This window comes from Streptomyces venezuelae, from assembly GCF_008642355.1.
Taxonomy (GTDB): domain Bacteria; phylum Actinomycetota; class Actinomycetes; order Streptomycetales; family Streptomycetaceae; genus Streptomyces; species Streptomyces venezuelae_B.
In genome coordinates this window covers 6,241,977-6,299,153 of record NZ_CP029193.1, presented here as the reverse complement: position 1 = coordinate 6,299,153, position 57,177 = coordinate 6,241,977, and the positions used below count along the sequence as shown (strand labels likewise).

Below are 57,177 nucleotides of genomic sequence, written 5' to 3'. Positions count from 1 at the left end.
TCCTCTTGAACGAACGGGACGTCCACCGCGTGCCCGAGACGCGGATCGTCCCGCACCGCCGCGAGGGCCGCCCCCGCGTCTCCGCCCCGGACCCCCACCCACCACGCGCTCTCCGCCCCCGGCAGCGCACCGCCCAGGGTCCACTGCGCGGCCATCGCACGGGAGTCGGCGAGCAGCCGCGGTCGGTCGCGGGGCAGTCCCGGCACCGCCGCGACCCGCCCGACGATCCTGACCCGCGCGCTCCCGCCCGTGCTCCCCCGCACCGTCACCGTGTCGCCGACCCGTACCGCGCCGGAGGACAGGAGCGCGTCGTCGGCGAGGGCGGGCGCGGCCGGGCGGCCCTTGGCGCGGTCGGTGCCGAGCCGCACGCTCCACGTGGGGTACTTGAGGTCTCCGTCCGGCCCCCGCAGCACCGCGTCGACGAGTTTGCCGGTACCGGGCCGGTCGGAGCAGAGGACGGGCCCCGGCGCCGTCGCGGAGGAAGGTGGTCTCCGGCCGCGTCCCGGCTCCTCGCGTCCGGCGTCCGGGCAGCCTGCCGCGCGCCGGTCGGGCGGATCCGCCCGCAGGTCGCGCCAGCGCGCGGGGCGCGTGAGCCCCGGCACCCGGTCGACCGTCAGCCGGTACGTGCGCCGTACGCGCTCCCCCACCATGCTCAGGTCGATCTGGAGGATGCGTATGCCCTCGCCGCGGGCCCCCACCTCCAGCGGAACCGTCCTTGCGCCCCCCTCCTTGATCGACACGGAGCTCGAACGGGCCAGTCCGTCACCGTCTTCGAAGAAGACGGTGAGACGCACGGGCACGACCCGGCCGCCCCCGTCCGCGGAGAGCCGCACACGGAGCGGCAGTTCCGTCAGCGGCGCCCGCCCCCGGCCCGTGTCCGACCGCGCCACCGGCAGCCCGTGTTCCGGAATCCCTCTGCCGAGCGGCGCCACGAGCTCCCGCACGGGCCGGTCCGCGAGGTCAGCGCGCAGCGAAGGGACCGGCCCGATCTCGGTGTTGATGCCGGTGACAGCTACCGCGTCCTGTTCGACGTACCCCTCCGTGGTGACCACGGGCGTGACGGACTCGGCGCCCGGCAGCGCCTCGTACGCGGCGCGCCGCTCACCCGGCGGCACTCCGTCGCCCGGCTCCACGCGCAGGTCGGCGCCCACCCTGAAGGCGGCCTGATCCCGGTCGCCGCGGTCAAGGACGGCGAGTGCCGTACTGCTCAGGGCGGCGACGGCGAGGGCGAGCGTCACCACGAGAGCGGGCCCCGCGTGCCGGGCCGCGCGGCGGCCGATCTGCCAGCCGCCGAGCGGCAGGACGAGGCCGCGCCCGCGCCGCGCGAGCGGGTCGACGACGCGGGCGAGGAGCGGCAGGAAGCGCAGGACGAGCAGTGCGGCCGCCACGGTCATCGCGACGGGCGCGAGCACGAGCACCGGGTCGACACCGTTGCCGCCGGTCACCGGCGACCGGTACTGCCGCAGTTGCAGCCAGCCGAGCACGGCGACCGCGGCGAGCGCCAGATCCGCCCCGAGCCGCTGCGCCCCCGCGAACCGCGCGACGCGCAGCCGCAGCCGGGCCACCGCCCGCCGGTCCCGCACGACCCGCACGGTCGGCACGAGCACCCCCAGACCATGCACGGCGAGTGCCGCCGCGACCGCCGCCCACCCCGGCCCGGTCACCGCCGTCCCGGGCATGTCTCCCTCGATGAGCCCGGCATCTTCGAGTACGTGGAGCAGGGGTCCCGCGAGGAGCGGCGCGACGACTCCGCCCGGTACGGCGACGCAGGCCCACTGCCCGGCGCCCGACAGGACGATCCGGCGCGTGCCCGCTCCGCGCGCGGCCAGCAACGCCAGCTCGGGCCGCCGGTGTTCGGCGAGCTGCCGCGCGGTCAGCACGAGGGCGGCCACGGCGAGCGCGGCGAGGAGGGTGGCGGGGACGTAGAGCCCGGCGCGGGCCACGGCGATCGGGGTGGCGAGCCGGTCGAGGGCCCTGCGCAGCCCGGCGGAGAGCGTCAGGTCGCCGCCGACCGCGTTGCTGCCCGCGAAGCGCTCGGCCCGCTCCTGGAGCGGCTCGATGTCGTCGAGGCGCAGACCGTCCGCGCGGGGCACGCCCAGCCACAGTGCCCTGGCGTCCCGCGCGAGGCCCTCGGTGCGGGTGAAGGCCTCGCGGGGTACGACCGCGATCGAGTCGGGTGTCCCGAACGTACTGCTCAGCGAGGCCCACACGGCCGGAGCGCGCCCCTCGGCGGTGTACACCCCGACGACCCGCATCGGCACCGGCCGCTCGCCCGCGCCCCGCACCGTGATCCCGTCGCCGGGCCGCACGGCGAGCTCCGCGGCGACGACCTCGGTCACCGCGACCTCGACCGGCCCGTCGCCGGTGCGCGGCCACCGTCCGGTCACCATCGAGGCGTGCCGTTCCAGGCCCTGAACGGCTGCTACGGAGAGGGTGGCGTCCTCCCGCGGGCGGCCCGCGGCCGTGGTGACGGCGAGTTCGTCGTTGCGGGCCGCGGGCGCGCGCAGCGCGGACCAGGTGTGGTGGGGCACATCGCCGTAGGTGCGGTCGAGCGCGGCACGTGCGTCCTCGTCCGACTCCGCCGCACCGCGCGTCCGGTGGGCTCCCGCGACCTCGACCACGGCTTCGCGGTCCGCGGCGAGCCTGCGCTGGACCCCGCCCTCGACGGCCTTCTCGGAGAGTGCCGCCAGCGCGGCGAGCACGGTCGCGGCGAGCAGCACCGCGAGTCCGGCCGCCCCGAGCACCAGGCCGTGCTGTCTGCTCCCCCGCACCGCCGCGGGCAACCGCCGTCGCCTCACCGCACCGGTCTCCCCCCGCGTGACCGGCACAGTATGGGCGCACACAAAAGTGGCCCGCAATGGCCCGGACGAACCGGAACCATCGCGGGCCACCGCGCATGTGAGGGAGTGTCAGCGCTCCCCTGGGATCACCTGGGTGGTCAGCGCACCTCGGTGATCTCGGGGCCGCGCTGCAGCTGCCCCATCCCGCCCGAGAAGCGCGAGCCTTCCTGCTGCTCCTGCTGGACGCCCTCGGCGACCATCTGCGCGTCGTCCGGCAGCTTCAGGACGATCGGGTCGCGCGGCGCCATCGGGCCGTCGCCGCGCACGACGACCGTGTCCCGGAAGATCTGCTCAAGGAGCCCCGCGGCCTGCGGCTGCACCGCGCCCTGCCCGGAGATCACGCCGCGCAGGAACCAGCGCGGGCCGTCGACGCCGATGAAGCGCACGACCTGCACGCCGCCCGTGCCGTCGGGCAGCTGCACCGGCACCTGGGCGCGCAGCTCCCAGCCGAGGGGGCCCTCGACCTCGTCGATGACACCGCCCTGCTGGGTGATGCCCGAGGCGATCTCCTCGCGGACCTCGCCCCAGATGCCCTCCTTCTTGGGGGCGGCGAAGCCCTGCAGCTGGATGGCGCTGTCCTGGAGCACGACGGTCGCCGCGACGATCGCGTCGCCCGCGACCTCAACGCGCAGCTCCATGCCCTCGACGCCCGGCACGAAGAGCCCGCCGAGGTCCACCCGGCCCTCGCCGGGCTCACGGACCTCCGAGAGGTCCCAGGGACCGTCGGGACGGGGCTCGGGCTCGAGCCTCACGCGCGACCGCGCGGCGTCGGCGGAGTCCGCGGGCTCGTCACCGTGCACGTCGTCGACGACCTGCTCGTCCGCGCCCGCCGCGTCCTCGGCGGCACTGTCCTTCTTGCGACGTCCGAACACGTCACTGTCCTTCCCGGTCGGATACGACCGATGCGTATCGATTCCCACCCGTTTGTTCGCCCGGGTTCGCACCCGGACCGCTGCCCACGGCGGCATGGCCGCCGGTGGACCCGAAGCCCCCCTCGGCCCGCGCCGATGCGGGAAGCTCCGCCACCTCCTGGAAGCGAACCTTCTCGACCTGCTGGACGACCAGTTGGGCAATCCGGTCGAAACGCTCGAACCGCACGCTGTCGCGCGGGTCGAGATTCACCACGATCACCTTGATCTCTCCACGGTACCCGGCATCCACCGTCCCCGGGGCATTCACCAGAGCGACACCGCAGCGGGCGGCGAGCCCCGAACGGGGGTGCACGAACGCCGCGTACCCCTCGGGGAGGGCGATCGACACACCGGTCGGCAGGACGACCCGCTCGCCCGGCTTCAGTTCGCAGGATTCCGTCGTCCGCAGATCGGCGCCCGCGTCACCGGGCTGCGCGTACGCGGGCAGCGGCACCTCGGGGTCGACGCGCCTGATCAGCACGTCCAGCTCACGGGAGGGCATCACGGGTTCACCTCGAAGGCGCGTGCGCGCCGGATCTGGTCCGGGTTGTTCATGGCGGCCTGGATCTCCTCCGGGCGGCCGTTGTCGATGAAGTGGTCGACCTTCACCTCGATGAAGAGGGCGTCGGCACGGACCGCGACGGGGCCTTCGGGGCCGCCGATGCGTCCGGTGGCGGTCGAGTAGATCTTCCGTCCGGCGACGGCGGTGACCTCGGCTTCCAGGAACAGCACGGTGCCCAGCGGCACGGGCCGCGCGAAGTCGGTCTCCAGGCGTCCGGTCACGGCGATCACGCGCAGCAGCCAGTTCAGCGAGCCCAGCGTCTCGTCGAGCGCGGTGGCGAGCACCCCGCCATGGGCGAGGCCGGGGGCGCCCTGGTGCGCCTCGCGCACGGTGAACTCGGCGGTGACCGCCACGCCCTCGCCGGCCCGCGTCGCGAGGTGCAGTCCGTGCGCCTGTCCCTCGCCGCAGCCGAAACAGTGCTCGTAGTGAGCACCGATGAGCTCACCGGGGGCGGGTGCGTCGGGGTGGCGGACGGGCGCTATGGCGTCGGCCGGGGGCGTCAGAGCTGCTGATGTACCACTCACAGGCGCAGACCTTACCTCCGCGTCAGCGTGGTAACCGCACCGTGCCAAGCTTGGTTCCATGCAGCCTTACGAAGAACGCCTGACCGCGCCCCGTTCGTGGTGGTTCGCCTCGGTCCTGGTGGGCGTGGCGATGGCCTTGATCCTGCTGCCGTTCGGCACGCTGCCGCTCCTCGGCGGCCTGGTCGGCGGCACGGCGGTGGCGGCGGTCGTCACCAGCGCGTACGGCGCGGTGCGGATTCGCGTGGTGGCGGGCTCGCTGGTCGTCGGCGACGCGAAGATCCCGGTGTCCGCGCTGGGTGACGTGGAGGTCCTGACCGGCGAGGAGACGCGCGCCTGGCGTTCGTACAAGGCGGACCCGCGCGCGTACATGCTGCTGCGCGCCTACATCCCGACGGCGCTGCGCGTGACCATCACGGATCCCGAGGACCCGACTCCGTACGTGTACGTCTCGACGCGGCACCCGGAGGAGCTGGCAGCGGTCCTCGACTCGGTGCGCCAGAGCGCCGCGTAAGGGGCACGGACTCAGGGCCGTGTGAGGGGCGCGGCTCAGCGCCCCAGCTCGCGGGGGATCTCTCCCACCCGCAGCGGGTTGTCCGGCTTCTCCAGGGGCGGCAGCTGGGGCAGCTCGCTCCAGGGCACCTGGTGCTTGCTCAGGTCCTTGCGGATCCGGGCGGCCAGCTTCCTGGTGTCCCGGCGGTTCATGACCGCTCCGACCGCCGCACCGACCATGAACGGCATGAGGTTCGGCAGGTTCCGGACCATCCGCTTCATGATCTGCTGCCGCAGCTCGCGCTTCATCTGGCCGCCCAGGGCGGCGTTGAAGGTCGAGGGTTTGGTGACCTCGACGCCGCGCTCCTGCGACCAGGAGTTCAGGTAGGCGGTGCTGCGCTGCTTGAGGTTGCCCTCCGGCCGCAGGCCGTAGACCTCGTGCAGCTCGGCGATCAGCTTCAGTTCGATGGCGGCGACGCCGGTGATCTCCGCCGCGAGCTCGGCGGGCATCGCGGGCGGCACCGGCAGCATCGCGGCGGCGCCCACGCCCGCACCCACGGTGGACGTGGCGTTGGCGGCGCCCGCGACGAGCTTGTCCGCGAGCTGTTCGGGGCCGAGGCCCGGGAACTGCTTGCGGAGGGTCGCGAGATCGCGGACCGGGATCCGCGGGGCGTTCTCGATCAGCCGGTCGGCGAGATATCCGATACCGGCCTTGGCGCCGCGCCCGCCCTTGCGCACGCCTTCCCTCACTCCGTGCGTGACGGCGGCGACACGGCTGCCCCTGGACCCGGCCTCAGCGGCGCTCCTTGCGGTCCTGGGGGCCTTGTCGGCCGCCGTCTCGTCCGGCACCGCCTCAAGTGCGTTCGCCGGTTCGAGCGAGGCTGCTCCGTCTGCTGAAGAGCCTCGCCCGTCGTCACGTGCGCCGGCGTCCGAGACGCCGGCTTCGTCCGCCCCGCGCTTGCGGAAGCGGCGCTTCCGGAACGGGGTCGAGCCAGTCACGGCCGACCCCGCCTCAGTCGCAGTCGCGGCAGATCGGCTGGCCGTTCTTCTCCTTGGCCAGCTGGCTGCGGTGGTGCACCAGGAAGCAGCTCATGCAGGTGAACTCGTCCTGCTGCTTCGGGAGCACGCGGACGGCGAGCTCCTCGTTGGAAAGGTCGGCGCCGGGCAGCTCAAGGCCCTCGGCGGCCTCGAACTCGTCGACGTCGACCGCTGAGGTCGACTTGTCGTTCCGCCGTGCCTTGAGTTCCTCGATGCTGTCCTCGTTGACGTCATCGTCGGTCTTACGTGGGGTGTCGTAGTCCGTTGCCATGTCGCTCTCCCCCTCTGGGTGTCTGCGGGTGTCTCCAGCGCACGTAACGCGTGAGAGGCCGGACTTGTGCCCGACCTGAGGCGGAGATTTTGCCTCACATCAAGGTCTGTTACTCAATCGACACCCAACCGCACCCCTGAAGAGGCGTTCTGTTGGATGGCGATCGGGACCGTACACGGTCCTCATACTGCGCTTCACGGGCGCCACCCCGTGTACTTCCCGTGATCAAGACTCCCGAAAACCCGGATTTTCCCGGCTTTCCGACGACTTTCACGATCACAGAGAGTAGATGGCCGAAAAATCGCCTCTGTGATCGATCGCACACATCCTCCCCGGGAGTCACCCCCGGAAATTCCGCTCAAAGCGAACACATCGACGCGTCTGCGGCCGCTTCTCAGAGAGGCAAGGTGACTCGCATCACGAGCCCTCCCCCCTCACGCGGCTCCGCGATGATACGGCCCCCGTGGGCCCGCGCCACCGACCGGGCGATCGACAGGCCGAGACCCACGCCCTTGTCGCTGCCCGTCCGCTCCGTACGCAGCCTCCGGAACGGCTCGAAAAGGTTGTCGATCTCGTACGCGGGCACCACCGGGCCCGTGTTCGACACCACCAGGACCGCCTGGCCGTGCTGGGCCTCCGTGGTGACCTCGACCCAGCCCTCGTCCTGCACGTTGTACCTGACGGCGTTCTGGACGAGGTTCAGGGCGATCCGCTCCAGGAGGACGCCGTTGCCCTGCACGACGGCTGGACCGCGCTCCCCGCGGATCTCCACGCCCTTCGCGTCGGCCTCGGTCCGCACCTGGTCGACGGCGCGATCGGCCACCTCGGCGAGGTCGACCGGTTTCCGCTCCACGATCTGGTTGTCGCTGCGGGCGAGGAGCAGCAGTCCTTCGACGAGCTGCTCGCTGCGCTCGTTGGTGGCCAGCAGCGTCTTGCCGAGCTGATGGAGCTCCGGCGGCGCCCCGGGGTCGGAGAGCGACACCTCCAGGAGCGTGCGGTTGATGGCCAGGGGCGTGCGCAACTCGTGCGAGGCGTTGCCGACGAACCGCTGCTGGGCGGTGAACGCCCGCTCCAGGCGGTCCAGCATCTCGTCGAAGGTGTCCGAGAGCTCCTTCAGCTCGTCGTCCGGGCCGTCCAGCTCGATGCGGCGGGACAGGTCCGTGCCGGCCACCCGGCGCGCGGTGCGCGTGATGCGGCCGAGCGGCGACAGTACGCGGCCTGCCATCGCGTACCCGAAGGCGAAGGCGATCACGGCGAGGCCGAGCAGGGCGAGCAGGGAGCGGCTGAGCAGGTTGTCGAGGGCGTTCTGACGCATGCGGTTGACGCATTCGTTCAGCGCGGCGTTCAGCTGCGTCTCCGTCGGGTGCTCCTGGAGCCCCTGGAAGTTGGCGCAGGTGCTGCTGCTGACCGTGGACTTGCCCGTGACCCTGAACGGCAGGTCACTGCCGACGTTCAGGGCCTGGGCGGCGAGCAGGTAGATGATCGAGAGCAGCAGGATGCCCGCGATCAGGAACATGCCGCCGTAGAGCAGCGTGAGCCGTATGCGGATGGTCGGGCGCAGCCAGGGGAACGGCGGCTCGGCCTTCCTCGGGTCCCACGTCGGCTTCGGAGGCGCTGCTGGCGGCGCCGGGGTCGCGGCCACCGCCGGTCAGATCCGGTAGCCGGAGCCCGGCACCGTCACGATGACGGCGGGCTCGCCGAGCTTGCGGCGCAGGGTCATGACGGTCACCCGGACGACGTTGGTGAACGGGTCGGTGTTCTCGTCCCAGGCCTTCTCCAGGAGCTGCTCCGCGGAGACGACCGCGCCCTCGCTGCGCAGCAGCACTTCGAGGACGGCGAACTCCTTCGGGGCCAGCTGGATCTCCCTGCCCTCGCGGAAGACCTCGCGGCGGTTGGGGTCGAGCTTGATCCCGGCGCGCTCCAGGACGGGCGGCAGCGGCACGCTGGTGCGCCGCCCGAGGGCGCGCACGCGTGCCGTGAGCTCACTGAACGCGAAGGGCTTGGGGAGGTAGTCGTCCGCGCCGATCTCCAGGCCCTCGACACGGTCGCTGACGTCGCCCGACGCGGTGAGCATCAGGACGCGGGTCGGCATGCCGAGCTCGACGATCTTGCGGCAGACGTCGTCGCCGTGGACGAGCGGGAGGTCCCGGTCGAGCACCACGACGTCGTAGTCGTTGACACCGATGCGTTCCAGGGCGGCCGCGCCGTCGTACACGACGTCGACGGCCATGGCCTCCCGGCGCAGTCCGGTGGCCACCGCATCGGCGAGCAGCTGCTCGTCCTCGACGACGAGTACGCGCACGTCGCTGTCCTTCCTCTGTGCCCCTGCGGGCAGGTCTGTCTTGGGGGTAGGCCTCCATCCTGCCCCTTTCGGCCATAAACCGGCTGTAAGGCGGCCTGTGGACGTGATCGGGCCACGGGAATGCCGGATTTTCTCGGTCCGTTGAGGTTTCTGCGGAAGGGAGCCAGGGGAGGACGGCCTTACACCCGCGATCACGCTTTGTATGTGGCGCGCCACGAACCGCTTTCCCAGAGCGGCTTGAGACGTGATCGCCCCTTCTTTGAGGGCACACCCCCGTGCCATCGACCCACGACCCAGCCGAGGGGGCGCAACCATGGACGCATTCACCGCAGGTCTTCTGCAGCGCATAAAGGCCACGGAGTCCGACCTCACGAAGGCCCGTGAGACGGGAGACGACTTCCTTGCCGAGGTCGAGCTGGCGGAACTGGAAGATCTCCACCGCCTGGCCGCCGAGCACGGTGTCGAGGTGGGCGTACTCCACGCCTGACCGAGCCCCGCACAGCTGAAACGGCAAGGGCCCCGGCACCTGGATGAGGTGCCGGGGCCCTTCTGTCTGCGCGGGTGTGGTGTCCGTCGGGGACCGGTGCCTCAGTCGTGCCAGGCGCCGAGGTCCTCCAGGAGGCCCTGGAGCGTCTCGAAGAGGGCGGGCGGGGCTGCGATGCTCAGCTCGCTCGAGAGGGGCTCTCCGGGGCGGCCACCGGTCAGGGCGCCCGCTTCCCGCGCGACGAGGTCGCCTGCCGCGAAGTCCCACGGGTTGAGGCCCCGCTCGTAGTACGCGTCGAGCCGGCCCACCGCGACGTCGCACAGGTCGATGGCGGCCGAGCCGGCGCGCCGGATGTCGCGGACCCGAGGGATCAAGTGGCGGGCCACCTCGGCCTGCTGGGCACGGCGCGCGGCGACATATCCGAAGCCGGTGCCGACCAGGGCCTGGTCGAGGGAGGGGGCGGGGCGCACGCGCGCGGGCACGTCGTTGACGTAGGCGCCCTCTCCGAGGACCGCGCGGTACGTCTCCCCGCGCATCGGGGCGTGCACGACGCCGACGAGTGTCTCGCCGTCCTTGCGGGCGGCGATGGACACGGACCAGTCGGGACGGCCGTAGAGGTAGTTGACGGTGCCGTCGATGGGGTCGACGACCCACTGGACGCCGCTGGTGCCCTCGGAGCTCGCGCCCTCCTCGCCGAGGACGCCGTCGGCGGACCTGCGCTCCGCGAGGAAGTCGGTGATGAGTTTCTCGGAGGCGATGTCCATCTCGGTGACGACGTCGACGGCGCTGGACTTGGTGGCGGCCACGCCCAGGTCGTCGGGGCGCCCGTCGCGCAGGAAGGTCCCGGCGCGGTGGGCGGCCTCCAGGGCGACGGCGAGGAGTTCCGCCTTGAGGCCGGTGGGGTCGGTCACGTCGGGGGTCCTCACGCGTACGGGCTGTCGGCGCCCGCGGCGGCGGGCTTCGGGGTGCGGGCGGGGCAGCAGCCGATCGGGCACAGGTTGTGGCTCGCGCCGAGAGAGCCCAGGGCGCAGGGGGTCACGGCGGTGCCGCTCTCGACGGCGGCCCGCTCCAGGACCAGGTCCCGGATGGCGGCGGCGAAGCGCGGGTCGGCCCCGACGGTCGCCGAACGCCGGACCGGGAGGCCGAGCTCCGCCGCCTTGGCCTCGGCCTCGGTGTCGAGGTCGTACAGGACCTCCATGTGGTCCGAGACGAAGCCGATGGGGACCATCACGACGGCCGGGGCTCCGGCGCCCTGCCGCTCCTCCAGGTGGTCGCAGATGTCGGGCTCCAGCCACGGGATGTGGGGGGCGCCGCTGCGGGACTGGTAGACGAGCTGCCAGGGGTGCTCGGTGCCGGTCTCCTCGCGGACGGCGTCGGCGATGAGGCGGGCCACGTCGAGGTGCTCCTTGACGTACGCACCGCCGTCGCCGTGGTCCTCGACGGGGCCGGAGGTGTCCGCCGCCGCGTTCGGGATCGAGTGCGTGGTGAAGGCGAGGTGCGCGCCGTCCCGCACGTCGTCGGGGAGGTCGGCGAGGGACTTCAGGACTCCGTCGATCATGGGACGTACGAAGCCGGGGTGGTTGAAGTAGTGCCGGAGCTTGTCGATCCTCGGCAGCTCCAGGCCCTCGGACTCCAGGACGGCGAGGGAGTCGGCGAGGTTCTCGCGGTACTGGCGGCAGCCCGAGTACGAGGCGTACGCGCTGGTGGCGAGGGTGAGGATGCGGCGGTGGCCGTCGGTGACCATCTCGCGCAGGGTGTCGGTCAGGTAGGGGGCCCAATTGCGGTTGCCCCAGTAGACCGGCAGGTCGAGGCCGTGCTCAGCGAAGTCCTTGCGCAGGGCGTCGAGCAGGGCGCGGTTCTGGTCGTTGATGGGGCTGACCCCGCCGAACAGGAAGTAGTGCTGCCCCACCTCCTTGAGCCGCTCCTTGGGGATGCCGCGTCCGCGCGTCACGTTCTCCAGGAACGGGACGACGTCGTCCGGGCCTTCGGGGCCGCCGAACGAGAGCAGCAGCAGGGCGTCATACGGAGTGGGATCCAGCGCATCGGACATGTATCCGATCCTGCCACCCGCCACTGACAGGTGGAAAACGGCCTCCGCCGTCCGGAAAAGTCACACTGCGTCAGGCCCAAGGGGTCTCGGTGTGCCACCCCGGAAATCGCGGTGCGCCGACTCCCGTCGGAGCCGTAATCTGTATCGGCCATCTTCATGCCTTACCGGGGTCCTCCTGTCGGGAGCCGCCCCGGCGTTTCCGCGGAGTCCACGTGCCCAGCCCCTACCGCGCCCTCTTCGCCGCCCCCGGCACCAAGGCGTTCTCCACCGCCGGGTTCCTCGGCCGCATGCCGCTGTCGATGATGGGCATCGGCATCGTGACCATGGTGTCGCAGCTGACCGGCAGGTACGGCCTGGCGGGCGCCCTGTCGGCGACCGTGGCCCTGTCCGCTGCCGCGCTCGGGCCACAGATCTCCCGGCTCGTCGACCGGTACGGCCAGCGCCGGGTGCTCCGCCCCGCGACGCTGGTGTCCCTCGCCGCGGTCGCGGGGCTGCTGCTGTGCGCGAAGTTCGAGACGCCCGACTGGACGCTGTTCGTCTTCGCCGCGCTGGTCGGCTGTGTGCCGAGCGTGGGCTCGATGATCCGGGCACGCTGGGCCGTCCTGTACCGCGGCACCCCGCGGCTCCACACCGCGTACTCCTTCGAGTCCGTGGTGGACGAGGTCTGCTTCATCTTCGGGCCGATCATCTCGATCGGGCTCTCCACGGTGTGGTTTCCCGAGGCCGGACCGCTGCTCGCGGGCGCCTTCCTCGCCGTGGGCGTCTTCTGGCTGACGGCGCAGCGGGCCACCGAGCCGGTGCCGCACCCGCGCGAGCACCACACCAAGGAGTCGGCGCTCCGCAGCGGCGGCCTCCAGGTGCTGGTCGCCACGTTCGTCGCGACGGGCGCGATCTTCGGGTCGATCGACGTGGTGACCGTGGCGTACGCGGAGGACCAGGGCCACAAGTCCGCGGCGAGCCTGGTCCTCGCCGTCTACGCACTCGGCTCCTGCGTGGCGGGTGCCGCCTTCGGGCTCGTGCACTTCAAGGGGGCGCCCGCCCCCAGGTGGCTGCTGGGTGTCTGTGCGATGGCCGTGAGTATGATCCCGCTGCAACTGGTCGGGAACCTGCTGTTTCTGGCCGTGGCGCTGTTCGTGGCGGGCCTCGCCATCGCACCGACGATGATCACGACGATGGCCCTCGTCGAGCAGCACGTACCACGTGCGAAACTGACCGAGGGCATGACGTGGGTGAGCACGGGACTCGCGGTCGGCGTCGCGATCGGCTCCTCCGCGGCCGGCTGGGTCATCGACGCCGCGGGGTCGGGGGCCGGGTACGGGGTACCGGGGATCTCCGGGGCCGTCGCGGCCGCGGTCGGATTCCTTGGGTATCGCCGGCTGAAGCGGCCGGTTCCGCAACGGGGAGGGTCCCATGAGCACGGGCACGGGCAGCGGGAAGAGCACAGCGACGTGGCGTAACTGGGCGGGCAACGTCACCGCGCGGCCGGCCAGGGAGACCACCCCGGCCTCGGTCGACGAACTGGCGGCGGCCCTGCGTCGCGCCAAGGAGGACGGCCTCAGGGCGAAGGCCGTCGGCACGGGGCACTCCTTCACGTCGACCGCCTCCACGGACGGCCTCCTGATACGTCCCGATCTGCTGACCGGCATCCGTGCCGTCGACCGCGCCGCGGGCACGGTCACCGTCGAGGCGGGTACCCCGCTGAAGCGCCTGAACGCGGCGCTGGCCCGCGAGGGACTGTCGCTCACGAACATGGGCGACATCATGGAGCAGACCGTCTCCGGAGCGGTCAGCACCGGCACGCACGGCACGGGCCGCGACTCGGCCTCGATCGCCGCGCAGATCGTGGGCCTCGAACTGGTCACCGCGGACGGCACGGTCCTGACCTGCTCCGCCGACGAGAACCCCGACGTCTTCGCCGCCGCGCGGATCGGACTCGGCGCGCTCGGCGTGATCACCGCGATCACCTTCGCCGTCGAGCCGATCTTTTTCCTGACGGCCCGTGAAGAGCCGATGACTTTCGACGAGGTCACTGAGGACTTCAACGCGCTCGTCACCGAGAACGAGCACTTCGAGTTCTACTGGTTCCCTCACACCGGCAACTGCAACACCAAGCGCAACAACCGCAGCCCGGGCCCCGCGGCGCCACCCGGCAAGGTCAGCGCCTTCGTGGAGGACGAACTGCTCTCCAACGGCCTCTTCCAGGTCGTCAATTCCGTGGGCCGGGCCTTCCCCGCCACCATCCCGGGCATCGCCAAGATCTCCAGCAAGGCGCTCTCCGCGCGGACGTACACGGACATCCCCTACAAGGTCTTCACCAGCCCGCGCAGGGTGCGGTTCATGGAGATGGAGTACGCCGTTCCGCGCGAGGCCCTCGTGGCGGCCCTGCGCGAGCTGAAGACGATGGTGGACCGCTCACGCCTGCGGATCAGCTTCCCCGTGGAGGTCCGCACGGCGCCCGCCGACGACATCACGCTCTCCACGGCGTCGGGCCGGGACACCGCGTACATCGCCGTCCACATGTACCGGGGCACGCCGTACCAGGCGTACTTCACGGCCGCCGAGCGGATCTTCACCGCGCACGAGGGGCGGCCGCACTGGGGCAAGGTGCACACCCGCGACGCGGAGTACTTCTCCAAGCAGTACCCGCGCTTCGGCGAGTTCACCGCCCTGCGCGACCGCCTCGACTCCGACCGCATGTTCGGCAACGACTATCTGCGGCGGATCCTCGGCGCCTGACCCTCCTCCACGGAGTGGTTTCCGCCGAGTGACCTCTACGGAGTGGGCGTTACGCCCTGCTGGGGATCGCCACCCGTGCCCGAGCCCTTCGAGGGCGTGGGCGTCGGGGTCGGCTTGGGCGTGGGCGTCGGGTCCGTCGTCGAACCCTGGTCCCCGGAGTCGGCGTCGGAGCCGTCGCCCTTGTCCGGGTCCGTGCCGGTGCCGTTTCCGGTGTCGTCCTTCGAACCGGAGTCGGTGCCGTTGCCGTTGCCGTTGTTGTCGCCCGTGCCGTTGCCGGAGTTGTCGCCTCCGGTCCCGTCCGGGTCCTGCGACGCGTTGTCGCCGCCCTCCTGGGAGCCGTCACCCGTGCCCGACGTACCGCCGTCCGAGGGCTGCCCGGAGGGCTCGTCGGTGGACGGGGACTGCTTCCTCGGAGAGGAGTTGTGCCCCGAGACGCCGTTGCTGATCGTGGTGCCCTCGCCGCCGCTCAGGTCCTTGCCGGACACCAGCTCGTACGTGGTGATGCCCGCCATGGCGACACCGAAGACGACGGCAGCGGCGATCAACGGCCGCTTCCAGCTGCGGACCTGCGTGCGGTGCGTGGTGCCCTCGGTGAACTCCTGCGACGGGAGCGCGGGTTCGAAGGCGGTCGTCGGCGCCGGCACCTGGCCGGGGCCCGTGGTGCGCAGCACGCGCGTGGCGTCGTCGTGCGGCAACGCCTGTGTGGCGTCGACCGCTCCGAGGAGCTGCGTCCTCTCGGCGTCGGCACCGGTTCCCGCCGCGGGCAGGAGTGTCGTGGCGTCCGCGTCGCCTGCGGGCGGCGGCACCGTCGTGGGGTCCGTTCCCGCGGCGGGCAGCACCGTGGTGGGATCCGCCGCCGGATCCACGTCCCCGGCCGTGGGCAGCAGCGCGGTCGCGTCGGCATCGGAGCCGGGGGCGGCCGCTTCCGGTCTCCCCCACGTCGTGGTCACCGGCCCCGTCGCGCCAAGAGCTCCCGGGTAGGCGGAGGTTCTGGTGGAGGTCCTGAACGTCTCGGGCACGGGCGTCGCAGCCGTCACGGGAACCTGCCGCGCCTTCGGCTTGGCCTGCACCGTGACGTCGCGTATCTGCTCGCCCGTGCGTTTGAAGAAGTGCTGGAAGACGGTGCCGCCACAGGTCGCGATCGCGCTCACGACACCGGCGCCGAGGATCGTCCCGTAGACACCGAGGTTCGAGGCGAGCTTCGCCGCCACGACCGCGGCGATGGCGCTCCCCGCCACCTGCGGCACACTCAGATCGAGGCGCCGCTTCTCCTCCGGCTCCCCCTGGTCCTTCGACTCCTTGCCGGAATCCGGCTTTTCACGCATCTCCGACCCTTGCCTGCCTTTCTCGTCCGACTGCACGAGACAGGGACGTATGGGCGAAGCGATTAGTTCCGTTTCTGGCGATTACGTGAAGTGCGCCACCCTCGCACAGGCGGCGCAGGGCAGGGGCGGGCGCCAACTCCCGTCACCCATGAGAAGTTCGGCGGCGCGGCGGTCCACCCGCGTGGCCCGAATGGAGTACTGTTGCGAGCCCTGGGTCCGGTCTCCCGCCAGGGTGCCCGGGGCCTTGCAGGACCGCCGGGTGGGGGGCTCGCTGCACAGGGTGACGAAAGTCGTCACTTAGCGTTGCGAATAGGTAACCGTGCCATAACGGCGATCCAGGGCCCCTGCCCGACACGCCGGGCAACTCGGCAAGGTTGTGGCAGGCTGCACCCGGGCAGGCCACACTCGACTAGCGGAAGCAGCGACGCACGTGACGTCGGCAGGCACCACCCGGGAGGTCCCCATGCCCGAACTGCGTGTCGTGGCCGTCAGCAACGACGGCACACGGCTGGTGCTGAAGGCTGCGGACAGCACGGAGTACACGCTTCCGATCGACGAACGGCTGCGTGCGGCCGTCCGCGGCGACAGGCCCCGACTCGGACAGATCGAGATCGAGGTGGAGAGCCACCTCCGCCCCCGCGACATCCAGGCACGGATACGTGCCGGCGCCAGCGCGGAAGAAGTGGCCCAGCTGGCAGGCATCCCCGTCGATCGCGTCCGTCGCTTCGAAGGCCCCGTGCTCGCCGAGCGCGCCTTCATGGCGGAGCGCGCCAGGAAGACTCCCGTACGCCGCCCCGGCGAGAACACCGGCCCCCAGCTCGGCGAGGCCGTCCAGGAACGGCTGCTCCTCCGGGGCGCCGACAAGGACACCGTCCAGTGGGACTCCTGGCGCCGTGACGACGGCACCTGGGAGGTCCTGCTCGTCTACCGCGTCGCGACCGAGCCGCACTCCGCGTGCTGGACGTACGACCCGCCCCGGCGGCTCGTCCAGGCCGTGGACGAGGAAGCGCGTTCGCTGATCGGCGAGACGGACGACATCGCCGCACCCGAGCCCAGCTTCCCGTTCGTGCCGCGCATCGCACGGCTTCCGCGGGACCGCCCCGCGGACCGGCCGCTCGACCGCGCCCTGGACCGTCAGCTGGACCGACCGAGCATCCCCGCGACGCCGGCCGATCCGCCGGAGGAAGGGGTCGGAGCGGGTGCCGCGGTCGCCGAGCAGGAGCGCGACTCGCTGACCAGCCTCCTGGAGGCGGTGCCGAGCTTCCGCGGCGACATGGTGGTGCCCGAGCGCCCCTCGGCGGCCACCGCGGAACTGCCGCCGACCGTCACACCCGTGGCGCCCGTCCCGGAGGAGTCCGAGCAGGAGGCGGATGCCGAGGAGCCGCCGGCGGCAGCCGGTGCCGGCGCCGCCTACGCGGACGTGCTCATGCCGCGTTCGGTGGCGAGCCACCGCGACCGGCTCGTCGGCTCGACGGACCGCCAGGCCGAGGCCGACGGCGTGCGTCCGGGCCGCCGCGCGGCCGTCCCCAGCTGGGACGAGATCGTCTTCGGCACGCGCCGCAAGAAGCAGGAGTAGCCGCGGGCAAGCAGCTGCCGGAAGGCGGGGGCCGCACCGTTCGGTGCGGCCCCCGCCTCGTAATGAATTTCTCCGTAGAGAAGCAGTAAGGCCTTACTGCGGGTCCGGCCCGGTCGCCACGGGACGCGCCGGGTCGGCCGACCACTCCGACCACGAGCCGACGTACAGCGAGGCCGGGATGCCGGCCACGGCGAGGGCGAGCACCTCGTGGGCGCCCGAGACGCCCGAGCCGCAGTAGACGCCGACCTCCGCGGTCTCGGCGGCGCCCAGCTTCTCGAAACGCTCCGCCAGCTCGGCGGCGGACTTGAAGCGGCCGTCCGTGGCGACGTTCTCCGTAGTGGGCGCCGAGACCGCGCCCGGGATGTGCCCGGCCACGTTGTCGATCGGCTCGACCTCGCCGCGATAGCGCTCGGCGGCGCGGGCGTCCAGGAGCAGCCCGGAGCGGGCCAGGGCCGCGGCCGAGTCCGCGTCCAGCAGGTCCTTGCTGTTGGGCGCCGGTTCGAAGGAGCCCTCGGCGGGAGCCGTACCCGCCCCCTTCTCCAGCGGACCCGTCCACAGACCGAGACCGCCGTCGAGCACGCGCACGGACGTGTGACCCGTCCAGCGGAGCATCCACCACAGACGTGCCGCCGCCCAGTTCTGGCCACCGTCGTACACGACGACGTCCCGGTCCCGGGAGACGCCCGCCGCCCGCATCACGGCGCCGAAGCGGTCCACGTCGGGCAGCGGGTGCCGGCCGCCCGCACCGGCCGGACCGGCCAGGTCAGCGTCGAGATCGACGAACACTGCCGACGGAATGTGGCCTTCCTCGTACGCGGAGCGCAGCGAGCCCTCGTGGTGCCAGCGGACGTCGAGCAGGACCGGCGGATTCTCGCCCGCCAGCTCGCTGACGAGTTCGGATGCGGAGATGATGGCATTCATGGCCCCATCCTTGCGTACGGGGTAGTCGCGCCGCCAAGGTCCGGCTACCCTGCTCCGCCGGACACGGCCGAACACGGGGCGTATGGAAACATGCACGCCCTGTCGATGCGCGGACATCGCTCAGCAATCACGTGTTCACGGATGAGAAGCAAGAAATCGGGCATCTACCGGCGGGAAGCCGGACAGCGCGGCATGGCTGCCGCACGCACATTCGAATGAGAACCGAGCGGCCGACACACAGCGGCCGAGGAGAGGGTGACGATGACCGAGGCGCGGGCGAATGGGGTCTCCCCCGAACAGAGCTCGTCGGGACAGAGCTCGTCGGACCCCTTCGGGAAAGTGCGGCAGGACAGCGGTGGGACGGGCCGGCACAAGCCTGGCACGCCCTGCTGGGTGAGCCTGATGACGCGCGACCTGCCCGCGACCCAGGAGTTCTACGGGTCACTCTTCGGGTGGGAATTCCGTCCGGGCCCCGAGCAGCTCGGGCCCTACGTGCGGGCCCTGCTCGACGGCCACGAGGTGGCGGGCATCGGCCGGCTGCCCGCCGACCGGCATCTGCCCATCGCCTGGACGACCTACCTGGCGACGGACGACGCGGACGCGACGGCGGAGGCGGTGCGCCACTGCGGAGGCACGGTCGGCGTGGGGCCCCTCGACGCGGGCGACGCGGGGCGCCTCGCGATCGCGTCGGACCCGATGGGCGCCGTGTTCGGGCTCTGGCAGGCGGCGGCGCACCTGGGCACCGCGGTGGTCGGCAGGCCCGGCACACCGACCTGGAACGAGCTCCTGACGCTGGAGACGAGCAGCGTCGTGAAGTTCTACCAGAACGTCTTCGACTGCACCGTCGAAGCGGTCGTCTCGGCGGACTTCGACTATGTGACGCTGCACGTGGACGGTCGGGCGGTCGCGTCCGTGCACGGCCTCGGGCAGGCGCTGCCGCGCGACCGGGGGCCGCACTGGATGACGCACTTCGAGGTCGCCGACGTGGACGAGGCGGTGGAGCGGGTCGTCGAGCTCGGCGGCCACGTCGTCAAACCCGCCTGGGAGGCCTCCTACGGCCGGATGGCGACCGTCGCGGACCCGGAGGGCGCCACCTTCACCCTCGTACGCTCACGGGCTGACGCCTGAGTCAGACGCGGGCGGCGGCCGTGTCGACCGGCAGCACGTCGGGCGACAGGGCTCCCGCGCGCGCGGTCGCCGCCGTCGTCCTGCGCCGGTGGTGACGGCGGCACAGCACTTCGTAACCCACCTCGTCCGGCGACTGATTGACGTCGCCGACGACCACCTGGGCGCCCTCGACGACCATCTCGCCACCTATGGTGCGGGCGTTGTGCGTGGCCCGTGCGCCGCACCAGCAGAGGGCCTCGACCTGAAGCACCTCGACACGGTCGGCGAGCTCGACCAGGCGCTGCGAGCCCGGGAAGAGTTTGGAGCGGAAGTCCGTGGTGATGCCGAAGGCGAAGACGTCAAGACCGAGGTCGTCGACGACCCTGGCGAGCTGGTCGATCTGGTCCGGCGCCAGGAACTGCGCCTCGTCCGCGATCACGTAGTCCGCCCGGCCACCCTGTGAGAGATGGTCGACGAGGTGGGCGTAGAAGTCGAAGTCGTCCGCCGCCTCGATGGCGTCGGTCACGAGACCGAGCCGGGAGGAGAGCTTGCCCTCGCCCGCGCGGTCGTCCCGCGTGAAGATCATCCCCTGGAGTCCGCGCGCGGAACGGTTGTGCTCGATCTGCAGAGCCAGCGTGCTCTTTCCGCAGTCCATCGTTCCGGAGAAGAACACCAGCTCGGGCATGGGGAGTGGAAAACCTTTCGGGGCGGACGCGATGCGGGCGGACGGGAGGCGGGCGACGGGAATGCGGGCCGGCCGAGCCCTCAGGAGCGTACTTCGAGGAGCGGGACGAGCTGCTCGACGGGGGTCATGGAGCCGTGCATACCGACCAGGGCGGACTCCTTCGGCTCGCGCTCCGAAGCAATGATCGCCACGTCGTCATGGGCAGCCGCGACGACATCACCGATGCGGTCGTACACACGTTGATCAATGTGTGGACCGAACCATCCGGCGGCGATCGCCTCGTCACGTCCGGCAACCCAGAACTGCTCGCCGAGCACCTCGCGCCACACCGTCAGGACGTCGTTGGCGGCGCCCGGCACCGCGTACACGTGACGGGCGCGCCCCTCGCCGCCGAGGAGCGCGACACCGGCGCGCAGCTCCCAGTCCTCGTCGAAGTCGATGCGGGACGCGTCGTCGAACGGGATGTCGATCATGCCGTGGTCCGCGGTGACGTACAGGGCGCTGCGCGGCGGGAGCTGCTCGGCGAGGCGCTGGACGAGCCGGTCGACGTACATGAGCTGGCCGCGCCAGGCGTCGGAGTCGATGCCGAAGCGGTGCCCCTTGCCGTCCACTTCCGCGTAGTACGTGTAGACCAAGGAACGGTCGCCCGCGGCCAGTTGCTTCGCGGCGAGGTCCACGCGGTCCTCTCCGGAGGCCCTGCCCCGGAAGGTGCCGCCGCTCAGTGCGACCTTGGTGAGCGGGGTGTGCTCGAAGGTCGGCGACGAGACCTGCGCGGTGTGCACGCCCGCGTCGTGGGCGCGCTGGAAGACGGTGGGGTACGGCTGCCAGGCGTGCGGGTCGGTCCAGGGGTTCCAGCGCAGCTGGTTCATCAGCTGGCCGGTGGCGGGGTCGCGGACCGCGTAGCCGGGCAGGCCGTGCGCGCCGGGCGGCAGACCCGTGCCGACGGAGGCGAGCGAGGTGGCGGTGGTGGCGGGGAAGCCCGCGGTGACGGGCCGTCCCGTGCCACCGCGCGAACTCTGCAGCAGCGACGTCATGAAGGGCGCCTCGGCCGGGTGCGCCTTGAGCTGCTCCCAGCCGAGGCCGTCGATCAGGAAGACGCAGTTCCGGTCGGCCGGGGCGAGTTCGGGGATGACGGGCGCGAAGCCGTCGACGCCCTGGTGGGCGACGAGCGTGGGCAGCAGGTCGGCGAGCGAGCCCGTGCCGTACGCGGGCACGGGAGCGGTGTCGAGGGCGAGCGGTTGTACGTCGTCCCAGGCAGGAAGGGACATCAGCGGGCGTTGTCCGCGGTCGCCTCGGACAGGGCCTGGGCGAAGGCGAGGGTCTGCCGCACGGTGTCGGGGCCGTCGCCCGCCTCGCTGACGCGCAGGCTGAGGTCGTCGGCGGTCGAGCTGCCCGTGTACCCGTGGTCGGCCTCGCAGTTGGGGTCGCCGCAGGCGGCAGGCTCCAGGTCGAGGCGCGACACGGCGCCCCAGCCGATGGTCAGGACGACCTCGCGGGGCGGCGTCCCGGGGACGTACTTCTCGGGGTTGGCGACGACGCGGCTGACCACGACCGAGGAGATGCGGCCGATCTTGACGGACTCCGTGGAGGTCGTCGCGTACGGCGTCGGGGACGTGCTGTCCGCCGCCTGTTCGTCGGTGTGGCTGACGATGAAGCGCGTGCCGGTCAGGACGAGGACGGTGACGTGCCGGCGCACTTCGTTGGCGTCGAACGTCGTCTCCTGGTGGACCAGGTAGGACCCGATGGCCTCGCCGCCGATCGCGGCCTCCACCGCCTCGGCCACGAGGGCCGGGTAGTAGCCGCTGCGCTCGATCGCCGCGCGCAGCCCCTGGGTCGTCGTACCGGTCTTTGCCATGCCGTCCATCCTACGGCCCGGCGCGGGGCGCACGGTGCCCCACGGGCGCCTCAGTAGCCGGGAAGGGTCCGCGGGCCCAGGTCGTCGCGGGCGGGCGGGGGCGCGAGCCGCACGGAGGCGTCCAGCACGGAGAGGCCGCGCTGGGCGACGACGACGGGTTCCAGGGAGACGCCGACCACCTCCGGGTGGTCGTCGACGAGCCGGGAGACCCGCTGGAGGAGTTCTTCGAGGGCAGGGGTGTCGACGGGCGCCGAACCGCGCCAGCCGAACAGGAGCGGCGCGGTCCTGATGGACCGGATCAGCGAGCCCGCCTCGCGGTCGGTGACCGGGACGAGGCGGTGGGCGGTGTCGCCGAGCAGCTCGGACGCCGCGCCCGCGAGGCCGAAGGAGAGCACCGCTCCGGCCGCCGGATCGATGACCGCGCGGACCACGGTGTCGACCCCGCGCGGCACCATGCCCTGCACGACGGGCCGCAGCTCGGCGGGTTTGCCGAACGCGTCCGTCAGCTCCTGGTACGCCCGCCGCAGTTGCTCCTCGTCGGTGAGGTCGAGGCGCACGCCGCCGAGGTCGGCGCGGTGGCGCAGGTGCGGGGCCGTGGTCTTCAGGGCCACGGGGTAGCCGATGGTCCGCGCGGCGTCCGCCGCCGCGTCGGGGCCGGGCGCGGGAAGTGCTGGCCGTACGTGGATGCCGTACCGCCCGAGCAGCTCGTGGGCGTCGGCCGGGGCGAGGGTGAGCCCGCGCGGGTCGCCGTCCGCGGCGAGCAGTTCCTCGATGCGTGCCGCCGCGCCGTGCTCGTCGATGTCGTCGTACTCGTGGACCCGGCCGGGCTCGGCGGCCTCGCGGCGCCACTGCGCGTACTTGACGGCTTCGGAGAGGGCGCGGACGGCGCGCTCGGCGGCGGGGTAGGCGGGGATGCGGTACTGGTCGGGGGCGGGCGCCTGGGGGGACTGGGTTTCCGGAGCCGGCGGCTCCCCGGCGGCCGGTGCCTCCGGCTCCCTGCCGGTGGGCGGAGCGGGCGCGTCGGGACCCGTACTGGTCGCCGCGGCGAGTGCCTCGGCGAGACCGCCGAGCTCGACGTGCACGACGGCCACCGGCTTCGCCGGGCAGCCGGCCGCCGCCGCGCGCAGCTCCGTGGCGAGCGTCTCGGGATCGGTCGTGGCGCCATCCTCCCCCACCCAGGGGATCGCGTTGACGATCACCGCGTCGCAGCCGTCGCCCGACAGGGCCTCGGTGAGCGCGGTGCGGAAGTCGGCGGGAGTGGCCCCGGTCGTGAGGTCGCGGGGCCGCTGCGGCCGCAGCCCGTCGGCGACGCACGCGTCGTACGTGAGGAGGCCGAGGGACTCGGAGTTCCCGAGGATGGCCACGCGGGGACCGGACGGCAGCGGCTGGCCCGCGAGCAGGAGTCCCGCGTCGACCATCTCGGTGACGGTGTCGACGCGGATGACGCCCGCCTGGCGCAGCAGTGCCGAGACCGTGGCGTGCGGCAGCCGGGTCGCCTGGACGGCGTGGCCGGTCGGCGCGATACCGCTGTGCCGGGCGCCCTGGACGACGACCAGCGGCTTGGTGGTCGCCGAACGGCGTGCGAGGCGGGTGAACTTGCGCGGGTTGCCGATCGTCTCCAGGTACATCAGCGTGACGTCGGTGTCGGGGTCCTCGAACCAGTACTGGAGGAGGTCGTTGCCGGACACGTCCGCGCGGTTGCCGGAGCCGACGAAGGTGGAGAGGCCCGCGCCCCGGCGGTGCAGTCCCGAGAGCAGGGCGATGCCGATGGCGCCGGACTGGGTGAACAGGCCGATGCGGCCCCGCGCGGGGGACTGCGGGGCGAGCGAGGCGTTGAGCCGTGTCTCCGGAGAGGTGTTGATGACACCGAAGGCGTTCGGGCCGATGATGCGCATGCCGTAGGACCGGGCCTGGCGTACGAGTTCGCGCTGCCGCTCGCGCCCCTCGACGCCGCTCTCCGCGTATCCGGCGGACAGCACCACGAGGCCGCGCACTCCGCGCTCCCCGCACTCGGCGACGGCCTGCGGGACGCGGTCGGCGGGCACGGAGATCACCGCGAGGTCGACCGGCTCCTCGATGTCGGCCACGGAGCGGTGCGCGGGCACCCCGTCGATGTCCGCACCCTCCCGATCGTCCTCTACGAAGGCACTGTTCACCGCGTACAGACGCCCGGTGTAACCGGACTCCTGGAGGTTGTTCAGGACGCTGCGGCCCACCCCGCCAGGCACCCGGCCCACCCCGATCACCGCGACCGACCCCGGGGTGAGGAGCCGCTGCACGGACCGTCCCTCGGCGCGCTGTTCGCGGGCGCGCTGCACGGCGAGCGAGCGGTCGGTGGGCTCCAGGTCGAACTCCAGGCGTACGACGCCGTCCTCGAAGCTGCGCTTCTGCTGATAGCCCGCGTCCGTGAAGACCTTGATCATCTTGGTGTTCGCGGGCAGCACCTCGGCGGCGAAGCGGCGGATGCCGCGTTCCCTGGCGACGGCTGCGATGTGTTCGAGGAGCGTGGAGGCGACACCCCTGCCCTGGTGGGCGTCCTGCACGAGGAAGGCGACCTCGGCCTCGTCGGCGGGCGCGCTGGCGGCCATGCCGCGTTCGTCGATGCGGTCGTAGCGCACGGTGGCGATGAACTCACCGCCGACGGTGGCCGCGAGTCCCACCCGGTCCACCTGGTCGTGGTGGGTGAAGCGGTGCACGTCCTTGGCGGACAGCCGTGGGTAGGGCGCGAAGAAACGGTAGTACTTCGACTCGTCCGAGACCTGTTCGTAGAAGCTGACCAGGCGGTCCGCGTCCTCGGCCGTGATGGGCCTGATGCGGGCGGTGCCTCCGTCGCGCAGCACCACATCGGCTTCCCAGTGCGACGGGTAGTCGTGCCGATCCTGCTGATCCGACGGGGTCTGCATGGGGCCAGGGTACGGGTCGCGCGGCCGCTCGGGCCGGGGCAGGCTAGGACGGGTCGAAGGACGGCCCGGCCCGGGACCTCTGCCCGGCAGAGCACCCGCGACGGCATGAGACACTGGTCTAGACAAGTGTGAGACACCTGGAAGGGCAGCAACACATGGCTGAGCGCCGCGTCAACGTCGGCTGGGCCGAGGGCCTTCACGCCCGACCCGCCTCCATCTTCGTCCGCGCGGCCACGGCCGCCGGCGTCCCCGTGACGATCGCCAAGGCCGACGGCAACCCGGTCAACGCCGCTTCGATGCTCGCGGTGCTCGGCCTGGGCGCCCAGGGCGGCGAAGAGATCGTGCTCGCCTCCGACGCCGAGGGTGCCGACGCCGCCCTCGACCGTCTGGCGAAGCTGGTCGCCGAGGGGCTCGAGGAGCTTCCGGAGACGGTCTAGGACACGTTCCTCGCATTACGTCGATGGGGTCACCCGGAATTCCGGGTGACCCCATCGACGTATGAGTCGACGTATATGTGCGCGTGACTGAGCCGAATCTTTCACGCGCATCACCGGATACCCAGGTATCCGGATATTCTTTTATACGGCGCCTCCGTTAATTGTGGAGACTCATCGTGTTTACGGGATGTTGCGGATCCCTCACACGGCCGCTCCCGTGCGCGGGACGGAGTCGGTGGGACGCGCGCGTCCGTTCGACGTGCGCCGCCGTCAGCGTCCTCGCCCGCTGCGCGTCCCCGCGGGCGACCGCGTCGACGATCGCCGCATGCTCGGACCAGGACTCGCCCGGCGCCGCCGAGCGCTCCACGACGTACATCCAGGCAATCTTGTGCCGGAGCGGGGTGAGCAGCGCCGTGAGGCCGGGGCTGCCGGACGCCTGGGCGAGCGTCTCGTGGAACCAGCCGCCCAGGGAGCGCAGATCCTCCCCCAGGCCGCTCCTGGCGCGCTCCTGGCCCAGCCTGACGAGTCCCCGCAGGACTTTCAGGTGGGCGTCCGTGCGGCGCTGCGCGGCGCGGGCCGCGGCGAGCGGTTCGAGCAGCGTCCTGACCTCCAGGAGGTCCGCGGCCTCCTGCTCCGTCGGCTCGGCGACGCACGCGCCCGCGTGTCTGCGGGTCACGACGAAGCCCTCGGCCTCCAGAGTGCGCAGGGCCTCGCGCACGGGGACGCGGGAGACTCCGTAGCGACGCGCGAGGAGTTCCTCGGTGAGCTTTCCGCCCCTTGCGTACACACCGGCGACTATGTCGTCCCGAATGGCCGTGCATACAGAGTGCGCGGGAACGCGCATGACCGGACCTCCGCTTTTGATCCCCGCGCAACGCGGTCGACCGACGCTCGTTCCGTGACTCTATTGCAGGCACCGGAATTTCCGACGGCGGCCCTGAATTCATGGATATCTTTTGGCCAAGACCGCGGTGGCCCTGCACATGGCGGCCGTGAACGGCGAAAGCCCCGGCTCACGGGGAGCCGGGGCTTTCGGTGCGGTTCTGCGTGGGCCGCGTCGGTCAGACGTTGACGCCGTGCGAGCGCAGGTACGAGACCGGGTCGATGTCCGAGCCGTAGTCCGCGCCGGTGCGGGCCTCGAAGTGGAGGTGCGGGCCGCTGGAGTTGCCCGTGGAGCCGGAGAGGCCGATCTGCTGGCCCGGGGTGACCGTCTGGCCGACGGTGACGCTGAGGGACGACATGTGGCCGTACTGGGTGTACGTGCCGTCGTTCATCTTGATGACCACGTTGTTGCCGTAGGCACCGCCCCAGCCGGCCTCGACGACGGTGCCGGAGCCGACCGCGTGGACCGAGGTGCCGGAGGCGGCGTGGAAGTCGACCCCGGTGTGGCTGCCGGAGGACCACATGGCGCCGCCGGTCTGGTAGCCGGTGGAGACGTACGAGCCGGAGATCGGGGAGACGTAGGTGTTCAGGCGCTTGCGCTCGGCCTCGCGGGCGGCGCGCTCCTTCGCCTCGCGCTCCTTCTTGGCCTTCGCCTTGGCCTCGGCCTCGGCCTTGCGCTTCTCCTCGGCGGCCTTCTTCTTGGCCGCCTCTTCCGCCTTCTTGGCGGCCGCGGCGTCGTCGGCGGCCTGGCGCTGAGCGGCGGCCTGCGCGTCGATGCTCTCGGCGAGCGAGTCGCCGACGGATATCGCCTGGGTGAGACCGGTGTGCTCCACGGCCGCTTCGTCGGCGGCGGCGAGCGCGGGGCCGGCGAGGCCTCCGATGACACCGGTGGTGGTGAGCGCCGCGACACCCGCGACGTTCGCGGTGGTCCGCGTCATGCGGCTCGGACGACGGTGCTTCCCGGTGGCACGGGTGAACGCCATGTGGCGGGTGTTCCTTTCCTTCCCTCTCGCCTACCGGGTTAGCTGACGGGTTCGGAGCAGGAAGGTCTCCTACGAGTCCCTCGCCTCGCGGCAAGGTTCCCGATTCACCCCAGGGGACATGTGGGTCCCCGGCTCCCCTGGCTCGCGCCGTACGGGGACTCGGCGATGACTGCCCGGTGCCGCGGATGCGGCGTACTGCGCGACGGACAGCCGGGTCGACGCTAAGCGGATCGCCTTTCAATCGACAAACAGAACGCGACTTTTGTAGCGCACGCCACACGGCAGACAGGCAACCAGCATATGAATCCGGACATATGAGGACCCCGGCGGCCGAAACGGTCCACCGGGGTCCTGTCAGCTGTCCGCCGCTCAGCCGGTGACCACGCTGACTTCACCGATCCCGAGCGCCCTGACGGGCTCCTCGATCTGCGCGGCGTCCCCGACGAGGACCGTCACCAGACGGTCGACCGGGAAGGCGTTCACGACCGCCGCGGTGGCCTCCACGGTGCCCGTGGCGGCCAGCTGCCGGTACAGCTGCGCCTGGAAGTCGTCCGGCAGGTTCTGCTCGACCTGGTCGGCGAGCGTCGCCGCGACGGAGGCCGCCATCTCGTACTTGAGAGGGGCCACGCCCACCAGGTTCTGCACGGCCACGTCGCGCTCGGCGTCGGTGAGCCCCTCGGCGGCGAGGGTGCGCAGCACCTTCCAGAGGTCGTCCAGCGCCGGGCCCGTGTTCGGGGTGTCCACGGAGCCGCTGATGGCGAGCATCGCGGCGCCCGTCCCGTCCGGGGCGGAGCGCAGGACCTGGCTGAACGCCCGTACACCGTAGGTGTATCCCTTCTCCTCGCGCAGGACCCGGTCCAGGCGCGAGGTGAGGGTGCCGCCCAGGCAGTACGTGCCGAGGACCTGGGCCGGCCAGACGCGGTCGTGCCGGTCGGCGCCGACCCGGCCGATCAGCAGCTGCGTCTGGACCGCTCCGGGGCGGTCCACGATGACGATGCGGCCGCGGTCGTCGGCGGTCACCGGCGGCACCGGGCGCGGCTCTCCTGCGGAGCCGGTCCAGGCGCCCACGGTGTCCGCGAGGACGGCGTCCAGGTCGGTGCCCTCGAGGTCGCCGACGACGACGAGCGTGGCCGTGGCGGGGCGGACGAACTTCTCGTAGAAGGCGCGCACCGCCGCCGAGTCGATGGCGGCGACCGTCTCCTCGGTGCCCTGGCGTGGCCGTGACATGCGCGACGTCGGCGGGAACAGCTGCCGGGAGAGCTCCTTGGCGGCGCGGCGGGCCGGGTTGGCGGCCTCGTGCGGGATCTCGTCCAGGCGGTTGCGCACGAGGCGCTCGATCTCGCTGTCCTCGAAGGCGGGGGCCCGCAGGGCGTCGGCGAGCAGGCCGAGCGCCTTCGGGAGGCGGGAGACCGGCACCTCGAGGGAGACCCGCACGCCCGGGTGGTCGGCGTGCGCGTCGAGGGTCGCGCCGCAGCGGTCGAGCTCGGCGGCGAACTCCTCCGCGGAGTGCTTGTCGGTGCCCTCGTTGAAGGCCCGCGCCATGATGGTGGCGACGCCGTCCAGGCCCTCCGGTTCGGCGTCCAGGGGCGCTTCGAGGTGCACCTCGACGGCGACGACCTGCTGGCCGGGGCGGTTGCAGCGCAGGACGGTCAGGCCGTTGGGCAGCGTGCCGCGCTCGGGGGCCGGGAAGGCCCACGGCTTCGCCGTGCCGGCCTGGGGCTGGGGGTGGAACTGCATCGTCGCGGCCTCGGTCACTTCGCCGCCTCCTGTTCTTCCTCGGCACCCTCGTCGGCGCCTTCCACGGGCTCGTACACGAGCACCGCGCGGTTGTCGGGGCGCAGGCGGGCCGCGGCGACCTCCTGGACCTCCTCCGCGGTGATGTCGAGGACGCGCTGTACGGCCGTCAGGGCAAGCTGCGGGTCGCCGAACAGGACCGCGTACCGGCACAGTTCGTCGGCTCGGCCCGCGACCGTGCCGAGCCGGTCGAGCCACTCGCGCTCCAGCTGTGCCTGGGCGCGCTCCATCTCCTCCGGGGTGGGGCCCTCCGCGGCGAAGCGGGCCAGCTCCTCGTCGACGGCGGCCTCGATGACGGGGACCTCGACGTCGCCCGACGTCTTCACGTCCAGCCAGCCGAGCGAGGGCGCCCCGGCGAGACGCAGCAGGCCGAATCCGGCGGCGACCGCGGTGCGGTCCCTGCGGACGAGCCGGTTGTAGAGCCGGGAGGACTCGCCGCTGCCGAGGACGGTGAGGGCGAGGTCGGCCGCGTCGCACGCGCGCGTGCCGTCCTCCGGGAGGCGGTAGGCGGCCATCAGGGCGCGGGCCGGGACGTCCTCCTCGATGACCTCGCGCAGCTCCTCGCCGATGCGCTCGGGCAGGGAACCGTCACGCGGCGGCTGCTTGCCGTCGTGGCCGGGAATCGACCCGAAGTACTTCTCGACCCAGGCGAGCGTCTGCTCCGGGTCGATGTCGCCGACGACCGAGAGGACCGCGTTGTTGGGCGCGTAGTACGTACGGAAGAACGCGCGGGCGTCCTCCAGGGTGGCCGCGTCCAGGTCGGCCATGGAGCCGATCGGCGTGTGGTGGTAGGGGTGGCCCTCCGGGTAGGAGAGGGCGGTGAGCTTCTCGAACGCGGTTCCGTAGGGAACGTTGTCGTAGCGCTGGCGGCGCTCGTTCTTGACGACGTCGCGCTGGTTTTCCATCGACTCCTCGTCGAGCGCGGAGAGCAGGGAGCCCATCCGGTCGGCCTCGAGCCAGAGGGCCAGCTCCAACTGGTGTGCGGGCATGGTCTCGAAATAGTTGGTGCGCTCGAAGCTCGTCGTGCCGTTGAGCGAGCCGCCCGCTCCCTGGACCAGCTCGAAGTGGCCATTGCCGTGCACCTGCTTCGAACCCTGGAACATCAGGTGCTCGAAGAGGTGAGCAAGGCCGGTACGCCCCTTGACCTCGTGGCGCGAGCCGACGTCGTACCAGAGGCAGACCGCGGCGACCGGGGTCAGGTGGTCCTCCGAGAGCACCACGCGCAGGCCGTTGGCCAGCCGGTGCTCGGTCGCTTTCAGGCCGCCGGAGCCGGCCTCGGCTGTGGCCGTGTGACCCATGGGCATGTACGTCCCTTCGATCGCTGGATCATCGCTGGATCAGAACAATTGCTGCCAGTCCTGCCACTGTATGCAAGCGTGTCAGCACCTGACGAAGTTCCCGCTCCGCCCTCGGCGTAGTCGTGCGTGACAGCGCCGGTGCACGGGTCGTGGTCGGCGTTGTCAGTGGGACGGTCCACAATGGTCGGCGTCAGAACCCGCACTTGCTTGGTGAAGGAGCCGCAGCAGCGATGGCCCGCCGCAGCACGAAGACCCCGCCGCCCGACGAGTCGTACGAGGAGAAGATCCTCGACATCGACGTCGTCGACGAGATGCAGGGCTCCTTCCTCGAGTACGCGTATTCGGTCATCTACTCCCGTGCCCTGCCGGACGCCCGTGACGGCATGAAGCCGGTGCACCGCAGGATCGTGTACCAGATGAACGAGATGGGCCTGCGCCCCGACCGCGGCTATGTGAAGTGTGCCCGTGTCGTCGGCGAGGTCATGGGTAAGTTGCACCCGCACGGCGACGCGTCGATCTACGACGCGCTGGTGCGCATGGCGCAGCCCTTCTCGATGCGCCTTCCCCTGGTGGACGGCCATGGCAACTTCGGCTCGCTCGGCAACGACGACCCGCCGGCCGCCATGCGGTACACCGAGTGCAAGATGGCCGACGCCACCTCCTTGATGACGGAGTCGATCGACGAGAACACCGTCGACTTCGAGCCGAACTACGACGGCCAGGAGATGGAGCCGTCCGCCCTCCCGGCGGCGTACCCGAACCTCCTGGTCAACGGCGCGTCGGGCATCGCCGTCGGCATGGCGACGAACATGCCGCCGCACAACCTCGGCGAGGTCATCGCCGCCGCACGCCACCTCATCAAGCACCCGGGTGCGGACCTCGAGACGCTGATGAAGTACGTGCCCGGCCCTGACCTGCCCACGGGCGGCCGGATCGTCGGCCTCGGCGGCATCAAGGATGCGTACGAATCGGGCCGCGGCACCTTCAAGACCCGCGCGACGGTGTCGGTGGAGAACGTGACGGCGCGCCGCAAGGGCCTCGTCGTCACCGAACTGCCCTTCACCGTCGGCCCCGAGAAGGTCATCTCCAAGATCAAGGACCTGGTCGGCGCGAAGAAGCTCCAGGGCATCGCCGATGTCAAGGACCTCACCGACCGCGCGCACGGCCTGCGCCTGGTCATCGAGATCAAGAACGGCTTCGTCCCGGAGGCCGTCCTGGAGCAGCTCTACAAACTGACCCCGATGGAGGAGTCCTTCGGCATCAACAACGTGGCGCTGGTCGACGGCCAGCCGCTCACCCTGGGCCTGAAGGAGCTCCTGGAGGTCTATCTCGACCACCGGTTCAACGTGGTGCGCCGCCGGAGCGAGTTCCGCCGCGGCAAGAAGCGCGACCGTCTGCACCTGGTCGACGGACTCCTGGTCGCCCTCCTCGACATCGACGAGGTCATCCGCCTCATCCGCTCCAGCGAGAACTCCGCGCAGGCCAAGGAGCGCCTGATCGGGCGCTTCTCGCTCAGCGACATCCAGACGCAGTACATCCTGGACACGCCGCTGCGCCGCCTGACCAAGTTCGACCGCATCGAGCTGGAGTCCGAGCGCGACAAGCTGAACGGCGAGATCGACGAGCTGACCGGCATCCTGGAGTCGGACGCGGAGCTGCGCAAGCTGGTCTCCTCCGAACTGGCCGCCGTCGCCAAGAAGTTCGGCACCGACCGGCGCACGGTGCTCCTGGAGTCGTCCGGCTCCCCCGCCGCCGCCCCGATCTCGCTGCAGGTGGCGGACGACCCGTGCCGGGTTCTCCTCTCCTCCACCGGCCTGCTGGCCCGCACGGCCAACGGCGAGCCCTTCGCCGAGGGCGGCACCAAGCGCGTGAAGCACGACGTGATCGTTTCGGCGGTGCCGGCGACGGCACGCGGCGAGGTGGGCGCGGTCACGTCCCAGGGACGGCTGTTGCGCCTCTCCGTAGTGGACCTTCCGCAGCTGCCGGAGACGGCGAACGCACCCAACCTCTCCGGAGGGGCGCCCGTCTCGGAGCTGCTGACCCTGGAGAAGGACGAGAAGCTGATCTGTCTGATGACGCTGGACGAGTCCTCCCCGGGCCTCGCACTCGGCACAGAGCAGGGCGTCGTCAAGCGTGTGGTCCCCGACTATCCCTCGAACAAGGAGGAGCTGGAGGTCATCACGCTCAAGGACGGCGACCGCATTGTCGGCGCGGCCGAGCTGCGCACCGGCGAGGAGGACCTCGTCTTCATCACGGACGACGCCCAGCTCCTGCGCTACCAGGCCTCGGTGGTCCGCCCCCAGGGCCGTCCTGCCGGGGGCATGACCGGCATCAAGCTCGCCGACGGCGCGAAGGTCATCTCCTTCGCGGCGGTGGATCCGGCGACGGACGCGGTCGTGTTCACGGTGGCGGGCTCGCGCGGCACGCTGGACGACTCGGTGCAGACGACGGCGAAGCTGACCCCGTTCGACCAGTACCCGCGCAAGGGGCGCGCGACGGGTGGCGTGCGCGTCCAGCGGTTCCTGAAGGGCGAGGACTGCCTGAGCTTCGCCTGGGCGGGCCCGACGCCGCCCCACGCGGCGCAGCGCAACGGCACACCGGCGGAGCTGCCGGAGATCGACCCGCGCCGCGACGGCTCGGGCGTCTCGCTCAAGAAGCCGGTGGCGGCGGTGGCGGGACCGGTGTAGCGGCGTAGCGGTCAGACGGCGGTCGGGTCTTCGGCCGCTTCCTGCTCCTCCTCCGGCTCCTGCACGTACCGCAGTACGCCCCACATGCTCCGCTCGTCGGCGGCCTGTGGGGCGTACTCGCGACAGGCCTCCAGCTCCTTCTCCAGAGCCGGTACGTCGACGCCCGACCCGATGAGCACGAGCTGGGTCAGCCGCGGCTCGCCGGGCTGCCACGGCTGCGGGTAGAAGCGCAGGAACCGCCCCACGGCGTGGACCTCGTACCGGTTCCGCGGATCGGCGGTACCGAAATCGACGTACCCCTTGATGCGGTAAAGCCCTTCGGGACGGCTGTCGAGGAGGGCCATCAGGGGGCGCGGCCCCATGGGCACGTCGGAGGTGAAGGCGAGACTTTCGTAGGCGGAGTGCAGGTGGCCGTCATGTTCGCCGTGATCATCGTGACCCTGAGCGTCGTGACCGTCGTGGTCGTCCTCACGGAGATCATCGAAGGAGAGCTGCCCCACGCGCTCCCCCACGGGCGCGCGGTCGAAGAAGAGCTCCACGTCGACGCGGCCGTACGAGGCGGCGACGACGGCCGCGCGCCCCGCGAGCCCACGGACGACCCCGAGGACGCGCTCGCGCTCGTCACCCGGCACCCGGTCGGCCTTGTTGACCACGACGAGGTCGGCGATGCCGAGGTGCCGGTCCACCTCGGGATGCCGTTCCCTGGTGGCGTCGAACTCGGCGGCGTCCACGACCTCGACGAGTCCCCCGTACACGATGTGCGGATTCTCGCTGGCCAGCAGCATCTTCACGAGCTCCTGCGGCTCGGCGAGCCCACTCGCCTCGATGACGATGACGTCGATCCCGGCGGAGGGCCGGGCGAGGCGCTCCAGGTACTCGTCGAGCTCACTGGCGTCCACGGCGCAGCACAGACAGCCGTTGCCGAGGGAGACGGTCGAATCGCCGAGCTGGCCCGCGACGGACATGGCGTCGATCTCGATCGACCCGAAATCGTTGACGATCGCCCCGATCCGGCTGCCACCGCTGTGGTGCAGCAGATGGTTGAGCAGAGTCGTCTTGCCCGAGCCCAGGAAGCCGGCGAGGACGACGACCGGGATCTGCTGCCTGTTCAACGCGGACCTCTCGTATCGACGCTGGTACGGACCGCGGCGGATGCCGTACGACGAATGAAGACGGGGCCAGGATAGGCACGCGTAGTCGGGCCGCGGAGTGAACGATTGTTAGCGGCGCTCGCGGGGCACACGTTAGGCACGGCGCAGGGTTGTCAGACCACCGCTTCCTTCCGTGCGCCTCCTCTCCGCCTCCCCGCCGATCAGAGCCGCTCGGCACCCTGGGAGACGGCAAGCGCACCGCCCATCGCTCGCCGGTCCGCTCCCTGTCGACCCGCACCCGACGACCGGCGGACGGTCGCCGATTCGGGGGTTGACATGACCACACAGAAGGCTTGGGTACGGGGGGTGGGTCCTGCCGCCGCAGCGGGGCTGGCCTTGACCGTGGGCGCCCTCGGCGCCCTCCTCAACCAGCAGCATCAGCTCAAGAAGTTGCGTATGCGGCTCGACCGGTTCGAGGAGAAGGACCGCGGCGAGCCGCAGCGGCACGTCGACCTGGCCAACCAGCAGCGCCTTCAGTGGGAACTGCTGAGCAAGGCGATGGAAGATCCCACGCTGGCCGCGGTGCTCGACACGTCCGAGGGTTCACTCCCGCATACGAAGCACCGTCAGTTCCTTTTCGCCAACGCCCTGTACACCAACGCCCTGCTCGCCTACCGCATCGGCAACGTCAGCCGGGTCGAGCTCTTCGGGCACTTGCGCGGAACACTCCAGAACCCCATCTTCCGCGAGTACTGGGAGGTCACCCGGGACGCCAGGGCGAGCCTCGACGAAAACTCCGTAGAGGCCCAAGTGGGTCGGATGGTGGACCACTTGATCCATGACCTGGATGAATCCGACACGGAGGAGTGGTGGGTGGTGGGTACTCCGCCGGAGTAACCCGATAAATGTCATATCGGCGGAATAGCCCACCACGAGAGGAGTAACCTTCCGCCACCCCGTCCATCCGCATGAGAGATCAGGATCCCCTTGCAGATCGTGCGTCGCATCGGTGTGCCCCCGCGTGAACGAGGCAGCGCCTCCGGCCAGACGTGTCCCGACATCTTCGAGCTGAATGACGGCAATTTCGCTGTCATCGGGACGGACCGGACCTCAGCCCTGGTAACGGAGTTGCCTTCCGACGCCGGGTGCGCAGACTACGAACGCATCGTCGTCGTCAGTCGCGAAACGCTGATCAGGGCAAAAGCGGACATTCCTGATAAGTAGCCAAGCGGTGACCCCTCGGGGACGCGGGGTGGAACACCCCGCGCCCCCGGCCGGTTCCCGCGACGAACCGGACGGCCTCGGCCCGATCGGCGGGGGCCGGAGGAGGACGCCCTCAGTGACCCGACGCAACAGCAGGCCGCGCGGCGCCGCGGCATGGGCCTGCGTGGCCCTGGCCTCACTCGCTGTCATCTGCGTGACCCCGTTCCTGCTCGATGGCCTGGCGCCACGCTCGCTGGACTGGAACCGCCTCAGTGACATCAGCCAGACCTACGGCGCCCTGTCGGTTCTGTTCTCGGCCGCCGCATTGATGGGCGTCGTCCTCTCCATCGCCCACCAGTCGCGGCAGACCCGCATACAGAACGAGGCGGCCCACCGCTCACATCATCATCAGCTCACTCTGCTCACCTTGCAGGACCCGTCCTTCCTGGTGTGCTGGGAGCCGCCCAACACACCCGTCACACGGGAGCGCTGGCGGCAGATTCTCGTGAGCAACCTGATCGTCAGCATGTGGTGGAGCGACTTCACACTCGATCTGCTCGACGAGTCCTCCTTGCGGGCGGTCCTGAAGGACTACTTCCGCGGCGAGGTGGGCCGTGACTACTGGGCGAACAGCGGCGCGTCCTGGCACCGACTCGCGGAGTCGGGTTCCGACCGCCGCATGCGCGCCTTCGTGCGCATCGCCGACGAGGTGTATGCGAGCGCCGTGGACGCCGGCCCCGCCGTGGCGTCCGCCGCGTACTTCACGCCGCCCCACCCCGCCCCGCCGGGCGCCGAGTGAACCGCGCCACGGACACCGCGGCGACGTCCCGCGAAGCGCTCATGGAGAGATCACAGGCCATACACAGGTTGGCTGATTCTCGCTGGTCCCAGCGAGCGGAATCGGCGAGAACCAGCCCCTGGCAGATGGGAACCTACCGCTCGTGAGCACACCAGACATCACCCGCCGCATCGGCGCCTCTCCCCGTCAGCGCGGCAGCCTCGACGGCAACACATGTCCCGACATCTTCGAGCTGAGCGACGGCACTTTCGCCGTCATCGGCGCCGACAGGACGGCGGCGCTCGACAGCAGACTTCCGGCAGACGCCGGGCGTTCGTGTGACGAGCGGATCGTGGTCATCACCCGCGAGACACTAATTCGCGCCAAGATCGACATTCCTGATGTCTGATGTCTGAGCACTGAATTGCACGCACTGACCCGCGCCCCCGGCGCGCCGCGTGACGCGGCGCGCCGGGGGCGCCTTACGCCCACAGCTTTTCGGGCATGGCCACTTCACTCCACGACCTGCAAGGTTGCCCCCTCGCAACGACGGGCCTACGACCGTGCCGCCGGGCGGATGATCTTTGAGTCGCGGGCCTGTTCCAGGATGTTGGCGCTCCAGCCGATCACCCGGGCCGACGCGAACGTCGGCGTGAACATCTCGCGGGGCAGGCCGCACAGTTCCATGACCACGCCCGCGTAGAACTCCACGTTCGTGTGAAGCTCGCGGCCAGGCTTCAGCTCCGCGAGGATCGCCTCGACCTGGCGCTCCACCTCCACCGCGAACTCCACCATGTCGCCGCCGAACTGCTGGGCGATGCCTCGCAGCATGCGGGAGCGGGGGTCCTCGGTGCGGTATACGGGGTGGCCGAAGCCCATGATGCGGTCACCGGCCAGGACCCGCTCGCGGATCCAGCCGTCGATGCGGTCGCGGGTGCCGATCGCGTCCAACGTGTCGAGGGCCCGGCTCGGGGCGCCACCGTGCAGCGGTCCCGACAGTGCGCCGACGGCGCCGACCAGACAGGCCGCTACGTCCGCACCCGTCGAGGTGATGACCCGGGCGGTGAATGTGGACGCATTGAAACCGTGATCAATGGTCGAGATCAAGTACTGCTCGATCGCCCGGGCGCGGGCGGCGTCCGGTTCCGAACCGGTGAGCATGTAGAGGTAGTTGGCGGCGTACGACAGGTCGTCGCGCGGCTCCACGGGGTCGAGGCCCTGGCCGAGCCGGTACAGCGCGGTGAGCAGCGTCGGCACGACTGCGGACGCGGCGAGGGCGTCCGTGCGGCGTCGGTCGTCGTCGATGTCGTACACCGGGCGGAAGCCCTTCGACGCACCGAAGAGGGACAGGGCGGTGCGCAGACCCGAGAGGGGCCCCGACAGGACGCCGGCACGGGCTATGGCGGGCAGCGCGTCGCGTACCTCCGCGGGGATGTGGCGCAGTGACGCGGTGTGCGCTGCGAACGCGGCACTCTGCGCGGCGTCGGGCAGCTCGCCGTGGAACATCAGGTGCCACACGTCCTCGAAGCCGCGCCGCTGCGCGAGTTCGACGGCCGAGTACTGGCGGTAGTGGTAGAAGCCCTCGTACCCCCTGACGTCTCCGAGTTCCGTCTCGGTGACGACGACACCCGCGAGTCCTCGTGGGACCTCTACGGGTTCGGTGGGGGCGGCAGTGGAGCCATTGATCGGCATGTTCTTCCTCGACTTCCTCCCTGGACTTGATTCGACTGTCCATGCTTGATTGATGTGGTGTCAATATTGATTGGATCAATGTAAACGTGCGGGTATCGGGATGCGGATACGGTGACGCCCATGACGGATCAAGGAAGCGCGCACGAAAGCGGGCGGCTCAGCACCAAGGAAGCCGCCGAACTGCTCGGCGTGAAGCCCGAGACCGTGTACGCGTACGTGAGCCGTGGCCTGCTCAGCAGCCGCCGTGGTCCGGGCTCCCGGGGCAGCACCTTCGAGGCCAAGGAGGTCGAGGCACTGGCCCGCAGGAACCGGCGCGAACCCGCCGCGGCGACCACGGCCGACGAACTCTCCGTGCGCACCCGCATCACGCTCATCGACAAGGACCGCTACTACTACCGCGGTGTCGACGCCACTGAGCTCGCGCTGAACCACTCCTACGAAGAGGTCGCCGAGTGGCTGTGGACCGGCGTCCTGCGCCCCGGCGTCGAATTCACCGCTCCCGAGGAGACCGCCGCCGCGGCCCGCAGCGCCGTCGACGCGCTGCCCGAGCACAGCGGCCACACCGACCGGCTGCGCGTGGCCGCCATCTCCGCCGCGGCCGCCGACCCGCTCCGCTTCGACCTCTCCGAAGACGCCGTCATCGGTACCGCGCGCACCCTCATCCCCACCCTCGTCACCGCCCTCCCGCCCGTCCTGCCCACGCACCGCGACGCGGGCCCGCTGGCCCGCCGCCTGTGGGCCCGGCTGACCGGCATCCAGCCCGACGAGGCCGCACTGCACGCGCTGGACACGGCGCTCGCCCTGCTCGTCGACCACGACCTCGCCGCGTCGACGCTCGCCGTCCGCGTCGCGGCCTCGGCGCGGGCCCACCCGTACGCCGCCGTGTCCGCCGGACTCGGCGTCCTGGAGGGCCCCCTTCACGGTGCGGCGAGCGGGCTCGCCCATCGCATGCTGCTCGAGGTGCTCGACCGGGGAAGCGCGGCTCCCGTGGTCGCCGACGAACTCCGCGCGGGCCGTCGCGTCCCCGGACTCGGCCACCGGCTCTACCCCGGCGAGGACCCGCGCGCGCAGGCGTTGTTCGCCCTCCTGGAGGCGATGCCGAAGGCCGGCCCCGCCCTGGCGGCGGCCCACGACGTCGTCGCCACCACCGCCCGCCACACCGACCTGCGGGCCAACGTCGACCTCGCCCTTGCCGTCCTCACCGCGTCCACGGGGATGCCGGCGGAGGCGGGCGAGACGATCTTCGCGGTGGCGCGCACGGCAGGCTGGATCGCGCACGCTCTGGAGGAGTACGAGGAGCGGCCGCTGCGGATGCGTCCCAGCGGCCAGTACGTCGGTCTGCGCCCGCCCCGGCCCCAACCGATGCCCTCCTCGGAGGACGCTCCGGTGGCGTGACACCCGGCCCCCCGGTTCGGGACCGCCAACGACGGGAGACAGCGCCTGAAGGGCCCGGGAAGCAGGGCAGGTTAGGCTCGCCTGCGTGAGTACGTGTGCGACCGCCTCGCGGGACCTGTCCGAGCCGCTCGCGGGGACCGCGGCCACCGCCCGGACATGGCTCCTGCTGGAACAGCCGGGCCCCTGGGGCTCCAAGGCCCTGACGTCCAGCCATCTCGACCCGGAGCTCGGCCGCGCCCTGGAAAAGGCCGCCGAGGGCACCGGCGTGCGCATCGCCCTGATCCGCCGCCCCGGGCGCCACGCGGACTGTCACGCGACGGCCCGACACCAGGTCTACGCGGGACACACCGTCCCGGGCCGCACCTGGCTGCGCGGCGCGGTGCTCGACGACCCCCGTCAGCTGCTGGACCTCGACTTCGCCGCACTCGGAGCGGGTGACCACGGCGGCTTCGGTACCCCGCACACCGGCGACCCGCTCGTGCTCGTCTGCACGAACGGCAAGCGCGACCGCTGCTGTGCCCTGCTCGGCCGACCGCTCGCCGCCGCGCTCACCGACTCCGGGACGGAGGGCGCCTGGGAAATCACTCATCTGGGTGGTCACCGCTTCTCGCCCACCCTGCTCGTGCTGCCCTACGGATACGCGTACGGCCGCATGGAGACGCCTGCCGTCAAGGAGATTCTCGACGCGGCACGTGCGGGACGTGTCCGCGCCGAGGGCTGCCGGGGCAATTCGGCCTGGGAACGGCCCGGGCAGGCCGCCGAGCTCGCCGTGCGCGAGGCGACGGGCGAGGACGCGGCCGACGCCCTGCGGGTCGTGGCAACGGATAAAGCGGCCAGAGCAGACGGAGCGAGCGGTGCAGGCCGAGCAGAGGGAGCGGGCCGAGCGGACGGGGCAGGCGGAACAGGCAGAGCAGGCGGGGAAACCACTCACTGGGAGGTGACCGTCGCGCATGTGGACGGCCGCCGATGGCGCGTCACCGTCGCTCAGGAGGCATCGCTGCCGCCCCGCCCGGAGAGCTGCGGCGCCGCGCTCGGCTCACCCGCGCGGATGGATGTCGTGGCCGTGCGGCCCCTCCCCGAAAACGCAGACGGGCCCACGTACGAGATCCCCGCCACAGTGACTTCGAAGTAGCCGGGTCGCGGCCGTACCGTTCGTACACATGAGCCCGACCTCCCCTGCGCGACGCCTGCGCCTCGGCCTGCCGCGGCGTGTGTTCTCGCAGGTGCTGCTCATGCAGCTGGCCATCGCCGCCGGCGTCGCCGTGCTCGCCACCGGCCTCTTCCTCGCGCCGCTGGGCGACCAGCTGGACGACCAGGCGATGCGTCGCGCGCTGGCCATCGCTCAGACGACGGCCGCTCAGCCGCGTATCGCCGAGGACCTGTCGTCGTCCCGGCCCACGGCCGAGGGGCCCGTCCAGGAGGCGGCCGAGCGGATCCGGCGGGCCAGCGGCGCCGAGTACGTAGTGATCATGAACAGGGAAGGCGTGCGCTGGTCCCACACCGACCGCGGTCAGATCGGCAAGGTCGTCTCCACGGACCCCAGCGACGCCCTCGCCGGGCGTGACGTCATGGAGATCGACAACGGCACGCTGGGGCGCTCCGCGCGCGGCAAGGTGGCGCTGCGGGACGCGAGCGGGGAGATCGTGGGCGCTGTCTCCGTGGGCATCGAGTACGACAGCGTGCGGGCCAGGCTGGTGCACTCGATCCCCGGGTTGCTCGCCTACGCGGGCGGAGCACTGGCCGTCGGCGCGCTCGCCGCGTATCTGATCTCCCGAAGGGTGCAACGGCAGACCCGCGACCTGGCCTTCTCCGACATCTCCGCGCTGCTCGCCGAGCGTGAGGCGATGCTGCACGGCATCCGTGAGGGAGTCGTCGCACTGGACCGGGCCGGCCGGATCCGGCTGCTCAACGACGAGGCACAGCGCCTCCTCGGCCTCGGTACGGAGGTGATCGGGCAGCCGCTCGACGCGGCGCTCGGGGGCGGGCGCACGACCGACGTGCTCGCCGGACGCGTCACCGGAACCGACCTGCTGACCGTCCGGGGGCAGCGCGTCCTGGTCGCCAACCGCATGCCCACGGACGACGGCGGCGCCGTCGCCACCTTGCGCGACCGCACGGAGCTCGAACAGCTCGGCCGGGAGCTCGACTCCACCCGCGGCCTGATCGACGCCCTGCGCGCGCAGGACCACGAGCACGCCAACCGCATGCACACGCTCCTCGGGCTGCTGGAACTGGAGATGTACGAGGAGGCCGCGGAGTACGTCGGTGACGTCGCCGGCGCCCACCGGGTGACCGCCGAGCAGATCACCGAGAAGATCCACGACCCACTGCTCGCCGCCCTGCTGGTCGGCAAGGCGACCGTGGCGACGGAGCGCGGCGTCGCCCTCTCGGTACCGCGCGACGCCGCACTGCCGGACCGCCTCGTCGATCCCGGCGGCCTCGTCACGATCGTCGGGAACCTCGTCGACAACGCCCTGGACGCCGCGGCGGGCACCCGCCACGCGCGCGTGGAGGTCGATCTGCGCACCGAAGGGCGCACCGTGGTCCTACAGGTGCGCGATTCCGGCCCGGGAGTGCCCGCGGAACAGCGAGAGACGATCTTCACGGAGGGGTGGACCACCAAGGAGCCGCCCGCGCACGGCAAACGCGGCATCGGTCTCGCCCTGGTCCGCAGGCTCGCCGAACGGCAGGGCGGCAGCGCACGCGTCGGTGAAGCTGTGGACGGGGGCGCGGAGTTCACCGTCGTACTGCCCGAGGGGCTGACGGAGTCCGGGATCGCCGCGGCGGAGGAACACGACGGCCCACAGCACGAAGGAGCGACGATGACCCGGGTCACCGAGGGGCCACGATGATCGAGGTTCTCGTCGTGGACGACGACATCCGCGTCGCGGACGTCAATGCCGCCTACGTGGAGAAGATCCCCGGCTTCCGGGTGGCCGCGAAGGCGCACAGCGCCGCCGAGGCCCTGCGCCTCGTCGAGGGCGTCCCCGTGGACCTGGTGCTCCTGGACCACTACCTGCCGGACGAGACCGGCCTCTCCGTCGTACGCAGCCTGCGGGAGCGGGGCCACCAGACCGACGTGATCATGGTGACCGCGGCGCGCGACGTCGCGACCGTGCAGGCGGCGATGCGGCACGGCGCGCTCCAGTACCTGGTGAAGCCGTTCTCCTACGCGGGACTGCGCGCCAAACTCGACGCGTACGCCGCCCTGCGCCGCACCCTGGACGGTGGCGGCGAGGCCGAACAGGCCGAGGTCGACCGCATGTTCAGCGCCCTGTCGTCGACCCCCGCGCCCGAGCTGCCCAAGGGCCACTCCCCCACGACGGCGGAGCTGGTGCGCCGGGCCCTGATGGCCGCGGAGGGCCCGTTGTCCGCCCAGGAACTGGCGGACCGCACCCGGCTCAGCCGGCAGACGGCACAGCGCTACCTGAAGCTCTTGGAGCGCACGGGCAGGGTCCGGCTGAGCCTCAAGTACGGTGACACGGGCCGCCCCGAGCACCGCTACGAGTGGGCAGCCAGCGTCTGAGACACCGCGGAGGCCCTGCGTACCGAGCCGCCCCCCTCCCTCATCCGGGGGAATCGTTACGCCGCTCCGGCGCCGGTGAGCGACCGCACCTCCGTCTCCGCATGCTTGACCTCGTCCGCCGCCTCGCGCGAGGTGACCGTGCCGAGCCACCCCGCGAGGAAACCCAGCGGGATGGAGACGAGCCCCGGGTTCTCCAGGGGAAAGTACTGGAAGTCGACCCCGGGGAAGAGGGAGTGCGGCCCTCCGGAGACCACCGGCGACAGGACCACCAGCACGAGCGCGGGCAGCAGTCCCCCGTACACCGACCACACCGCGCCCCGCGTCGTGAAGTTCCGCCAGAACAGGGAGTAGAGCAGCACCGGCAGGTTGGCGGACGCGGCGACGGCGAAGGCGAGACCCACCAGGAAGGCGACATTGAGATCGCGGGCCAGCAGTCCGAGACCGATCGCGATCACGCCGATCCCCGCGGCGGCGAGCCGGGCGACCGCCACCTCGCTGCGCGGCTTCGCGTTCCGGCGCCGCAAGGAGGCGTACAGGTCGTGGGCCACGGATGCCGACGAGGCCAGCGTGATGCCGGCGACCACCGCGAGGATCGTGGCGAAGGCGATGGCGGCGACGATGGCGAACAGAACCGTTCCGCCCGTCGAGTGCGCGCCGCCTCCCAGGTCGAGCGCGAGGAGCGGAACCGCCGTATTGCCCGCGGCATTCGACCCCCGCACCACATCGGGGCCGACAACGGCGGCTGCGCCGAACCCGAGCACGATCGTCATCAGGTAGAAGCTGCCGATGAGACCGATGGACCAGACGACGGAACGGCGGGCGGCCCGCGCGGTCGGCACGGTGTAGAAGCGGGAGAGGATGTGCGGCAGACCGGCGGTGCCGAGCACCAGCGCGAGACCGAGGCTGATGAAGTCGAGGCGCGCGGTCCAGTCCCCGCCGTACTTCAGACCGGGCGCGAGGAACCGGTCGCCGTGCCCGCTGCGGTCCGCCGCCGCCCGCAGCAGCTGGTCGAAGTCGCCGTGGAAACGCACCAGGACAAGGACGGTCAGCGCGATCGCCCCGCCCATCAGCAGGACCGCCTTGACGATCTGGATCCAAGTGGTGGCCCGCATCCCTCCCAGCGACACATAGACGACCATGAGCGCGCCGACGCCGATCACCGTCCACGTCTGCGCCGCCCCGCTCGTCCCTCCCAGTAGCAGCGCCACCAGTGAGCCGGCCCCGACCATCTGCGCCACCAGATAGAGAACGGACACGGTGACCGAGGAAGTTCCCGCTGCGATCCTCACGGGGCGTTCCCTCATCCGCGCAGCGACGACATCTCCGAGCGTGAACCGCCCGCAGTTGCGCACGAGTTCGGCCACGAGGAACAGGACGACCAGCCAGGCGACGAGGAAGCCCACCGAGTAGAGCAGCCCGTCGTAGCCGAAGAGGGCGATGAGTCCGGAGATACCGAGGAAGGAGGCGGCCGACATGTAGTCACCGGCGATGGCGAAACCGTTCTCCATCGGGGAGAAGAGCCGCCCGCCCGCGTAGAACTCCTCCGCCGAGCCGTGTCTCTTGCGGCTCGCCCACGTGGTGATCGCGAGCGTGACAGCAACGAACACCCCGAACAGCAGCAGCGCCAGGCTCTGATGGTCCCCCGTCACCGCTCCACCTCCCGGACGGACACGGCTTCTTGTGCGGGCGCAACTCCTCGCACATCCACCGCGTGCTGCGCAAGCACCGCTTCCTGCGCAGGGACCGCGTCCTGCACGGGCACCGCGTCCGGAAGCACCCCCGCACCCTGCTCCGCCCGCTGCTCCTGCTCCCGCTTCTGCTCGAAGACGGCCCAGCGCAGGTCGAGCGCCGCCCTGTCCCGCCGCAACCGTGCGTGGCGCGCATACGCCCACGTCAACAGGAACGTCGTCAGGAACTGCCCGAGCCCGGCCACCATCGCCACGTTCACCGCGCCGCTGACGGGCCGCGCCATCAGGCCCGGCACCGTCGTCGCGGCCACGACGTACGCGACGTACCAGGTGAAGAAGAACGCCACGCCCGGGACGACGAACCTCCGGTAGCGACCGCGCACTTCCTGGAAAGCGGCGCTGCGCTGCACTTCCACGTAGATGTCGGCCGGGCTCACGCTCCCCCGCGGGCCCGCAGCCCGAGGGGTCACCGCGGAAGCCGGCTCCCCTGTGCCGTCGATCTCTCCCCAGCCGGAGGCAAGCGTGTCGTACCAGGGGTCTCTCAGGTCGCCGGAGCTGTCCCGGCCGGCAGCGGCCCGGCCCGGCCCGCCCTCGGGCCCCGCGTGCTTCTCCACCGAACTCTCCTTAGTCCGCAGCCCTGTTCGGCCACGTGCCCAAGGATGGACAGAACGGTAAGATCCCTGACTCTCCTCTCAATGCTCTTCACCCCATCAGGTGAAGCCACGTCAGATGCCGGAGCCTCTGTCCAGCTTGATGAGCCCATGTCTGTACGCGTAACGAACGGCCTGCGCGCGGTCCTTGAGGGACGCCTTCGCGAAGAGGTTGTTGATGTGGGTCTTCACCGTCGCGGTGGAGACATGCAGCGCCCGCGCGATCTCGTGGTTCGACATCCCTTCGGCGATCAGGACCAGCACCTCCGTCTCACGCGCCGTCAGGCCGTCGGGCGGAGCGGCTGACGACGCGTCGTCCGGCTCGGACAACCGCTCCAGGAGCCTCCGCTGGATCCGCGGGGAGAGTCCCGCGTCCCCCGAGAGCACGTCCTCGACGGCCCGCACGATCTCGTCCCCGCCCGCGTCCTTCGTGAGATAGCCGCGCGCCCCCGCCTTGAGCGCGGGGAACAGCGAGTCGTCGTCGGCGTAGGTCGTGAGCACGACGACCTGTGTCCCCGGATACTCGGCGCGGATACGTCGCGTGGCCTCCGCGCCGTCGCACCGGGGCATTCGCAGGTCCATCAGGACGACGTCCGGGGCGACCTCGCCGACCAGGCGCACCGCCTCCTCACCGTCCGCGGCGGCACCCACCACCTCAACGCCGGGCAGAAGTCCCAACAGCATCACGATCCCCTCGCGCACCACGGTCTGGTCGTCGACCACGATCACCCGCGCGGGTGGCTTCCCCCGGCCCTCGACAGGCCCCGCCGGTCCGTCGCCGGTCGCCTTCGCGGCGGTCTCGTCCCCCGTCATCCCGGCACCCTCAGCGTCACCACGAAGCCCTCCTCACCCGGTCCCGCCTGCAGGGATCCGCCCAGCAGCTCGGCGCGCTCGCGCATCCCGAGCAGACCGTACCCGGCGCCGGTGGTGGCGAGTTCACCCGGCGATCTCCCTCCCGAGTCCCTGACGTCGAGCCTCACTTGGTCGTTCTCGTACCGCAGACAGACCTCGACCTGCGCGCCCGGAGCGTGCTTGCGGACGTTCGTCAGGGCTTCCTGCGCCACTCTGCGCACCGCCTGGGACGCCTCGGCGGGCAGGGGGCGTCGGTCCCCCGTCACGGTGACCGACGCGCGGTCGGCCGCGACGAGCTCGCGCAGGAAGTCCTCGACCGGGGTCATCTCCCCGCGCAGCGCGGACAGGGCATGTCTCGTCTCGGCGAGCCCCTCCCTGGCCATGGACCGTGCCGCCACCACCCGGCCCAGAATCTGCTCCTTGGACGCGTCTCTTTCGATCAGCAGCCGCGCGGCCTCCAGGTGGACGAGCTGAGCGGAGAGGCTGTGCGCGAGCACGTCATGGATCTCGCGGGCGATGCGGGACCGCTCGGCGAGAGCGGCAGCTTCCGTCTCGGCGACCCGCGCGGCGCGCTCCTGCGTCAGCAGCCGGAGGGCGCTGCCCCTGGCCTCGGCGTCCAGTCGCAGGGTGTATCCCGCCAGTACCAGACCGACGCCGACGAGCGCCGTGGTGAGCGGGCTGTCGCCGATGTACGCGGCGTACCCGGTCATGGCCGCGAGCACACAGGGCGCTGCCGCGACCATCGGGAGGCGTTCCAGGGCGGAGACCGCCGAGCCGCACCACAGCACCGTGGCGAGCACCTGCCAGTCGCCGAACTCGGCGGCGAGCGCGGTGGCCAGGAGCAGCGCCATGAGTGCCAGGGACGGCCAGAGGCGGTGGGCGAACGAGACCCGGAAGAACGCCCATCCGATCGAGGTGACGGCCAGGACGATCGCCACGCCTGCGACCAGCCGCCAGCCGCGTTCCGCGTGGAACGCGTCCCACAGCAGGCTGCCGAGGATCACCCCGCGCAGGACCCTGAGGAACCACAGTCGGGCGAGGCTCATCCCCGCCCAGGTGAGCGCCTCGCGGGAGGGCCACCGCGTCCACCAGTCCCCCATCACACGGGTTCCTTCCGCATCGGTCCGGGCGCCGCGTCGGCCACACCGTACGCCGCGGGGCGGGGGCCTGCGCGCAGTATGAGCAGGCCACTGCGGACGACCAGCGTGGCCGCGAGGGCCAGCATCAGACCGGGGGTGCCCTGTCGCACATGCAGGAGCGCGCCGATGCCGAAGAGCCCCGCCCGGAGTCCGATTCCGACGGCCCCGACCACGGCGGTTGCCTTGGTGCCTTTGACACAGATCACCAGTGCGTTGGTGAGCCCGGACATGTCAGCCTCCGTACAGCCAGCGGGGACGGGGCCGGTCCGCGGAGGACCGACGCCTTCGACGCTACGGAAACCGCCTGGTCACGGCATCGGCGCAGGGGTTGAACACGGGTGGAGCCGTGCTCTCCACCCGCGGGTGGAGAGCACGGCTCCTGCCGTACCTGGCGAGCCCCTGCGACGGGGCGCGCGAGTCGTTCAGCGTCTTGTCACGCGTCGATCCGTGAGCGGTCCAGCGTCGCCGCGGAGCTCGTGATGAACTCCTTGCGCGGCGCGACGTCGTTGCCCATCAGGAGGTCGAAGACCTGCTCGGCGGAGTCGAGGTCGGAGATGTTGATGCGGCGCAGGGTCCGGAAGCGCGGGTCCATCGTCGTCTCGGCCAGCTGGTCGGCGTCCATCTCGCCGAGGCCCTTGTAGCGCTGGATGGAGTCCTTGTACCGGATGTTCTTGCGCTGCAGCTCGAGGAGCGTCTCGCGCAGCTCGCGGTCCGAGTACGTGTAGATGTACTTGTCCTGGCCCTTCTTCGGCTGACTGAGCTCGATGCGGTGCAACGGCGGGACCGCCGCGAAGACCCGGCCCGCCTCGACCATCGGCCGCATGTACCGCTGGAACAGCGTCAGCAGCAGGATCCGGATGTGCGCGCCGTCGACGTCGGCGTCGACGAGCAGGATGATCTTTCCGTAGCGCGCCGCGTCGATGTCGAAGGTCCGGCCCGACCCGGCTCCTATGACCTGGATGATCGCACCGCACTCGGCGTTCTTCAGCATGTCCGTCACGGACGCCTTCTGAACGTTGAGAATCTTGCCGCGGATGGGCAGGAGCGCCTGGAACTCGGAGTTCCGGGCGAGCTTGGCGGTGCCGAGCGCGGAGTCTCCCTCGACGATGAAGAGCTCGCTGCGCTCCACGTCGTCGCTGCGGCAGTCGGCGAGCTTCGCGGGCAGCGACGAGGACTCCAGAGCCGTCTTCCGGCGCTGGGCGTCCTTGTGCTGGCGGGCCGCGATGCGGGTGCGCGCCGCGGCGACGGCCTTGTCCATGACGGCGCGGGCCTGCGCCTTGGCGTCCCTCTTGGTGGAGGTCAGAAACGCCTTGAGTTCCTTGGCGATGACGTTCGCGACGATGCGGTTGGCCGCGGAGGTGCCGAGCACCTCCTTCGTCTGACCCTCGAACTGCGGCTCGGCGAGACGGACCGTGACGACCGCGGTGAGGCCCTCCAGGGCGTCGTCCTTGACGATGTCGTCCTCGGCGACACGCAGCACCTTCTGGGCGCGCATCGCCTCGTTCATCGTCTTGGTGAGGGAGCGCTCGAAGCCGGTGACGTGGGTGCCGCCCTTGGGGGTGGCGATGATGTTGACGAAGGACTTGATCGTCGTGTCGTACCCGGTCCCCCAGCGCATGGCCACGTCCACGCCCAGTTCGCGGGTGACCTCGGTGGGCGTCATCTGGCCGTGCTCGTCGAGGACGGGGACAGTCTCCTTGAAGGTGCCCTGGCCGGAGAACCGGAGGACGTCGCAGACCGCCTTGTCCTGCGCCAGGTACTCGCAGAACTCGCTGATGCCGCCGTCGAAGCGGAAGGATTCCTCGCCCTTGGAGCCGCCGTCGCCGAGACCGAGCTCGTCGCGCACGACGATGGTGAGGCCCGGGACCAGGAAGGCGGTCTGACGGGCGCGCTGGTGCAGGTTCTCCAGCGAGAGCTTGGCGTCCTTGAGGAAGATCTGGCGGTCCGCCCAGTAGCGCACGCGCGTGCCGCTGCGGGCCTTGGGGACCTTCTTGACCTTGCTCAGCCTGGCCGAGGGGTCGAAGGGCGCCTCGGGCCCCTGCTTGGCGAAGGCGCCGGGGACGCCGCGGCGGAAGCTGATGGCATGGGTGTGCCCGGCGCGGTCCACCTCGACGTCGAGGCGCGCGGAGAGCGCGTTCACCACGGAGGCGCCCACGCCGTGCAGGCCGCCCGAAGCGGCGTACGAGCCGCCGCCGAACTTGCCGCCCGCGTGGAGCTTGGTCATGACGACCTCGACGCCGGAGAGACCGGTCTTGGGCTCGACGTCGACCGGGATGCCTCGGCCGTTGTCCCGGACCTCCACGGAGGCGTCGTCGTGGAGGATGACCTCGATGTGGTCGCAGTACCCGCCCAGGGCCTCGTCGACGGAGTTGTCGATGATCTCCCAGAGGCAGTGCATCAGGCCGCGGCTGTCCGTCGACCCGATGTACATGCCCGGACGCTTGCGGACGGCCTCGAGCCCCTCCAGGACGAGCAGGTGCCGCGCGGTGTAGTTGGAACCGTCCCGGTCTGCTCCTGTCAGCAACGCTGTGGACGGCACGGACGTCTCGGCGGTCACGCGGTTCGCTCCTCGCTGAATTTCAAAGGGGGTCCTTTGGGGTAAGGACGCGGCTTCGGTTACCGGTCAGAGGGTACCGAGGCCTGGTAGAGCCGTTGTCACGCCACCCTCGTCTCAACTCAGACTAGTCCAGACTCGCATACACGTTCGATCCCTCGTTGGAGTGAAGCGCACGTCACGTTCCCTTCGAGGCATGAACCATTTAGGCTCCGGGCACGTCCTCATGAACAACCGGCAACCCAGCCGGGGACGACCTGACCTGACAGACAGCGCGAAACCGTAAGACACGTAAGAGACGCAATACGGCACATTCGCCGCCAACCGGCAACGGACAGCCACCTCGAAAGAAAAGTTCGAGGAAAAGCCACGAGCGGGAACGTTTTCGGCCTGGTTGGATGTTGACCCTGGTACGACAGCTCGTCGAGCTAGAGAAGAGGCGACGTGACTACTGTTCTGACCCCCGCGAGCCCCCTGACGGCCGCTGATCGCTGCGACCGCTGCGGCGCCCAGGCATACCTGCGCGTCGTCCTGTTGAGCGGCGGTGAACTGCTCTTCTGCGCCCACCACGGCCGCAAGTTCGAGCCGGAACTCAAGAAGATCGCCGCTGAGATACAGGACGAGACGGAGCGTCTGACCGCCGTTCCGGAAAGCGCCACCGAAGAGGAACGCTGACACCTCGCACCCACGACGAGCCAGCTCCGGCGCACCAGGCCGGCGAACGGGCGGCCGCCCCTGCCAACCACAGGGACGGCCGCCCGCTCTCGTCACAGGGGCACCCAGAGCCCTTCTGGACCCCTCCGGGCCTTTCGGCCACCCGCCTCCGGGCGAGCAGCCGGCTCAGTCGCGAGCGCCCAGCACCCTGGTGACGTCCGAGATCCGCGTATAGACGCCAGGGCTCCCGGGGCGGCCGCAGCCGCTCCCCCAGGACACGAGCCCGATGAGGCGACCTCGTGCGACCAGCGGGCCGCCACTGTCGCCCTGACAGGCGTCCCGCCGCCCCTTCAGCTCGCCGGCGCAGAGCATGGTCCGGGCGATATACCGCCCATCGGCACTGCCCGGGTACGCCTCCTCGCACACCCGGTCGGCGAGCACCTCGACCCGCGCCGAACGCAGCGTACGGGCGTAATCACCCTCTCCAGTGGTGTCCCCCCAGCCATAGACGGCAGCAGCCGTGCCCGGCCGGTACGCCGGGTCGCCGGACCCCGCCATCCGAATGGCGCGCCCCTCGGGGAGCGGTTCGGCGAGGGTCAGGGCCGCCACGTCGCCCGAGTTCGTCTGCCCGTCGTACTCCGGGTTGATCCGAACCTCGCGTACGGACACCTCGTCACCCTCCGATGACCGCAGGTCACCGCGGCCGACGATGACCTTCAGGTCCGTCACCTCTTTCAGGGGCACCCCCAGTACGTCCTTGCTCATGCAATGGGCCGCCGTCAGGACCGTGGAGCGCCCGGTGACCACACCGCCGCAGAACTGTCCTGCGCGCGAGCCGCCGAACCGGGCGCGGCTGGAGACGGCGACCACCCATGGACTCTCGGACACATCCACCGGATGGCCCCCGACAACCACGCTGTCGGCCGACGCGGGAGCCGGGGCGGCCAGGGGCAGGGCAGCGGCACCGGCCGCCAGAGCCAATACCCCCGTCCACGCTCGGGCGAAGGGACGACGCATGCGATCTCCTCACTCTGGGTTGCCATTGCGTACCCCAGAGTCAGGCAGTATCGCTCACCCCGCACCCGCGCAGGCGAAAGGCCCGAAGTCCGCTTGTCGCGGGCTTCGGGCCTTTCGGGGGTGCCTCGGGTGACCGGACGGTGTCTAGTCGAGGTAGTCGCGCAGGACCTGCGAGCGCGACGGGTGACGCAGCTTCGACATCGTCTTCGACTCGATCTGACGGATGCGCTCACGCGTCACCCCGTAGACCTTGCCGATCTCGTCGAGGGTCTTGGGCTGGCCGTCCGTGAGGCCGAAGCGCATGGAGACCACGCCCGCCTCACGCTCGGACAGGGTGTCCAGGACGGAGTGCAGCTGCTCCTGGAGGAGCGTGAAGCTGACCGCGTCGGCGGGAACGACCGCTTCGGAGTCCTCGATGAGGTCACCGAACTCGCTGTCGCCGTCCTCACCCAGGGGGGTGTGGAGGGAGATCGGCTCACGGCCGTACTTCTGGACCTCGATGACCTTCTCGGGGGTCATGTCGAGTTCCTTGGCCAGCTCCTCCGGAGTGGGCTCACGGCCCAGGTCCTGGAGCATCTGGCGCTGGACACGGGCCAGCTTGTTGATGACCTCGACCATGTGCACCGGGATACGGATGGTGCGGGCCTGGTCGGCCATGGCGCGGGTGATCGCCTGACGGATCCACCAGGTGGCGTACGTGGAGAACTTGTAGCCCTTGGTGTAGTCGAACTTCTCGACCGCGCGGATGAGACCGAGGTTGCCCTCCTGGATGAGGTCCAGGAAGAGCATGCCGCGGCCGGTGTAGCGCTTGGCCAGGGAGACCACCAGGCGGAGGTTGGCCTCCAGGAGGTGGTTCTTGGCCCGACGGCCGTCCTCGGCGATGATCTCCAGCTCGCGCTTGAGCTTCGGGGCGAGCTTGTCGGCGTTGGCCAGCTTGTCCTCGGCGAACAGGCCGGCCTCGATGCGCTTGGCGAGCTCGACCTCCTGCTCGGCGTTGAGCAGGGGGACCTTGCCGATCTGCTTCAGGTAGTCCTTGACCGGGTCGGCGGTGGCGCCGGCCGCGGCGACCTGCTGGGCGGGCGCGTCGTCCTCGTCCTCGTCCGAGAGGACGAAGCCCTGGGCGCCTTCCTCGGCGGGCTCGCCCTCGCCGGGCTTGCCGGCGGCGGGTGCCTCCTCGGTGACCTCTTCGTCGAGGAGCTCGTCGGCGTCCTTCTTGGAGGTGGTCTTCTTGGCCGCCGTCTTCTTGGCGGTGGTCTTCTTGGCGACGGCCTTCTTGGCCGTCGTCTTCTTGGCTGCGACCTTCTTCGCGGGCGCGTCCTCGGCGGTGCCGTCCGCGGTCGGCGCCTCAGTGGCGGCGGTGGCGGTGGGCTTCACCGTGGTGGCCTTGGCCGCGACCGTCCTGGTCGCGGTGCGCTTGGCCGGGCTCTTCGCTGCGACGCTCTTGCGGGGGCGTTTCGGCTCCGCGGCACTGACCATCAGCGTCACACCCTCTTCCTCGAGGATCTGGTTGAGGCTGCGCAGAACGTTCTTCCACTGAGTGGCCGGAATCTGGTCAGCTTCGAAGGCACGACGCACGTCATCGCCGGCGATCTGCCCATCAGCCTTTCCCCGCTCGATGAGCGCCATGACAGAGACGGATTCGGCGATCTCCGGCGGGAGCGTACGGGATGTGCTGGCCGACACGAACAACCTCTCGGAACGTTGGAAAACGGCTTCCGGCCCCGTCCATTGTGGACCGGAGCCGACGACCGGCGGCTAGGGATTTGGGCCGACGGCGCGGGCGGGCCGGGGAGCTGCACAGCGTCGCGAACGACCGCTGCATTCCTTCCTCGGCTATCACCTCTTAGGTCATCGCGCTGTTCCTTGGAGCGTTACGCCCAATCTACGTGGCCCGAGTCACACCCCGTAAGCGCACAAAAGCATCCAGATGCGGTCAGAAGCGGCCTATACGCATGCACGAATGATCCCCCGATGCCCCGCGAAGAAACCCCCCACATTCGTGTCGCCGGACTCCCCCGTGCTCCCCAGGAGCTCGTGGCGGGTCCGGCGACACAGGGAGCGGCGGCGGAGTCGCCGACGGGCACGGAGTGACGTACGCGACGACTCAGCACTGCCGTGGGGCACGCGCACGGCCGCGGCGCCTACGCGGACGCGCGGTCAGTGCTCGCGCGGGGCGGGCACGACGCGCTCCACCTCGGGGTGGACGGTGAGCAGCTGCCGCATGGCGGCCTCCGCGCCCGATCCGTCGCCGGCGGCGAGGGCGTCGACGACGCGGGAGTGGTGCACGAGAGAGGCCTCGCTGGGACGGTCGCAGCCGGTGATGGGGCCTCCGGAGACCTGCAGGGCGGCCGAGACGATTCCGGAGAGGTGCTCCAGCATGCGGTTGCCCGCGACCTGGATGAGAAGCGAGTGGAACTCGGCGTCCGCGCGGGAGAAGGTGATCACGTCGCCCTGGCTCAGCGCGTGCCCCATGATCTCGACCATGTCGGCGAGGCGCTGCTGCACCTCCTCGCGGCCGTGCCCGGCGGCGAGCCGCGCGGCGAGGGGCTCGATCATCCAGCGCAGCTCGCCGAGTTCCCGGCGCTGGTCGTCGCGCTGCGGCCCGAAGGCACGCCACTCGATGATGTCCGGGTCGAGCAGGTTCCAGTCGCTGACGGGGCGCACGCGCGTGCCGACGTTGGGCCGGGCACTCACCAGGCCCTTGGCCTCCAGCACGCGCAGGGACTCGCGCACGACGGTGCGGGAGACCTCGAAGCGCTGGCCGATCTCCTCGGGAACGAGCGGGCGGTCGGCGCCGAGGTCGCCGGAGACGATCATCTGGCCGAGCTGCTGGACGAGTTGGCCGTGCAGCCCGCGGCCGCGGCTTCCGGCGGCGCGCCGGCCCACACGCCCCAGGTCCTGATCGGAGCCGTCCCAGACGGGAGGCGCGACGCGGCCGCCGGCGGCGGACTCCGCGTACGGGTATCGGTCGAGGTCACCCGGGCCGGCGAGACCGGAGTCGGCGGAGCGGGCGGTGGTCATCATGGTGTGCGCAAGGGTACTCACGGATCAGTTGTCGGCGTCGCCTCCAACTCCCTTGAGGTCTTTGGTGAAAAGCACACGAAAGGGTGATCGCTTACCTCGTCGCAATTGACGCCTTATCGGAAAGAAACGGACGCCCTTCGGGGAGTTGCGCACACCGCCGCTTCGGAAGGCGGCGGACGGTCGTCAACGGACTCTGGTGCGCATCGCCGTGAGCAGATATGCGCAGAGCAGAGCGGTGAGCGACAACATCAGCGCGGTGCCCACGGGTTGGGCGATCATGCGCACTCCCGCCGCCAGATATCGCTCGGCACCGAACGGCCACTGCACCAGAGCGAGGTCCCGGAGCCGGGCGGGGAGCCCGGCCGCCGATCGCACAGCAGGTCCCTCGACGGCCTTCTGTACGAGTGGTACGACGACGATCGGCACGGCGAGCACGGCGGCGAGGCCCGCGGTCGTGGACCGGAAGACGCCCGCGGCCAGCACGCCGGCCCAGGCGCATCCCGTCACCAGGGCGTACCAACTGGCGGTCAGCGAAGGCCAGTCCGCGGGAACTTTCGTGAGTTCCTCTCCGTATACGAGGTGGAGCAGAACGGCATCGGAGATCACCGCGAGAGTGCTCAGGAGCAGCGCTGTCGCGGCCGCGACGAGGAGTTTGGCACCGAGCATCCCGAGGCGGCGCGGGACGGTGCCACGGTCCGCGGCGAGGGCGGGGTGGCGGAACTCGTCACCGAAGGCGAGGGCGCCGAGGAGCCCGGCGCCGAGGGCGGCGGGCGGCAGCGGAAGTTCGTGGGGCCAGGCTGCGAGCAGGTGCGGTTGCGGGGTGTGCCCGGACCGCGCCAGGAAGACGGAGAAGAGAGCGGAGGTGGCGAGGACGGCGACCAGGGTGAAGTAGCCCGTACCGACGCCCAGCAGGCGCCGGATCTCGTAGCGCAGGGGGCGCAGAGGGCTTCTGCCGGGGCGGACGGTGATGGGGGGTGGCAGGGCGGTGGCCGCGGCGGATACGGACGCGGGTGCGGGTGCGGACGCCTGTGCGGATACGGACGTCGGCGCCGGGGCGGACGTCCGCGCGGGGACGGACTCCGGCGCAGAGCCGGACGCGGGTGCGGACGCGGGCGTCGAGGCTGTGCCCTTGAGGGCAACAGTCAGGGGCTCTGTCGACGGGCGGGGGCGGGGGGTTGGGGTGTCGGTCTCGGCGTCTAGGGGCACGGCATCCAGCGGCACCGTGTCGAGGGGCACGGAGTCCAGCGGCGCCACGTCCTGCCGGTCGGTCCGGTCCTGGGTGCCTTGCCGGTTCAGGCTGTCCCGGGCGTCTTGCCGGTCCGGCTGATCCTTGCCGCCCTGTCGGCCTGGGCGGTCCTGGGCGCCCTGCCGGTCAGGCCGGTCCTGGGTGCCTTGCGGGTCCTGGGTCCCCCGACAGTCCTGGGCGGCCTGATGGTCCGGCCGAGCCGGTGAGCCCTGCGGGAGGGTCCGGCTCGACGGGTGTGTTCGGCGCGTCGGGCTCCCCAGGGGCGCCGGGTGCGTCGGGCGTGTTGGACTCGTCCGGCCCTGTGGGCCCGCGTCGCCGATTTCGTCGGCGAGTTGGTGGACGAGGATGCCGTGGCGGTAGGCGGTCTCGCCCACGGCGGCGCACGTGGATCCGTAGACGGAGAGGCGGTTGCCGTCCTCCGTGACCACCTCGATCGTGCGGTGGTTCGTGCGTGCTTCTTTGGTCAGGAGTGCGCCGAGGCGGGCGGCGTGTGGTGTCCGGACGGCGACGCGGGGGCGAAGTCTGGTGCGTGCGAAGTCCGCGGCCTCCTGGTCGGCGGCCAGCTGTCCGGAGTCCAGCGTGACGACGCGGTCGGCGGTTCGTGCCGCTTCCTTGGGGTCGTCCGTGGTGAACAGAACCGTGCCGCCCTGGGAGGCGTGGGCGCGCAGGATGCCGTGGAGCCAGGCGCTCTCCCGGGCGGAGAGGCCTTCGCCCGGTCTGTCCAGGACGAGCGTGTGGGGGTCGGCGAGCAGCGCGCAGGCCAGACCCAGTCGCCGGTCCATGCCGCGGGAGAGGGCGCCGAGGCGCTCGTTATGGAGGCTGACGAGTCCGACGGCCTCCAGGACGTCGTCGGCGCGCAGGACGGGCACGCCCACGGCCGCGCACAGCATGCGCAGATGGCCGCGGACCGAACGCGCCGGGTGCCCCGGAACGTCGCCCATGAGGACGCCGACCTCGCGTGAGGGGTGGGCGATCCGGTGGAGGGGGCGGCCTCTGAAGTACGTGATGCCACGGCCCTGTTGGAGTTCGAGCATCAGCCGCAGCGCCGTGGTCGTGCCGATCGGCTCGGCGTCGAGCAGCGCCGTGACTCGGCCGCTGTGTGCCTCGAAGGACACGTCCTCGACGGCGGGCGGGAGCTCCTGGCGGGGATTGCTGGTCAGTCCGATGGCCTGGATCATCGCTTCTCTCGCAGGATGTGCGACCGCTCGGCGGCCGGGGCCCGTCCGCCGGATCGGGGACGGACGAACCCCGTGGGTACTGCAGCAAGATAACGCGACATTTGCGGCTTTTCGGTCAGGGCATGGGCCACTGGTGTTCAGTGGTGTCCAGAGGTGACCTGTGAGCACCCCGGCCGTGCAGGTTCAGCAGGTGGTGTCCGAACGGTCGCGTCAGACCTCGGGGCGCAGCATCGGCGGGTTGAGGAGCGTGGCACCGCCCGCGCGGAACAGCTGTGCGGGGCGTCCGCCCTGGCGGGTGGTGGTCCCGCCGGTGGGCACGAGGAACCCCGGGGTGCCGGTGACCTTGCGGTGGAAGTTGCGCGGGTCGAGGACGACGCCCCAGACGGCTTCGTACACGCGTCTCAGCTCGCCGACGGTGAATTCCGGCGGGCAGAAGGCCGTGGCCAGCGAGGAGTACTCGATCTTGGAGCGGGCGCGCTCGACGCCGTCCGCGAGGATCTGGGCGTGGTCGAAGGCGAGCGGGGCGGCCTGTTCGTCCTCGCGGCCGTAGCCACCCTGTTTGAGCAGGGCTTCCACCGGGGCCCAGCGGGCGCTGTTCGCGTCGCCGCCGGCGCGCGGCGCGGGCAGGTCCGGGGCGAGCGCGAGGTGGGCGACGCTGACCACGCGCATTCGGGGATCGCGTTTCGGGTCGCCGTACGTGCCGAGCTGTTCGAGGTGCGCTCCGTTGGCCTGTGCCGGGGCATCGGGCGCGTGCGCGCACAGGCCCGTCTCCTCGCTCAGTTCGCGCGCCGCCGCGGACGACAGGTCCTCATCGGCGCGTACGAACCCTC

The 57,177-nt window shown here is 71.1% G+C and carries 49 protein-coding genes, 1 pseudogene and 1 riboswitch (2 of these 51 running past the window's edge); of the genes and pseudogenes, 17 read left to right on the top strand and 33 right to left on the bottom strand.

Going from position 1 to position 57,177, the window contains the following annotated elements; genetic code table 11:
* From DEJ47_RS37450 to DEJ47_RS29010, 4 genes are all read right to left on the bottom strand, one after another.
* Positions 1-2,798, bottom strand: the 5' portion of a protein-coding gene (locus tag DEJ47_RS37450; RefSeq protein WP_263398908.1) for an FtsX-like permease family protein. 454 nt of this gene lie to the left of the window's left edge; 2,798 of the gene's 3,252 nt are visible here — the first part of the coding sequence; the start codon lies at positions 2,796-2,798; its stop codon lies beyond the left edge, outside the window.
* Positions 2,799-2,938: 140 nt separating this feature from the next.
* Positions 2,939-3,712 carry a DUF3710 domain-containing protein gene (locus DEJ47_RS29020; protein ID WP_150173140.1) on the bottom strand — a complete coding sequence of 258 codons (774 nt, stop codon included), beginning with the start codon at positions 3,710-3,712 and terminating at the stop codon, positions 2,939-2,941.
* 1 nt (position 3,713) lies between these two features.
* A complete protein-coding gene (gene dut / locus DEJ47_RS29015) occupies positions 3,714-4,253 on the bottom strand; it encodes a dUTP diphosphatase (RefSeq protein ID WP_150173137.1) in 540 nt (179 codons plus the stop codon).
* Positions 4,253-4,837, bottom strand: a complete 585-nt coding sequence (locus tag DEJ47_RS29010; protein WP_150173135.1) for a PaaI family thioesterase — start codon at positions 4,835-4,837, stop codon at positions 4,253-4,255. Before DEJ47_RS29010 ends, dut begins: the two co-directional genes overlap by 1 nt.
* 58 nt (positions 4,838-4,895) lie before the next feature.
* Between DEJ47_RS29010 and DEJ47_RS29005 the strand changes: the two genes are divergently transcribed.
* The gene (locus tag DEJ47_RS29005; RefSeq protein ID WP_150173133.1) at positions 4,896-5,348 is read left to right on the top strand and encodes a DUF3093 domain-containing protein; all 453 of its coding nucleotides are present in this window, start codon (positions 4,896-4,898) and stop codon (positions 5,346-5,348) included.
* A gap of 35 nt (positions 5,349-5,383) precedes the next feature.
* Here DEJ47_RS29005 and DEJ47_RS29000 read toward each other — a convergent pair whose 3' ends face one another.
* The 4 genes from DEJ47_RS29000 to DEJ47_RS28985 form a co-directional block, all read right to left on the bottom strand.
* Positions 5,384-6,325: a hypothetical protein gene (locus DEJ47_RS29000; protein ID WP_150173131.1), complete on the bottom strand. Its 942-nt coding sequence runs from the start codon at positions 6,323-6,325 to the stop codon at positions 5,384-5,386.
* A gap of 13 nt (positions 6,326-6,338) precedes the next feature.
* The gene (locus tag DEJ47_RS28995; RefSeq protein ID WP_055563079.1) at positions 6,339-6,635 is read right to left on the bottom strand and encodes a DUF4193 domain-containing protein; all 297 of its coding nucleotides are present in this window, start codon (positions 6,633-6,635) and stop codon (positions 6,339-6,341) included.
* A 394-nt stretch (positions 6,636-7,029) separates the two neighbouring features.
* A complete protein-coding gene (locus DEJ47_RS28990) occupies positions 7,030-8,277 on the bottom strand; it encodes a sensor histidine kinase (RefSeq protein WP_150173128.1) in 1,248 nt (415 codons plus the stop codon).
* Positions 8,278-8,283: 6 nt separating this feature from the next.
* Positions 8,284-8,937, bottom strand: coding sequence for a response regulator transcription factor (locus tag DEJ47_RS28985; RefSeq protein WP_062780089.1), 654 nt, complete (start codon positions 8,935-8,937; stop codon positions 8,284-8,286).
* A gap of 313 nt (positions 8,938-9,250) precedes the next feature.
* On the opposite strand from DEJ47_RS28985, the gene DEJ47_RS36625 reads away from it, so the two are divergent.
* Positions 9,251-9,424, top strand: coding sequence for a hypothetical protein (locus DEJ47_RS36625; RefSeq protein WP_165283794.1), 174 nt, complete (start codon positions 9,251-9,253; stop codon positions 9,422-9,424).
* 101 nt (positions 9,425-9,525) lie between these two features.
* Here the strand turns inward: DEJ47_RS36625 and DEJ47_RS28980 are convergent, their stop codons facing one another.
* Both DEJ47_RS28980 and DEJ47_RS28975 read right to left on the bottom strand, forming a co-directional pair.
* A complete protein-coding gene (locus tag DEJ47_RS28980) occupies positions 9,526-10,332 on the bottom strand; it encodes an inositol monophosphatase family protein (RefSeq protein ID WP_150173126.1) in 807 nt (268 codons plus the stop codon).
* Positions 10,333-10,343: 11 nt separating this feature from the next.
* Complete coding sequence (locus DEJ47_RS28975; protein ID WP_150173124.1) at positions 10,344-11,471, bottom strand: ferrochelatase; 1,128 nt, start codon at positions 11,469-11,471, stop codon at positions 10,344-10,346.
* A 212-nt stretch (positions 11,472-11,683) separates the two neighbouring features.
* On the opposite strand from DEJ47_RS28975, the gene DEJ47_RS28970 reads away from it, so the two are divergent.
* Positions 11,684-12,928, top strand: coding sequence for an MFS transporter (locus tag DEJ47_RS28970; protein WP_150173122.1), 1,245 nt, complete (start codon positions 11,684-11,686; stop codon positions 12,926-12,928).
* Positions 12,882-14,207 (top strand): D-arabinono-1,4-lactone oxidase, encoded by a 1,326-nt coding sequence (locus DEJ47_RS28965; RefSeq protein WP_150173120.1) that lies wholly within the window; start codon positions 12,882-12,884, stop codon positions 14,205-14,207. Before DEJ47_RS28970 ends, DEJ47_RS28965 begins: the two co-directional genes overlap by 47 nt.
* 35 nt (positions 14,208-14,242) lie before the next feature.
* Here the strand turns inward: DEJ47_RS28965 and DEJ47_RS28960 are convergent, their stop codons facing one another.
* Positions 14,243-15,532 (bottom strand): hypothetical protein, encoded by a 1,290-nt coding sequence (locus tag DEJ47_RS28960; protein ID WP_150173118.1) that lies wholly within the window; start codon positions 15,530-15,532, stop codon positions 14,243-14,245.
* A 430-nt stretch (positions 15,533-15,962) separates the two neighbouring features.
* Between DEJ47_RS28960 and sepH the strand changes: the two genes are divergently transcribed.
* Positions 15,963-17,108 (top strand): septation protein SepH, encoded by a 1,146-nt coding sequence (gene sepH / locus DEJ47_RS28955; RefSeq protein ID WP_150173116.1) that lies wholly within the window; start codon positions 15,963-15,965, stop codon positions 17,106-17,108.
* A 93-nt stretch (positions 17,109-17,201) separates the two neighbouring features.
* Here sepH and DEJ47_RS28950 read toward each other — a convergent pair whose 3' ends face one another.
* Positions 17,202-18,029, bottom strand: a complete 828-nt coding sequence (locus tag DEJ47_RS28950) for a sulfurtransferase (protein WP_150173114.1) — start codon at positions 18,027-18,029, stop codon at positions 17,202-17,204.
* Between the two features lie 402 nt (positions 18,030-18,431).
* Between DEJ47_RS28950 and DEJ47_RS28940 the strand changes: the two genes are divergently transcribed.
* Entirely contained in the window at positions 18,432-19,157 is a 726-nt protein-coding gene (locus tag DEJ47_RS28940) for a VOC family protein (protein ID WP_150173110.1), read from the top strand.
* Position 19,158: 1 nt separating this feature from the next.
* On the opposite strand, the gene DEJ47_RS28935 is transcribed toward DEJ47_RS28940, so the two are convergent.
* The 4 genes from DEJ47_RS28935 to DEJ47_RS28920 all read right to left on the bottom strand — a co-directional run bounded on the left by DEJ47_RS28935 (position 19,159) and on the right by DEJ47_RS28920 (position 24,579).
* Positions 19,159-19,821: a thymidine kinase gene (locus DEJ47_RS28935; RefSeq protein WP_150173108.1), complete on the bottom strand. Its 663-nt coding sequence runs from the start codon at positions 19,819-19,821 to the stop codon at positions 19,159-19,161.
* An 80-nt stretch (positions 19,822-19,901) separates the two neighbouring features.
* Positions 19,902-21,089 carry an alkaline phosphatase family protein gene (locus DEJ47_RS28930; protein ID WP_150173106.1) on the bottom strand — a complete coding sequence of 396 codons (1,188 nt, stop codon included), beginning with the start codon at positions 21,087-21,089 and terminating at the stop codon, positions 19,902-19,904.
* Positions 21,089-21,676 carry a DUF5998 family protein gene (locus DEJ47_RS28925; protein ID WP_150173104.1) on the bottom strand — a complete coding sequence of 196 codons (588 nt, stop codon included), beginning with the start codon at positions 21,674-21,676 and terminating at the stop codon, positions 21,089-21,091. Before DEJ47_RS28925 ends, DEJ47_RS28930 begins: the two co-directional genes overlap by 1 nt.
* A 50-nt stretch (positions 21,677-21,726) precedes the next feature.
* The gene (locus tag DEJ47_RS28920; protein WP_150173102.1) at positions 21,727-24,579 is read right to left on the bottom strand and encodes a bifunctional GNAT family N-acetyltransferase/acetate--CoA ligase family protein; all 2,853 of its coding nucleotides are present in this window, start codon (positions 24,577-24,579) and stop codon (positions 21,727-21,729) included.
* Between the two features lie 155 nt (positions 24,580-24,734).
* On the opposite strand from DEJ47_RS28920, the gene DEJ47_RS28910 reads away from it, so the two are divergent.
* A complete protein-coding gene (locus DEJ47_RS28910) occupies positions 24,735-25,016 on the top strand; it encodes an HPr family phosphocarrier protein (RefSeq protein ID WP_030021209.1) in 282 nt (93 codons plus the stop codon).
* A gap of 157 nt (positions 25,017-25,173) precedes the next feature.
* Here DEJ47_RS28910 and DEJ47_RS28905 read toward each other — a convergent pair whose 3' ends face one another.
* From DEJ47_RS28905 to DEJ47_RS28890, 4 genes are all read right to left on the bottom strand, one after another.
* Positions 25,174-25,860, bottom strand: coding sequence for a GntR family transcriptional regulator (locus DEJ47_RS28905; RefSeq protein WP_150173100.1), 687 nt, complete (start codon positions 25,858-25,860; stop codon positions 25,174-25,176).
* A 217-nt stretch (positions 25,861-26,077) separates the two neighbouring features.
* Positions 26,078-26,881 (bottom strand): M23 family metallopeptidase, encoded by an 804-nt coding sequence (locus DEJ47_RS28900; protein WP_150173098.1) that lies wholly within the window; start codon positions 26,879-26,881, stop codon positions 26,078-26,080.
* Between the two features lie 12 nt (positions 26,882-26,893).
* Positions 26,894-27,056: riboswitch (cyclic di-AMP (ydaO/yuaA leader) on the bottom strand.
* A gap of 194 nt (positions 27,057-27,250) precedes the next feature.
* Positions 27,251-28,636 (bottom strand): M16 family metallopeptidase, encoded by a 1,386-nt coding sequence (locus DEJ47_RS28895; RefSeq protein WP_150173096.1) that lies wholly within the window; start codon positions 28,634-28,636, stop codon positions 27,251-27,253.
* Positions 28,633-29,979 (bottom strand): M16 family metallopeptidase, encoded by a 1,347-nt coding sequence (locus DEJ47_RS28890; protein WP_150173094.1) that lies wholly within the window; start codon positions 29,977-29,979, stop codon positions 28,633-28,635. Before DEJ47_RS28890 ends, DEJ47_RS28895 begins: the two co-directional genes overlap by 4 nt.
* A 224-nt stretch (positions 29,980-30,203) precedes the next feature.
* Here DEJ47_RS28890 and DEJ47_RS28885 point away from each other — a divergent pair, with 224 nt between their 5' ends.
* Positions 30,204-32,660 carry a DNA topoisomerase (ATP-hydrolyzing) subunit A gene (locus DEJ47_RS28885; RefSeq protein ID WP_150173092.1) on the top strand — a complete coding sequence of 819 codons (2,457 nt, stop codon included), beginning with the start codon at positions 30,204-30,206 and terminating at the stop codon, positions 32,658-32,660.
* 11 nt (positions 32,661-32,671) lie between these two features.
* Here DEJ47_RS28885 and DEJ47_RS28880 read toward each other — a convergent pair whose 3' ends face one another.
* On the bottom strand, positions 32,672-33,772 hold the full coding sequence (locus DEJ47_RS28880; RefSeq protein WP_150173090.1) for a CobW family GTP-binding protein: 1,101 nt from the start codon (positions 33,770-33,772) through the stop codon (positions 32,672-32,674).
* Positions 33,773-34,087: 315 nt separating this feature from the next.
* Between DEJ47_RS28880 and DEJ47_RS28875 the strand changes: the two genes are divergently transcribed.
* The 4 genes from DEJ47_RS28875 to DEJ47_RS28860 all read left to right on the top strand — a co-directional run bounded on the left by DEJ47_RS28875 (position 34,088) and on the right by DEJ47_RS28860 (position 36,141).
* Positions 34,088-34,648 (top strand): DUF6082 family protein, encoded by a 561-nt coding sequence (locus tag DEJ47_RS28875; RefSeq protein ID WP_150173088.1) that lies wholly within the window; start codon positions 34,088-34,090, stop codon positions 34,646-34,648.
* A 90-nt stretch (positions 34,649-34,738) separates the two neighbouring features.
* Complete coding sequence (locus tag DEJ47_RS28870) at positions 34,739-34,975, top strand: hypothetical protein (RefSeq protein WP_150173086.1); 237 nt, start codon at positions 34,739-34,741, stop codon at positions 34,973-34,975.
* A 115-nt stretch (positions 34,976-35,090) separates the two neighbouring features.
* Positions 35,091-35,753, top strand: a complete 663-nt coding sequence (locus tag DEJ47_RS28865) for a DUF6082 family protein (protein WP_150173084.1) — start codon at positions 35,091-35,093, stop codon at positions 35,751-35,753.
* Positions 35,754-35,895: 142 nt separating this feature from the next.
* The gene (locus tag DEJ47_RS28860; protein ID WP_150173082.1) at positions 35,896-36,141 is read left to right on the top strand and encodes a hypothetical protein; all 246 of its coding nucleotides are present in this window, start codon (positions 35,896-35,898) and stop codon (positions 36,139-36,141) included.
* A 146-nt stretch (positions 36,142-36,287) separates the two neighbouring features.
* On the opposite strand, the gene DEJ47_RS28855 is transcribed toward DEJ47_RS28860, so the two are convergent.
* Entirely contained in the window at positions 36,288-37,424 is a 1,137-nt protein-coding gene (locus tag DEJ47_RS28855; RefSeq protein ID WP_150173080.1) for a citrate synthase/methylcitrate synthase, read from the bottom strand.
* A 120-nt stretch (positions 37,425-37,544) separates the two neighbouring features.
* On the opposite strand from DEJ47_RS28855, the gene DEJ47_RS28850 reads away from it, so the two are divergent.
* From DEJ47_RS28850 to DEJ47_RS28835, 4 genes are all read left to right on the top strand, one after another.
* On the top strand, positions 37,545-38,819 hold the full coding sequence (locus tag DEJ47_RS28850) for a citrate synthase family protein (protein WP_150173078.1): 1,275 nt from the start codon (positions 37,545-37,547) through the stop codon (positions 38,817-38,819).
* Positions 38,820-38,904: 85 nt separating this feature from the next.
* Positions 38,905-39,951, top strand: a complete 1,047-nt coding sequence (locus DEJ47_RS28845; protein WP_150173076.1) for a sucrase ferredoxin — start codon at positions 38,905-38,907, stop codon at positions 39,949-39,951.
* A 28-nt stretch (positions 39,952-39,979) separates the two neighbouring features.
* On the top strand, positions 39,980-41,671 hold the full coding sequence (locus DEJ47_RS28840; protein ID WP_150173074.1) for a sensor histidine kinase: 1,692 nt from the start codon (positions 39,980-39,982) through the stop codon (positions 41,669-41,671).
* Positions 41,668-42,345 carry a response regulator gene (locus DEJ47_RS28835; protein WP_150173072.1) on the top strand — a complete coding sequence of 226 codons (678 nt, stop codon included), beginning with the start codon at positions 41,668-41,670 and terminating at the stop codon, positions 42,343-42,345. The genes DEJ47_RS28840 and DEJ47_RS28835 overlap by 4 nt, the downstream gene beginning before the upstream one ends.
* 56 nt (positions 42,346-42,401) lie before the next feature.
* On the opposite strand, the gene DEJ47_RS28830 is transcribed toward DEJ47_RS28835, so the two are convergent.
* The 6 genes and pseudogenes from DEJ47_RS28830 to DEJ47_RS28805 all read right to left on the bottom strand — a co-directional run bounded on the left by DEJ47_RS28830 (position 42,402) and on the right by DEJ47_RS28805 (position 49,231).
* Positions 42,402-43,994: a cation acetate symporter gene (locus tag DEJ47_RS28830; RefSeq protein WP_150173070.1), complete on the bottom strand. Its 1,593-nt coding sequence runs from the start codon at positions 43,992-43,994 to the stop codon at positions 42,402-42,404.
* Positions 43,995-44,155: 161 nt separating this feature from the next.
* Positions 44,156-44,647: pseudogene (locus tag DEJ47_RS37115) on the bottom strand (DUF485 domain-containing protein); the annotation flags it as partial.
* A gap of 111 nt (positions 44,648-44,758) precedes the next feature.
* Complete coding sequence (locus DEJ47_RS28820; RefSeq protein WP_150173068.1) at positions 44,759-45,496, bottom strand: response regulator transcription factor; 738 nt, start codon at positions 45,494-45,496, stop codon at positions 44,759-44,761.
* Entirely contained in the window at positions 45,493-46,635 is a 1,143-nt protein-coding gene (locus DEJ47_RS28815; RefSeq protein ID WP_202456292.1) for a sensor histidine kinase, read from the bottom strand. The genes DEJ47_RS28820 and DEJ47_RS28815 overlap by 4 nt, the downstream gene beginning before the upstream one ends.
* On the bottom strand, positions 46,635-46,904 hold the full coding sequence (locus DEJ47_RS36620) for a hypothetical protein (protein ID WP_190415614.1): 270 nt from the start codon (positions 46,902-46,904) through the stop codon (positions 46,635-46,637). Before DEJ47_RS36620 ends, DEJ47_RS28815 begins: the two co-directional genes overlap by 1 nt.
* 203 nt (positions 46,905-47,107) lie before the next feature.
* Positions 47,108-49,231 (bottom strand): type IIA DNA topoisomerase subunit B, encoded by a 2,124-nt coding sequence (locus tag DEJ47_RS28805; RefSeq protein ID WP_150173063.1) that lies wholly within the window; start codon positions 49,229-49,231, stop codon positions 47,108-47,110.
* Positions 49,232-49,672: 441 nt separating this feature from the next.
* Here DEJ47_RS28805 and DEJ47_RS28800 point away from each other — a divergent pair, with 441 nt between their 5' ends.
* On the top strand, positions 49,673-49,903 hold the full coding sequence (locus DEJ47_RS28800) for a hypothetical protein (RefSeq protein WP_055544920.1): 231 nt from the start codon (positions 49,673-49,675) through the stop codon (positions 49,901-49,903).
* Positions 49,904-50,068: 165 nt separating this feature from the next.
* On the opposite strand, the gene DEJ47_RS28795 is transcribed toward DEJ47_RS28800, so the two are convergent.
* From DEJ47_RS28795 to DEJ47_RS28775, 5 genes are all read right to left on the bottom strand, one after another.
* Positions 50,069-50,899 carry a serine protease gene (locus DEJ47_RS28795; protein ID WP_150173061.1) on the bottom strand — a complete coding sequence of 277 codons (831 nt, stop codon included), beginning with the start codon at positions 50,897-50,899 and terminating at the stop codon, positions 50,069-50,071.
* A 144-nt stretch (positions 50,900-51,043) separates the two neighbouring features.
* Positions 51,044-52,582 (bottom strand): RNA polymerase sigma factor, encoded by a 1,539-nt coding sequence (locus tag DEJ47_RS28790; protein ID WP_263398907.1) that lies wholly within the window; start codon positions 52,580-52,582, stop codon positions 51,044-51,046.
* 474 nt (positions 52,583-53,056) lie between these two features.
* Positions 53,057-53,944, bottom strand: coding sequence for a FadR/GntR family transcriptional regulator (locus DEJ47_RS28785; RefSeq protein WP_190415612.1), 888 nt, complete (start codon positions 53,942-53,944; stop codon positions 53,057-53,059).
* A gap of 162 nt (positions 53,945-54,106) precedes the next feature.
* Positions 54,107-56,347, bottom strand: a complete 2,241-nt coding sequence (locus tag DEJ47_RS28780) for an ATP-binding cassette domain-containing protein (RefSeq protein WP_150173058.1) — start codon at positions 56,345-56,347, stop codon at positions 54,107-54,109.
* A 210-nt stretch (positions 56,348-56,557) separates the two neighbouring features.
* Positions 56,558-57,177 carry the 3' portion of an NUDIX hydrolase gene (locus DEJ47_RS28775; RefSeq protein ID WP_223828537.1) on the bottom strand. It continues 142 nt past the right edge of the window, so only the last 620 of its 762 coding nucleotides appear in the window; its start codon lies beyond the right edge, outside the window; its stop codon occupies positions 56,558-56,560.

Coding starts and splice junctions, on each gene's coding strand:
- dut (WP_150173137.1), bottom strand. CDS start 4,253: ATGCCCTCCCGTGAGCTGGACGTGCTGATCAGGCGCGTCGACCCCGAG.
- DEJ47_RS29005 (WP_150173133.1), top strand. CDS start 4,896: ATGCAGCCTTACGAAGAACGCCTGACCGCGCCCCGTTCGTGGTGGTTC.
- DEJ47_RS28995 (WP_055563079.1), bottom strand. CDS start 6,635: ATGGCAACGGACTACGACACCCCACGTAAGACCGACGATGACGTCAAC.
- DEJ47_RS36625 (WP_165283794.1), top strand. CDS start 9,251: ATGGACGCATTCACCGCAGGTCTTCTGCAGCGCATAAAGGCCACGGAG.
- DEJ47_RS28975 (WP_150173124.1), bottom strand. CDS start 11,471: ATGTCCGATGCGCTGGATCCCACTCCGTATGACGCCCTGCTGCTGCTC.
- DEJ47_RS28965 (WP_150173120.1), top strand. CDS start 12,882: ATGAGCACGGGCACGGGCAGCGGGAAGAGCACAGCGACGTGGCGTAAC.
- DEJ47_RS28960 (WP_150173118.1), bottom strand. CDS start 15,532: ATGCGTGAAAAGCCGGATTCCGGCAAGGAGTCGAAGGACCAGGGGGAG.
- DEJ47_RS28950 (WP_150173114.1), bottom strand. CDS start 18,029: ATGAATGCCATCATCTCCGCATCCGAACTCGTCAGCGAGCTGGCGGGC.
- DEJ47_RS28940 (WP_150173110.1), top strand. CDS start 18,432: ATGACGCGCGACCTGCCCGCGACCCAGGAGTTCTACGGGTCACTCTTC.
- DEJ47_RS28935 (WP_150173108.1), bottom strand. CDS start 19,821: ATGCCCGAGCTGGTGTTCTTCTCCGGAACGATGGACTGCGGAAAGAGC.
- DEJ47_RS28930 (WP_150173106.1), bottom strand. CDS start 21,089: ATGTCCCTTCCTGCCTGGGACGACGTACAACCGCTCGCCCTCGACACC.
- DEJ47_RS28925 (WP_150173104.1), bottom strand. CDS start 21,676: ATGGCAAAGACCGGTACGACGACCCAGGGGCTGCGCGCGGCGATCGAG.
- DEJ47_RS28920 (WP_150173102.1), bottom strand. CDS start 24,579: ATGCAGACCCCGTCGGATCAGCAGGATCGGCACGACTACCCGTCGCAC.
- DEJ47_RS28910 (WP_030021209.1), top strand. CDS start 24,735: ATGGCTGAGCGCCGCGTCAACGTCGGCTGGGCCGAGGGCCTTCACGCC.
- DEJ47_RS28905 (WP_150173100.1), bottom strand. CDS start 25,860: ATGCGCGTTCCCGCGCACTCTGTATGCACGGCCATTCGGGACGACATA.
- DEJ47_RS28900 (WP_150173098.1), bottom strand. CDS start 26,881: ATGGCGTTCACCCGTGCCACCGGGAAGCACCGTCGTCCGAGCCGCATG.
- DEJ47_RS28890 (WP_150173094.1), bottom strand. CDS start 29,979: ATGCCCATGGGTCACACGGCCACAGCCGAGGCCGGCTCCGGCGGCCTG.
- DEJ47_RS28885 (WP_150173092.1), top strand. CDS start 30,204: ATGGCCCGCCGCAGCACGAAGACCCCGCCGCCCGACGAGTCGTACGAG.
- DEJ47_RS28875 (WP_150173088.1), top strand. CDS start 34,088: ATGACCACACAGAAGGCTTGGGTACGGGGGGTGGGTCCTGCCGCCGCA.
- DEJ47_RS28855 (WP_150173080.1), bottom strand. CDS start 37,424: ATGCCGATCAATGGCTCCACTGCCGCCCCCACCGAACCCGTAGAGGTC.
- DEJ47_RS28850 (WP_150173078.1), top strand. CDS start 37,545: ATGACGGATCAAGGAAGCGCGCACGAAAGCGGGCGGCTCAGCACCAAG.
- DEJ47_RS28840 (WP_150173074.1), top strand. CDS start 39,980: ATGAGCCCGACCTCCCCTGCGCGACGCCTGCGCCTCGGCCTGCCGCGG.
- DEJ47_RS28835 (WP_150173072.1), top strand. CDS start 41,668: ATGATCGAGGTTCTCGTCGTGGACGACGACATCCGCGTCGCGGACGTC.
- DEJ47_RS28820 (WP_150173068.1), bottom strand. CDS start 45,496: ATGACGGGGGACGAGACCGCCGCGAAGGCGACCGGCGACGGACCGGCG.
- DEJ47_RS28815 (WP_202456292.1), bottom strand. CDS start 46,635: ATGGGGGACTGGTGGACGCGGTGGCCCTCCCGCGAGGCGCTCACCTGG.
- DEJ47_RS36620 (WP_190415614.1), bottom strand. CDS start 46,904: ATGTCCGGGCTCACCAACGCACTGGTGATCTGTGTCAAAGGCACCAAG.
- DEJ47_RS28795 (WP_150173061.1), bottom strand. CDS start 50,899: ATGCGTCGTCCCTTCGCCCGAGCGTGGACGGGGGTATTGGCTCTGGCG.
- DEJ47_RS28780 (WP_150173058.1), bottom strand. CDS start 56,347: ATGATCCAGGCCATCGGACTGACCAGCAATCCCCGCCAGGAGCTCCCG.